This is a genomic window from Streptococcus sanguinis (assembly GCF_019929145.1).
In the GTDB taxonomy this organism is placed as follows: Bacteria; Bacillota; Bacilli; order Lactobacillales; family Streptococcaceae; genus Streptococcus; species Streptococcus sanguinis_U.
Genome location: NZ_JAHZOW010000002.1, coordinates 1 through 57671, shown reverse-complemented (window position 1 = coordinate 57671; position 57671 = coordinate 1). Strand labels below are relative to the sequence as shown.

Below are 57671 nucleotides of genomic sequence, written 5' to 3'. Positions count from 1 at the left end.
TAATCATGTCTTCCTCCTATTTTTGGGATTTCGATATGCGTGTAGAAACCGTCCCGATTTTCAAATCGGACGCTTCCGCCAATAATCATTAGACGCTCCTGCATCTGCTTGAGGCCATAGCCATAGTGGAGTTCATCAAAGCCAATACCATCATCCTGAATGGTCATTACATAAGCTTCTTCTTCCTCTAGTAGCTCAATCCAGATAGTCTTGGCATGCCCATGGCGGACAGAGTTGGTAATAGACTCTTGAATCACCCGAAATACAATGTCTTCCTTGGCAATATCCAAGTCAATATTATCCCATTCGTAGCGGAGATGAATCTCCAAATTAGAGATGGCTTCATACTCACTGATAATCTTAATCAGAGCTTCCTTCAAAGTGTTATTTTCCAGAGCTCCCGGTCGCATCTTATTGAGCGAGCCGCGAACATCACGGATACCATCTCGAACGACGACTGAAACATTATTGAGCTGCTCCTTAGCCCGATTGGTATCAATATCAACCAAGACCTTGACCGCATCAATACCCGCCGAAATTCCCGTCAGGGCATGGCCCAATGTATCGTGAATCTCTCTGGCAATCCGCTTTCGCTCTCGATCTTCTGCTATTTTCTCAGACAAGGCCAGATAAGAATTCAACTCGCGATTGGCCTGAGAAGCCATGCGCAGCTCTTCCTCAATCCGATGACGCTCTGTAATAGCCGACAAGATATAGAAGAGCAAGGAAATCATAAAGACAACGATATTGAGGGAGTAGAGGAAGTTCTTGCCAAAAAGCAGCAACAACCGGACGGACTCTGGGTAAAACCGAATATAGGTATCTAGAGAAGGCAACTTGATAAAGAGCGACATGAGGTCATAGTTGGACAAGAGCAGCATGCCAAAGCTCAAAATAATGAAAGAAAACCAATACTTCTTGTCCTTGGAAGAATTGAACTCCTTAGAGCCATAGAAAATATCCGCAAACACCAAGAGAATCAAGCCATTGTAGGACGAATGCAAGACGGAAAAGATGACCAGCATGAGCAGGATTTCAATAATGGTCGCTTTGTCATAGACGGACAGCTGATTGGGGTGGCGCTCCCGATAGTACATGACCAAAAGCAGACAGGCATACAGACTAATTGATACCCAGAAAATCAAGCTAGGAGAGCCGGGAATAGCATCCAAACGCTCCAAAAGCGAGTGACTGAAGTCCTTAGCTGCTACATAGTTGGTCGCAAAGAGATAGATGGACGCATTATAGACAATGGCAACCAAATTGATGACCATCAAGGCTATTTTGCTGTAAAATATACTTTTTTGAGGTCTCATTATTGCCACCCTGTAACTGTGTATTGACTGATATTATCCCTATTAACCAGATGAACTGGAATCAGGTATTGGCTGTCGTAGGATTTCCCCTCCTGCATCAGCTCAATTACCTGTGCCACCTTGCGTCCCATCTGAATGGGCGATTGGGCCACAGTTCCCTCTATATCGCTAGTCGTAGCCAGAAAGTTTTTGATATCTGGTGAACCATCCACGCCATAGATTGAGATTTTCTTATCAAGACCTTGATTTTTAATAGCAGCCAAGGCCCCGATGGCTGCTCGGTCATTAAGCGCCATGACCACATTGAAGTCCAAACCTTCGTCTAGAGCCCCTTTGACCTGTGGCATGGTTTCCTCAGTCTGGCCTAGTGTTTCTTTCTGGGAAATAATCTTGTAGCTAGGCTGTTTTTCAATCGTATCAATAAATCCCTGAATCCGGTCCATGGCAGAGACGGCATTGCGGTGCTCTAGAAGGAGAATATTGGCAGAAGGCCGACGCTTCATCATGTCCTGGGCAATCAGGACGCCTGCTTGGTAGTTATCAGACACAATGGTCGTATCCACTTTTACATCCTGACTGATAGGCGCATCCACTACGATAATTTTAATCCCAGCTTTCTTGGCCTTTTGAAGAGAGGAAATAATACTTGGACTATTGCTTTTTACCGGATTGATGACAATGACATCAACCTTTTCTCGGACAAAAAAGTCAATCTGCTGGCTCTGCTTGCCCTCATCCAGCTCAGGATCCCGAACGTAGAGCCTGCTGCCCTGCTGGTTGGTTTTCTTCTCCAGCTCCGCATTTAAGGTCTTGTAAAAGTCATTGTTCATGGTCATATAGGTCACCCCGATCTTGACCTGCTTCTCATCTGGCAGAACGCCCTTGAAATAAACAAAAAGCAAACTCAAGATAAGCAGAATGAAAAGCGGCCAGAGAGCCTTTTTCTGATAATGCTGTATCCGTTTTTTGACCTTAGCTGATACCATTTTTCACCCCCTATGCCGTAAGCGCCTTTATGAAACATATAGGATTATTATATTACAAAGCCGCCAAAAAGCAAAATCTTTCCAGAAATGACTATAATAAAAGAGGCGAGACAGAATCTAAAAAATCCATGATTTTTGATTCTTGGTCCCACCTCGGTAATCATAATTAAACTTTTAAAAGCTTGATAGAAATAGACTTTCAGTCAAACAGATCTTGCATCCTGCAAAACTGAATGATGATTTTTGGGCGCAAGGTCATTTCCCAGTCTTTACTTCTTGCTTAAAAGGGAAGTTCCTCTTCTTCCAATACTAAATCTGCCAAATCAGCTCCGCTATTATTTTCACGCAGAGCGCGCTGAGCCCGACTTTCCAGAAGCTGGAAGCTATGACAGAGTACCTCTGTCACATAATGAGTCGCCCCCTCCTTCTCATAGCGACGAGTCCGTAGCTCACCATCCAGAGAAATCAAGCTGCCCTTACTTGCATAGCTGGCTAAAGTCTCAGCTAGACGCCCCCAGACAATCACATTTACAAAATCCGCCTCACGCTCACCACTCTGAGATTTATAACGACGATTAACCGCGACTGTTGCACGAGCCACAGATTTTTCATTCGCAGTCTTGTGCAGTTCAGGCGTAGCCGTCAGCCGGCCGATTACAATTACTTTATTATACATTTTATATCCTCCTAACTTATCATTCGTAATAGGAGGCAAAAAGTGAAAAAAATATGGTATAGTATAGATAAAAAGGAAAATTGCAGCTTTTTGTCCCTTTCTGACTAGACTTGTATAATGGAGGCTCCGATGACCATTAAACATTCCCCTGTGAAAAATCTTCTTTTTATCCTGATTTCTCTGTGGTTCGGTAAGCTTTTTCTATGACAGAAAAATGAGTAAGAAGCAGATTCATTATACTCATCATTGTGTTAGATTGATTTTTCATCTGTTAATTATTTATTTTCTCTACCATTAGCATGAGATAGATTTATAACGCTAAATTTATTACTATAAAAAAGAGCGAAACGACTACACAAATCGATTCGCTCTATTTTATATTTCGATTGCTATAGGATACCTCGCCTATTTCTGAGCTTTTTATGATGTTGAATCCTTATTTTTATCCCTGCCAATGTTTGGCTGGGTCAAAGGCAGTTCCAACTAGTTCACTATCGGCTAATTCAATGATGCCGCGTTTTTGAGGCGCATTAGGCAGCTGAAGTTCCCGTGGGCTGCACATCATACCAAAACTCCTTTCGCCTCGAAGTTCTCCCGGAAAAATCAAATTCCCTTTAGGCATCATAGCACCTGGCAGAGCCACAATCGTTTTGAGGCCGACTTTGGCATTAGGAGCGCCAGCCACGATTTGAACGGTCTTATCAGCAGCTACCTGCACTTGGCAGATATTCAGGTGATCACTATCTGGATGAGCTACCATATCAACAATTTCTCCAACCACAAACTTCGGCTGGCTGTCATTAACCAAGTCCGCTGGGAAGCCTTCCTTGCTCAGCTCCTGATTGAGAATAGCCACTTGCTCATCTGTCAAAAAGACCTGTCCGCACTCTGCAATTTCAAAAAGGTCTGACTGCTCAAAAATATTCCAACCAACAGTCTGGCCATTATCTTCGCGGTAAACACGCGCTACCCGTCCCTTGCGCTCAGCTGCCAGTTTAGCTCCTTGATTGTCCGCAGCAATAATCATCAGCACGTCGCCGACATGTTCTTTATTATAGGTAAAAATCATTTTACGCTCCCTTTTTCTCTCATACTCGCTAAAAATTCATTGATTTGGCCCTTGGTCTTGCGGTCACGATTGACCAGACGGCCAATCTCCTGTCCCTTTTCCAGCACTACTAAACTGGGAATCCCGTATACGTCCCACTCTTTGGCCAGATCCAGATAGGCATCACGGTCCACTTGGATAAAGCGATAGTCAGGATTTTCCGCTTCTATCTCTGGCAGAAAAGGTTTGATAAATCGGCAATCTCCGCACCAGTCAGCCGTGAAAAAGAAGACAGTCTTCTCCCCATCATTTACATAAGAAGCCAATTCCTCTAAATTCACAGGAAAAATCATGCTTCTTCCTCGTAGCTTAGCTGACCATTTTCATAGACAAAGGCAAAATGACGGTCGTCCTCTAGGACCAGACCACCAACCAAGCGTTCATCTGTGGACTCGTAGAGCTTGACATAAAGGCAGGAAATAGTACCCTGACTGGAAAAGAAATCTCGCACAAGCTCGACGATTTCCTCCCGATTACGCAGTCGTTTCTGCTCCTGTACGACTTTGGCTGCTCCAAAAGCCAGCGCTCCAGCCCCCAAAAGGGCGGTTGTGGTTAAAATGATTTTTTTAGCTTTCATGTAGAATATTTTAACACAAAAGAGCAGAGGCGACAAACAATATTCCAGATTTTCCTGAGAGAAGCTGGATTCCTAAGCGGGCAGTCCTCTTGATTCATACAAGCTATAAGATTTCCCTACTCATTTACCGTAAAAAGTGATAAAATAGGGGGCAGAAAGAAGGTAAGTTTATGACAACATTATTTTCAAAAATCAAGGAAGTAACCGAGCTTTCTGCTATTTCAGGTCACGAGACGCCTGTTCGCAGCTACCTGCGGGAAAAAATCACTCCCCATGTCGATGAGGTCGTCACCGACGGTCTGGGCGGTATCTTTGGGGTACGCCATGCAGAAGCTGAAAATGCTCCCCGTGTATTGGTAGCGGCCCACATGGACGAGGTTGGCTTCATGGTCAGCGAGATCAAAACTGACGGGACCTTCCGCGTAGTGGAAATCGGCGGCTGGAACCCGCTGGTCGTGAGCAGTCAACGCTTCAAACTCTTTACCCGTGAAGATCGGGAAATCCCTCTTATCTCAGGCTCTGTCCCTCCTCATCTGACGCGCGGATCTGGCGGACCAGTTATGCCACAGATTGCAGATATTGTCTTTGACGGCGGCTTTGCGGATAAGGCGGAAGCTGAAAGCTACGGCATCCGTCCAGGAGACACGATTGTGCCAGACAGCTCTGCCATTCTCACAGCTAACGGGAAAAATATCATCTCCAAAGCCTGGGACAATCGCTACGGTGTCCTTATGGTCAGCGAATTGACTCAAGCCTTGTCTGGTCAACCACTAGGCAACCAACTCTATGTCGGCGCCAATGTTCAAGAAGAGGTGGGCCTGCGTGGTGCCCATGCTTCAACAACAAAATTTGCCCCTGAGGTCTTTCTGGCTGTGGACTGCTCCCCAGCAGGCGACATCTATGGCGGTCAAGGTGCCATCGGCGACGGAACCTTGATTCGCTTCTTCGACCCTGGTCATCTCATGCTGCCAGCTATGAAAGACTTCCTCTTGACAACTGCTGAGGAAGCTGGCATCAAGTATCAATACTACTGCGGCAAGGGCGGAACGGATGCTGGTGCTGCCCATCTCCAAAGCGGCGGCGTACCATCTACTACCATTGGTGTCTGCGCCCGCTACATCCATTCTCACCAAACTCTCTATGCCATGGACGATTTCCTGCAAGCCCAAGCTTTCCTGCAAGCTTTGGTCAAAAAGCTGGATCGCTCAACAGTGGACACGATTACCAACTATTAATTGAAAAGGCAGCCCGTTCTTCATTCGGGCTGCTATCTCTTTTGTCTGATACTTCCCCTTTCAACTTTCCAATTTGAAGAAAATTTTGTTATAATGCTTAGCAGAGGTGAAAATATACATGAAAAAAATTGCTTTTGATTCTGACAAATACTTAAACCTGCAGCGCGACCATATCTTGGAGCGCATTAATCAATTTGAGGGCAAATTGTACATGGAATTCGGCGGTAAAATGCTGGAAGACTTCCATGCTGCCCGCGTCCTGCCAGGCTATGAGCCAGACAATAAAATCAGACTGCTCAAAGAACTCAAAGACCAAGTAGAAATTGTCATTGCTATCAATGCCAACAACATTGAGCACTCTAAGGCGCGTGGTGATTTGGGCATTTCCTATGATCAGGAAGTGCTGCGACTAATTGATACTTTTAACGAGCTGGATATTTATGTAGGCTCAGTGGTCATCACCCAGTATTCCGGTCAGCCGGCAGCTGATCTCTTCCGCAGCCAGCTGGAAAAGAATGGTATCGCCTCCTACATCCACTACCCGATTAAGGGCTACCCGACTGACATGGACCATATCATCTCACCTGAAGGTATGGGGAAAAACGACTACATCAAAACCAGCCGTAATTTAGTCGTTGTGACCGCACCTGGTCCTGGTTCTGGTAAATTGGCTACTTGCTTGTCCAACATGTATCATGACCAAATCAATGGCATCAAATCAGGCTACGCCAAGTTTGAAACCTTCCCAGTTTGGAATCTGCCCCTGCACCATCCGGTCAATTTAGCTTATGAGGCAGCGACGGCAGACCTGGACGATGTCAACATGATTGATCCATTCCACCTGCAAACCTATGGTAAGACTACAGTCAACTACAATCGTGATATTGAAATTTTCCCAGTCCTCAAGCGTATGCTGGAGCGCATCCTAGGCAAATCACCTTATGCTTCTCCAACGGATATGGGCGTCAACATGGTCGGCTTTGCCATTGTAGACAATGATGCAGCTATCGAGGCATCCCAACAGGAAATCATCCGTCGCTACTACCAGACGATTCTGGACTTCAAGGCAGAGCGCGTTTCTGAATCTGCTGTCAAGAAAATCGAACTCTTGATGAATGACCTGGGCATCACACCCCTGGACCGTAAGGTAACAGTTGCTGCGCGTGCCAAGGCTGAAAGCACTGGTGAGCCAGCTCTGGCCTTGGAATTACCAAACGGTGAAATCGTAACTGGTAAAACCTCTGAACTCTTTGGTCCTACGGCAGCTGTCTTGATTAATGCCATTAAGAAATTAGCCAATATTGCCAAAGAGACCAAACTGATTGAGCCTGAGTATGTCAAGCCAATCCAAGGCCTGAAAATCAATCATCTGGGCAGCCGCAATCCTCGCCTCCACTCAAACGAAATCTTGATGGCTCTGGCAATCACAGCCATGGAAAATCAAGATGCGGCAAATGCCATGCAGCAACTCGGCAATCTCAAGGGCAGCGAGGCCCACTCCACTGTCACTCTGACAGACGAAGACAAAAACGTCCTGCGTAAGTTGGGCATCCATGTAACCATGGACCCCGTTTACCAGTATGATCGACTCTATAGAAAATAAAAACAAGCTCTGTTAAAAGCTTGTTTAGAAAGCTGGCGTCGCCAGCTTTTTTCTTAATAACGCTTAGATAGGAGAAAACGCAAGAGATAGTAAAGTCCCAAAACCAGGATAATGGTCAAGGTCAGAAACTGATTGAGACTTAAAATGATTGGGAAAACCATAGACAAAACGCTCAAGCATGCTGCCAGCAGCAAAAGGATATTAAAAAGCAAAGTACGAGTCTTTTCGTCAATCATGCGATTGCGCTCATCAGTCACCTGAATGTAGAGCTTTTCAAAATTTTCCTCCCGTCTTAGGGCCAGATTATACCGAATGGTCATCAAAGTAAGCCCCAGCAGGATGCCGACCATGACTCCTTCCTGCTGATCATCCAGAGAATGAAAGTGGCTCCAGGCCAGTCCTACCAAGATGATAAAAGTTAAGATTCGCCCCACGATAACTTTCCTTTGAAGTTTTTTCCGAAATTCTTGTTTAGTTAATGTTTCCATGTCAGCCTCCTATTTTTCATAAGCTTGAAAAATTTTTAACATCACCACAATCAGGAATATTCCCACAAAAGGCAGGATTTCCTTAGGGATAAAATCGGCTTGCAAATGGAGATAAAACAAACCAACAACCACCAAAATAGCCAATATCCATTTACACAAATAAGTCCATTTCATGATTCATCCTCCTCAAAGAGAAACACTTCTTCAATCCTTAAATTGAAAAAGGATGCAATTTTATGAGCCAAAAGCAGTGAGGCATTGTAGCGGCCTTTTTCCAAAGAAATAATCGTTTGTCTCGTGACCTCTAGCTTCTCAGCCAGCTCCTCCTGGCTGAGCTTTTTTCTTTTTCGTAATTCTTGAATTCGATTTTCCAAGGCTGCCTCCTTTCCATAATGTAAAACAACCTTTACTCTTTAAATACAGTATAGCTCGCTTTACATCTCTTGTCAAGAAGAATGCGGCAAAAAAGAGGCTGGGACAAAAGTCCTAGCCTCTCAATTGTCTTTGGATTGTCGAGCAAGACGCAGTGGTTGAGTGGGCTCTACTACGCTGATTTCATCAGCTTTTACAGCCCTACTCAACTGTGCGGAGGTGGGACGACGAAATCGAATTCTAACGAATTACCGATTTCTGTCCCACTCTCTTTTATCATCTTTATTGATTTCCTTTGTTATTTGCCTTTTAAAGCTACAGTCAACTCGACACAGGCTCCTCCTTGGTCTGGATTGAGCAGGGTCAGACGACCACCATGCAAGAGAGCCACCTGCTTAGAAAAGGCTAAGCCGATACCATGATGTGGATTAGCTGAATTGCGGCTTTGGTCACTCTGGTAAAAGAGCTGTTCCGCTCCCAGCAGCATCTCCTCTGAAAATGCATGGCCATTGTTCCAGATAGCAAAAACTAACTGGTCCTGCTGCACTGATACCGTTAGCTTGACTTCCTTTTGGTCCTGGTCAGCATGTTCAAGCGCATTCAGTAAAATATTGAGCAAAGCTCGTTTGAGATAGTCCAAATGAATTGACAAAATCAGACTAAGATCACAATCTTCTTGGAGATAAAAACGATAGCTTTCCTGTTTGCTGAACAGTGCCCAATCGTCCTGGAGATAAGCCAAAAAGTCCCCTAAGGAAAGCTGACTGAACTGATTAGAATCAATCTGAAAAGTCTTAGCATAATCAATCAAAGAGCCACAATACTCTTCCATCTTGTGACTAGCCTGCAAAATCTCAGCAGCATAGTCTGCCTGTGGCTGGCCCAACTGCGCCAACTCCAAGAGCTCAGCATTCCCCTTAATCACAGTTAGGGGCGTCTTCAAATCGTGCGATGTCGCTGATAGCTGTAAAATCAACTCCTGATTATGCTTCTGCTCTTTTTCTAGAAGACGAGCATTTTCTTGGTGGCTGCTCCGTAAATCACTATAGACTTCTAGCATTTCCTCAATCCGAAAAAGCTGGCTTTGATTTTCTTCTAAAAGCTTCTCGCTCGTTAGCATTTTTATTTCCCTGTCGATTTTTCGGAGCAATTTCAAAATATGATAAAAAGTAATCAGCAGCAAGCTCCCTGCCCAAAAGAACAAGGTGAAAAGAACGTGATTACTTCCTTGCGTAAATTCATAGCCTATAAGTACAAAAATCAAAACATGAAAGAAGACGATTTTTAAACTGGTTGTCCAGACTAGGCTTTTGAAATTTCGGGTTCTAATTGCCATCTATAGCCTACTCCTCTCACTGTTGCGATTGCTTGCAGCCCTTCTTGTTTGCATTTTTGGCGAATCTGATATACGTATTCTGAAATAGAGCGAAGCTGTGTTTCTGAGCTTTCTGGGTAAAGCAAGGTATGCAGGCGTTCAGCTGAAAAGGTCTGCTTGGGATTGCTAGCTAGTAAATGTAGCAACTTAAACTCTCGCTCTGAAAATTTCAAGACTTTACCAAAACAGGCAACTTCATAGCGCTCTGGATAAAATTGACAAGAAGCAATTGCAGAATATCGCTCCTCACGTCTTTCCTCCCGACGAAGATGAGCTCTGACACGCGCCAGCAATTCTTTGGTCCCAAAAGGTTTGACAATATAGTCATCTGCCCCACGAAAGAGCCCTTCCACCTTGTCCGCCTCCAACTCCTTAGCCGTCAGAAAGATGATGGGACACGAAAGATGAGGACGAATGTAGGAGCACAGCTCAAAACCATTAACAGGCTCCATCATCACATCTAGCAAAATCAAGTCATATCCGACAAAATTCGTCAGCTCTAGCTCTTCTATCCGATCAAGCGTCGTCACATCATAAGCATCGAGCTCTAGGACGTTTTTCACCAGCTTCAAAATGCTCCGGTCGTCATCAACCACCAAAATACGATACTGTCTCATAATTTCCATTATAGCATACCTCTAGCGAACATCTCGTTTCAAGCTTAAGAATATAGCAGAGCTCCAAACCAAAGCTAGCCAGAACAGCTGTATCCCCAGACCTGATAAATCTATTGAATGCTGAAGCCCTTCATACTCAAAGAGATTTAGGGTAGCCAGATCGGGCAGGTATTTTGCTTCCTTGATGAACGTTGCCAACAAACGACTGAGACCAATCAAGAGAGGAAAGAGCACTGACACCGGCACAACCCAAGATTGAAATAGCAAAGCGAGGCCGGCAGTTAAAAAAGCCAGAAAAAGATTGCTGAGAAGACCAAAAGAGCTGTAATAAAGGAATTTCCCCAGTAAGGACCAGCTAAAGTCTAGGTCAAAACGAGCCAGCATAACAAGGAAACAGCTGCCTATCATGATACTATAGAGGATCAAGAGCAGCAAGAACAGAAAAAGGAATTTCCCAGCCAACCAAGTCTTTCTATTTGATACGGTTAGAAAATTCGTTCGCATCCCAGACTTGACAAACTCCTGGGCAAAATAGAGGGAAGTAAAGATGACAATGACAGGCTGCGCCAGATAGAGGGCATGCAAAACCTCGCTCAGAGCCTTCGTTTGGCCAACTGCTGTCTGACTGTAGTCAAGATTCATTAGAAAAAATGGAACAGCTACCAGAGCCACCAAGGCTGCACCAAGAGCGAGATAGTAAGAACGGAACTTAATCCATTCACTTTTAAGCAGAGCTATTATCATCAGTATCGCCCTCCTAAATCCGTCTTCAAAAAGCGCAGAGAGGCCATGCCGCCGATGACTAGCAACCATGCACCAAGTATCAACAGTCCTTGCAAGGGATTGTTGGCATATTGGGAAGTTGGCGTTGCAGCAAACAACTCTCCTGCTGGCTGTGGCAAATAAGCCCCCCAACTCGTGTGAGCAGCTAGGTAGTTTCCCAGATTATAGATCTGTGGTACGAGAAAAAGCAGAGGAACCAGCATGGTCCTAGCCAATAAACCTAACAAAAATGAAAGGATTCCTAATAAGGTTAGAGATAAGGTTTTCCACAAAATCAAACTCCAAGCTGCCTGATTGAGCAGAATCGGATCAAGCCCTTCTTTTCCTAAAGCCAAGTGCATGACAATATAGCTCAAATAAATGGATAACAAGCTAATGATGAGTGAAAACAAACCAAAGGTCAATATTTCCCCCACAAGCAACTTCAGGCGGTTATTACAGGTCAAAAGACTGGTTCTCAAGCTATGAGACTGAAATTCCATAGCGCCCAAAATTCCAGCTAAGATGACCAAAACCATGCCTGCCATAGAGGCACCATTGAGGCCTAGATATTCCAGCGGGTCAATGGCTTCTGCCAGACTGGGAACCGTCTCAGGTGTGGCATCCAAGCCGACAGATAAATACTGTCGGCCCTCCAGCCAGGATACGGCAGGCACCAATAGCAGCATGAAAGCCATACTCACTTTGAAAGCCTTGGTTGAGCAAATTTTCAACCATTCTGAATGCAATAAGGACATCGTTTCTTTCATCTTAAACCTCCTCTGTCAAATCAAAGAAGAGATCTTCTAGACTGTCTGAATCTTGCAGCACCTCTTCCAATTGTCCCTGCTCAATAATTCGCCCATGATGAATCAAGACTACATCATCTGTCACCATTTGCACCTCTGATAGGATATGAGAAGATAGAAGTACCGTTTTCCCTAAATCAGCCTGCTGACGGATGAACTTTCTAAACCACTTAATCCCACTTGGATCTAGTCCATTAGTCGGCTCATCTAATATAAGAAACTGAGGATCACCCAGCAAAGCTGCTGCCAAACCCAAGCGTTGACCTTCCCCCAGAGACAGGCTTGACAAGAGGTCCTTTCTCTTATGAGCGATTCCAGTCATCTCTAAAACCTCATTGATCCGAGACTTGGGAATAGCATTACTCGCCGCAATAATCCTCAGGTGGTCATAGACCTTTCGATTTGGCAAACCGCCAATGCCGTCAAAGGCTGCACCTACCGTTCTGAGCGGATAGGTCATTGACTGATAGGTTTGCCCATCAAAAGTCGCAGTACCAGACGTTGCTCGATCTAACCCCAAGAGAATCCTCAAGGTCGAACTTTTCCCTGCACCATTTGGACCCAGAAAAGCTGTAATCCGCCCGCTTCTAGCTGTAAAAGAAATATCTTCTAAAATCTGCTTGCTGCCATGCTTTTTGCAGACTCCTTCTATTTTCACTATATGTTCCATATTGAACTCCTTTTGATTTTTCTTTAGTATACAGGGGCAAGTTCAGAGAAAGTTCAGACAATGAAAAAACTTGCCTTGCGACAAGCTTCTTTTCTCATTTTTCAACCGCATCCCAGAGCTGGCGGATGCTTTTTTTCTGCACGGGGTCGACAAAGTGTGGGGCGATTTCCACCAGAGATTGCAAGACAAAAGCTCGCTCAGCCACATAAGGATGAGGAACAATCAAGTCCGGACTGTATAGCTCTTCCTGTCCTATGTAAAGAATATCCAGATCAATCACACGAGGTCCCCATTTGATCTCCCGCACGCGCCCTAGATCCGCTTCGATAGCCAAGAGCGTCTGCATTAACTCCTCAGGATTGAGCCAAGTCTCAATTTCAACAACTTGATTGAGAAACGGATCCTGCTCAACGCCACCCCAAGGCTCTGTCTGGATACGGCTTGATGCCTGCAACATTCTTATATTTTGCTCGGCCATTTTTTCCAGAGCCGCATCCAGATTGGCAGCTGGGCTGCCTTGATTGCTTCCCAGAGCGATAAAGGCTTTCCGCTTTTGACGCACTAGCTTGACTGAGCAGGTCTCTAAAGGCAGCGGCACCGGTGCCCAAGGCTTCTTGACCTCCAAGCTAACCTTTTGCACCAAAGGATGAGTCAGAAAAATCCGATCAATCAGCTTGTAAGCCAGCGTCTCAATCAAGTCTTCCTTGCTTTCCTGACACCAGTGGGTCAAATCCTGAGCCAATTCTCCATAGTGGATAGAAGCTGTCAGGTCGCCTGTTTTGGCAGCCCGAGTCATATCATAGTCCAAAATCAGATCCAGCACAAAACGCTGGCCCAATTCCTTCTCCGCTCCAAACAGACCGTGATAAGCATACACTTCCAAATCCTTAATGCGCAGCTGATCCATTCTCTTATCCTTTCTGATTCAAGTTTCTGCATTTTATCCTTGATAAAACTATCTAGCCTTTCCTGACATGCTCCACCACTGATAAGATCAATGCCCCATCAGTTTGTAAGCTTCATTTTTTAGATCCTTGTCCGTCGCTAAAATGCCACGCGCCGCTGTAGTAACCGTTGCAGTGCCGGGCTTTCTGACTCCTCGCATATTCATACACATATGCTCAGCTTCCACCCAGACCAGGGCCCCTTGAGCACCCAGATAGTCCATCAAGGCCTCAGCAATCTCTACGGTCAATCGCTCTTGAATCTGCGGTTTCTTGGCATAGACCTCTACCGTTCGGGCCAGCTTGGACAGGCCTGCTACCCGACCATTAGGCACATAGGCGATATGAACTTTTCCGTAAAATGGCAGGAAGTGATGCTCACACATGGAATGAAAGAAAATATCCTTCTCCACTACCATATTATTGTCAATGATTTCAAAAGACTTGGCCAGATGCTCCTCAGCAGTCTCACCCAGCCCAGCAAAGATTTCCTGATACATTTTAGCAATGCGCTGTGGCGTCTCCTGCAAACCTTCGCGGCTTCCGTCTTCTCCAACCGCCTCAATAATCTGGGCAACAGCTGCTTCAATTTTCTTCGTGTCCATATATGCTCCTATGTTCATTTTTATTTTTGGATAACTGACTTGACTGAGAAGGACGCTCAGCAAAGTCTAACTCGCGATTCTCAAGGATTGATTTTCTAACCTGAGCCAGAAAATAAAGAGAACCCGTAATCAGCAAAAGCTCATCCGGCTCATGCTCTACTGCTAAATAATCTGATAAATAATCCGGCCATTCTTTGTAAGACAGACCTTGCTGCTCAGCCAAGGCTTGCATGCTCTCTTTAGAAAAACTCCGCGGATCAGCAAAGGCTGTCAAGCTTATAGCTGCTTTGGGAATCTTTTGCAGCAGCTCCACCATATCATCCAAGGCTTTGGTTTGGATACAAGCAAATAAAATGTGCTTTCTATACGTCGGATAATGCTGATCCAATGTCGCTGCTAGCGACCGCAGGGCATGAGGATTATGGGCTCCATCCAGAAGGATGAGCGGCTGCTCCAATATTCTTTCCAAACGCCCAGGCCACTCAGCAGCAAGCAAGGCCCTCTCAACCTCTGCTTTTGTCAATAAGGTCAGCGACTGTAGCTGACAGTATAGGTCGCACAAGTGCAGGGCTAGTCCAGCATTATCTGCCTGATGCAGTCCCATCAGAGCTGTTTGATACGAGTCTTTGGCCCGATAGGCATTCGAAAAGGAAAAGCACTCCCCCTCCTCTGACTCTTGAGGTTCCACTTGATAAGCTTGAGACCAAGAAAAGAGCGGAGCATCTTTTTCAGCAGCCTTTTGCTCGACTACTGCCAGAGCCTCTGGCTCCAACCTACCGTTCACAATGGGAACTCCATGCTTGATAATGCCAGCTTTCTGCTGGGCAATAGCCTCTAGACTGTCACCCAGCAAGGCCACATGATCCAAACCAACTGTCGTGATAGCAGTCAGTAAGGGCTGACAGACATTGGTACTATCCAAAAGCCCACCCATGCCGACCTCGACAATAGCCACATCAACTTGCCGCTGGGCAAAATAATCATAAGCTAGAGCAGTTACAATCTCAAACTCAGTCACCCCCTGCAAGCCAGAGCCAGTCGCATGCTGGGCTAAGAGGTCTTGATAAAGGCTCAGCAATCGCTGAAGGTCTTGGTCGGAAATCGCATTGCCATTGATAGCAATCTGCTCATTGTAGCTGACTAGATAAGGAGAGGTGAAGGTGCCAACCCGCAAGCCTCGCACTTCCAAGAGTTGGCGCAGATGGGCAATGGTCGAGCCCTTGCCATTAGTCCCTGCAATATGAATGACTGGCAGCCGCAAATGCGGATTCCCACGCAACTCCAGCAAACGCTCCATCCGCTCCAAGCCAAAATTGGGGCTGGCCGTCCGATAAGCTTCCAGCCAACTTAAATCAGGTAATTCTTGTTTTTTCATCTTACTTATACTGACCTAGATTGAGATCTTCTGTCTGCTGCGCTAGACGAATCGCATCGCCAACAGCAGCAGCCATCCGGTGCTTAGCCACTTCGTGCACTCTGACAACTTCAACACCTCTGCTAGCCGCAAGGCTAGTCAGATGGGCTGAAGCTGTATCACGGTTTTCAAAGCCTTCCTGAGTCTCAGGATTGACCTCAAAGCCGTTTTCTTCTAAGATACTAACGAGAAACCGCTTACGAGAAACCCCAAGAAAAATAGGAAAACCAGCCTGATGGAGACTATCCAGCTCCTGCAAAAGGAGCAGATTCTCCCGCTTGGTTAAACCGAAACCAATCCCTGGATCCAGCATGATATTATCACGCGAAAGACCAGCATGTTCCGCCACCTTCAAAGATTTCTCAAAACACTTCCACATCAGTTCTGCAATCGGCAGCTCTGCAAAAAGAGATAACTCTTCCTTGCTAAAAGCAGGAGTAAAGCCAAATTCTGGGAAAATCCGTGAGCTGGCATGTTGAGGACGAGCCATCACTGGATTAAACATGACAATGACTGGCGCGCCATATTTCGCAGCCGTCTCCGCCATCTTTTCATCACCCAAGAGACCAGTAATATCGTTGATAATATCTGCACCCGCAGCCAGAGCTGCTGCAGCCACTTCCGACTTCCAAGTGTCCACAGAAATCACAATATCACTTTCCCGACGAATAGCTTCAATGACCGGCACCACCCGCTCTATCTCTTCTTGAATAGCCACAAAATGACTGCCTGGCCGAGTAGACTCACCACCAATATCCAGCATGTGAGCTCCCTCAGCAATCAGCTTTCTAGCCTGAGCCAATGCCGTCTCAACCGTATTGTAGCGCCCACCATCTGAAAAGGAATCCGGCGTCGCATTGATAATACCACAGAGGCCTGTTCGGCCATCTGGAGCAATTGCTTTTAGATTCACCATTTGACTTTCATCTCATTTCTATCGACTGCCCTGCTCTTCAACAAAAAAGGCACACTCATCTAGTGTACCGCAAAGCTCTCAGCAGATGCAGCATCCAGTCCTATGAACTGCACTCGACTTCACAAGAAGACCTTATCTAGTCCCTTGTTTCATTTACCATTTTACCATAATTCTTCTATTTGACAAAACACTTTCTAAAAGCAAAAGGGTAAAAGGCTGAGAATAATCATATTTCTGAGAATATGGGCCAGCATAGACAGCTCCAAACGCTGAAAATAAGGCCTGAGGAGATGGGCAAAGACTAGTCCCAAAACCAGATAAGACAGAAAACACAGAGTTTCCTGAGGATTTTTCGCAAGGGAAAAGCAGAGCAAACCTAGTGCAATCCCCCAGCTCTTCCGATAGCGAAGGGAGAAGGCCCTGTCAATAAATTTCGGTGCTGCAGGGGATAAAACAGCGATGTCAATCCCCAGAAGCAAAAGAGAAGATGACAGAAAACTCTCCGTCAGCATCTGCTCCACCGCCTGTCCTGACTGCACCTCCTTGCCACACAGCAGAAGAACCCCCGCAGCATTGACCAAAATCATCAAAAAATACAAGAAAAGCAAGTGTCGATAGTTGCTTGACTGACGCAGAGAACCTTTGATTTCCTGAAGTTCTCTGGAAAAATAAAAGGCGCAACAAAAAAGCAATCCCAGCAAGCCCACCATAAAAAGCAGATTAGCCTGACTAAAGACCAAGCGATGAGGCATTGGATGAAGCATGAGCAGCAGTCCCGTCTGAGTCAACATAGCCAGTAGTAACAATTGAATGATTTTCTCTAGTTTCAGCATATTCTCTCCATTCTTCTCTTATCATTATAGAAGAAGTAAGAGCAAGCTGGTAGAAATCCCCTCAAATGTCCTAATTTGTGCCTCAAATGACAAAAAAAGCAGATATTCTCTGCTTTCTTACTTGTTCACCAAACCTGTCAGTATCATAATGAGTACTGCAACTCCATTTCTCAGCATGTGTGCCAAAATAGACATTTCTAAACGCTTAAATATGTAAGCAACCGCAGCTAAAACAGCACCCATACCTGCATATATAACAAAACTGCCGATATTGGTCGGACCATGGAAAAGACCGAAAAGAATGACTCCTACAACCAATCCCCAAACATAATGCTTGGTAAAAATCTTCTGAGGAATCAAGCCGCGAAAGACTACTTCCTCCAAGATAGGAGCCTGAATCACAGCACCTACCACTAATAAAATCTTGGGTACATGCTGAAATAAAGCATTCAAGGCATCCTGATTAGCAGTAGAAATGGCCTGACCTTCCAGCAGCATGATAATTGCTCCCAGCATGTTGACGCCAATCATGGCAACATTAGAAACAGCTAACCAGCCAAACGAAGACCATTTAAAAAAGCTAAAGTCAAGGCTCAGCAGTTCTTCTTGCTTAGCCATTCTCAGAACAAAAAAGATAATCAAAAGATATACAACCAGCACAAAGATAGTCTGTCCAGCTGAAAAATTCTTTTCAGAAGCAGTCATCTGCCGGATAAATATAAATGGTATCTGGCTGAGAAATAAGACAAACAGAGTCAGTAGGATGTACTCTAATTTTTTTAGAATTGCTTTCATATCTTCCTCCTTTTCCTTCCTAGTATAGCTCAATTTTCTCTTTTTGTATAGACAACTCTTAATTGCAAGCATTTTGTATATCAAGTATTGAGAACAAGTGCTGATAGTGACTATGAGATCGAATCGCTCAGTTTATTCCAAAGTCAAAGACCAAGAATTTTTTTCTTAAAGCATACAAAAAGCCCAGTCAAACTGAGCTTTTGAATTTTTTGATTTATTGATTTTTGAAGCGTTCAACATCACGCGCAATGACCAACTCTTCGTCAGTTGGGATAACCAAGACTTTGACCTTGGCATCAGGACTGGAAATCACGCCTTCTGCACCATGTACATTCTTTTCTGGGTCTACGTTACAGCCAAACCAAGAAATGCCATTAATAACCAGTTCACGAATGGTCACAGAATTTTCACCGATTCCTGCGGTAAAGATGATAGCATCAGCTCCATTTAAAACAGCAAGATACTGACCAATGTATTTCTGAATCCGATCGACAAAAATATCGTTGGCTAATTGAGCCTTGGCATCACCTGCCCGCATTGCCTCATGAATATCGCGCATATCACTAGACTTCTCAGAAACTCCCAGCAGGCCAGACTCACGGTTCAAGACACGACTAATATCTTCTGGAGTATTAAAGTCGTCTGTGTATTGCATCAGGTAAGGAATGATGGCAGGGTCGATATCCCCTGTACGCGTTCCCATCATGACGCCGCCAAGTGGTGTGAATCCCATAGAGGTATCTACAGAAACGCCCTTGTCTACTGCTGTGATAGAAGCTCCGTTACCAATGTGGCAAGTGATAAGTTTGAGTTCTTCAATCGGACGTCCCAAAATTTTAGCAGCTTCCTTGGCTACATACTCATGGCTGGTACCGTGAGCTCCGTACTTGCGGACCTTGTTTTCAGTGTAATATTTAGTCGGAATCGGATAGCGATAAGCTTTTTCCGGCATAGTTGTATGGAAAGAGGTGTCAAAGACTACCACGCTGGTAATGTCTGGCAGAATTTCTCTAAAAGCACGGATGCCTGCAGCATTGGCTGGATTATGCAATGGAGCTAGAAGAGACAACTCCTCTACCTTTTGAATCACTTCTTCATCAACGAGGGCTGAATCCTTAAAGTGTTCACCGCCAGCCACAACACGATGGCCCACACCGGTAATTTCATCATAAGATTCGATGATATTAAAACGTTTCAAATCATCCAGCAAAATTTTTACGGCCTGCGTGTGATCTGCAATATCAAGAACCTGCTTTTCTGAACGACCATCAAATTTCACTGTTGAAATAGAATCCTTGAGACCAATCCGTTCCAGCAAGCCCTTAGCCAATACTTTTTCTTCCGGCATCAGATAGAGCTGCCATTTTAAGCTTGAGCTTCCTGCATTAATAGAAATTGTTTTCGACATTTCTTCACCTCTTTAAGCGTTTTCAAAATTATTATATCAAAATTTTGTTTGAATTTCACTATCTTTGTACCAGTTTTGAAAACTTTGACGGAATTTAAACATTTCATCATGATCCTGCAAATCCCGCAGAGGATAGATAAAAGGCTGAATGTTATTCGCTTCTTGCTTCCTCAAGACAAAAAGAGTTTTAGCATGCTTGCTGCTTGAGAAAATAGATTCTGGTAAGGTTATCATCGCAATAAACTGAGCCTTGGCGAGGAGCCATTTTTTCAGCAGAGGAGCTTGAGCGCTGGTCAAGAGATCATTTGGCGCCAGAAATATAGCATAACCACCTGGCTTCAGATATTTGAGCGATTGCTCCATCAGAAGATGATGGGCATAAGTGTGCTCATCCGGACTAGCCACTTCATATCGGGAGGCGATACTGTCGTCTGGATAATAACCAACCGGTAAATCACTGATAATGATATCACTCTCTTTCAGAACCTGAGGTCGAACTGCATCCCCCTGAGCAAAGTGAGCCTTAGAATTCATAACCTCTGCAATACTGGCAGAAAGGTCAATTAATAAATCATCTAGCTCCAGACCTAAGTAGTCAATCCTCTTTTGGGTATGATTGAGAACAGTCTCCGCCAAATTTCCAGTCCCACTGCCGATTTCTAATACATCAGCTTCCTCTCCGTGAGCCAGCTGATCCAATAAGAAAGTAATCAGAAAACCAATTGTATCAGGAGTGAATTGATGATTGACCTGCATGGGCTCCGTCTGGGCAGCCTTCATCAGGATAAACTGATAGACTCTCCGCCACTCTTCCTTGGTCAAATGCAGAGCGCGGATTTTTTCATCATTGGTCAGAACCTCTTGTAAGTCTGTATCTCCATCTAGGTAAATGCCGTTCTGCTCAATCAGAGCATCGTAAAAATTGGTCGCCAGAGTGTTTTGGATATTCTGGACGTTTTCGAGAATCAGAGTATAAGCTTGTTCTATCTTTTCAAAATTCATGGAATCCTCCGTTCATCCTATCATACCAAAAATAAGGCCCCTTTCCAAGATATATAAAATTACAAAGATTTTACAGTTATATTAGTCCGACTTACCAGCTTTGTCCGAAACCGCTCTCTCCTTTTTGTCAGTTGCTTTCTTGTCTTCCTTAGCTTTCTCCTCCTCCTTCTTAGAAATAGTAAAAGTAAAGGAATAGGAATGACCGCTGCTGAGCCGACTGCTGATTTCCAGTTCATTCCCTTCCTTACGGTAGGCCGCCTTGCCTTGCTCAAACTCCATCTCACCGCTATCATCCTTGGCTGTAGCTTTTGTCAGAACTGCCGTTGCATAGGCTTCCGTCCTTTCCCTGTTGAAAAGCTGCAAACGCTGACTGCTGACTTGACGGTTGAGATAAAACTGCAGGAGCAGGCTAAAGACAGCGGCCATCAATAGCGCATACAGTAAAATACCAGCCTCAACTTTCTTCTTCCACACAATAGACGAACTCCCTCTCTAAGCCTTTTTCAAAGCGAAAATGAAGATGGATAAGCTTACCGTCCTGACGGACGTCAGCTGCTTCTAAACCATAAATCATGGGCTGGTAGCCGCGACCGCTCTTATCTGTTTTACGGAAATCATCGCCCTTAGATTTACCCAAGGCCAAGTCCCTGCCATCTTGTCTGATGTAGATTTTATTGTCTTCTACCTTGTCAAATTGACTTCGCGAAAGCTCCGTCTCCAGTTGGTCGGCAAACAAAAGCCACTCTTGCTGCTGATTATTCTCCTGCTGATGCAGTTCTGAAGATAAGAGCTGGGTCATAGCCTGAAAGACCAGTATTCCACCACTGAGAACCAACAAGGCAACTAAAGTCTCCAAGAGAGTAAAGGCCTTGACTTTAAGGTTTTTGGACACGGATGACTACCTCCCCTTCGTGATAGACTAGCAGCTGCTTATCTGTCTTAAGCTGACGTACAGCAATTCCATTGATATGAAGCTCTTCTTGTCCTGTTTGTAGGGCCATGTGGGCTACTCGAAGCACCTCTTCCTGCTGCAGAAGGAGTCGTTGCTCTTTACGAGACCGGCTAATCTGTCCCAGAAGCAGACTGGCAATAGCCGCAAAAATTGCCATGGCTACCAGAGCTTCCAGCAGAATGCTAGCTTGAAGCTGTCGTCTTTTTAAACTTGCCATTGCCCATATAAAGCTGGTAAACAACTGTCCTGTCCTCCGTCCGAAAAGTAATCTTGCTGAGTGATGAATTCCCGCCAGCCCGGTCAAACAGAATGACCTGCTGCTCATGTTCCTGCAAAGTTTGCGGAAAATCCAGTTCTTGATAGCCATTGGAAATCTGCCGTCCCGAAATCTTCAGAGAAAGCTTCTCATGCCCAGCTAAGCTCAGCCTCTGCGTCTCCTGGTAGATCCTCTCAAACTCTAAAAAGAAGAGTTGCTCTTGAACCTGATTGAAGCCAGCCCTCACCGAGCCAGATAAGCCCAGTAAGAGAAAACTAACAACAAAAAGAACAAGTAGACTTTCCAGCAGTGTAAAAGCCTTAATTGGCAACTGCTTGAGTTTCGCCACTGTGTTTTCCATAGTAAGCCTTATATGAATCTGCCTGCTTCTGGCTGATATTTCCTGCGCTGACTAGCTTGCTCAGGCTAGCCTTTTCATTGGTATTCTTTAGTTCATACAGCTCCGCCTGGCTTTCTACCACCTTGACCACCGCTGCCGTTCCTGTATCTGAAACAGCATCTTTTTGCTTGGTCAGATTAGGCACAAAGAGCAGCAAGAGAACGCTGATAACCAGCAAGACAATCAGCATTTCCACAAGGGTGAATGCTTGAACTTTTAAGGTATTAAGTTTTTTCATTACAAATGAACCTCCATATTCTGATAAATGGGCAAGAGCATTGCCGCATAAAGTAAAACAATCACTAAGGCAACAAAAATAAATACTAGGGGCTGAATGAAATTCATGGCTCGATTGATACGTAGGAAAAACTCCTCCCAAGTCTTTTCAGCATAGACTTCCAGCTCACTGCCTAGCTTGGACTTGACCTCACCATACTCGATCATCAAGGACAATTCTTTCTTAAAGAAAGGATAGCTTGCCACCTTGTCCGCATAGCCTTGACCGCCTTGCAAAGCAGCAGCCATATCTTCTCCGATTTCTTTAAAGAGCTGGGAAGGCTGCTCCTGCATAATCGCAAAAATCTGACTCAGTTCCAGGCCCTGACCAATCATATTTCCCCATTCACGAGCATAATAAGCGGTCAAGTAAGCCTGTACCAAATGTCCAAAAAAGGGCAGAGCTGCTAGTTTGCTGAAAAAACGAATCTTGGAAGACTTTCGATAGTAAAAGACAGCCACTGAAACCAAGGCGGCCCAAGCAAGGCTGCTCCACAAAAAAATCTGAGGCAGGTGATTAATCAGCTGAGTAGCTAGATTCTGGCTGTCTAATTGAGGCAGAAGATAGTTGCGCAATCCCAGCATGATAAGAACCAAAAAACCCAGCAGCATGAGAGGATAGGTTCCTACCTCTATCAATTTTTTCTTAACCTTGGACAGATTTTCCAGATAGGCCTCAATTTTGCCCAGACTAAGTGTCAGATTGCCATGCAGCTCAGATAAGGAAAGCTGGGTTACAACGCTGTCGGAAAATCCCAGTCGACTGACAATCTCTGAAAAGGACTGACCAGCTGACAAGCCTGCCCGCATTTCAGTGACATATACTTCCTCCAACAAGGCACTTCGTCTCAGAAAGTCTACAATCTCTGCTAAGTGAAAACCGCTGCTGAAGAGATTATGAAAGAGCTCAATAATCTTTTTCTGCTTAGGCGTAGACAATTTTTTCGGTCTGCCTTTGCTCTGCACTGATATGTCCTTCTGCAAAAAGCTGATCAATCTGCTGATTCCAGACTGCGGCTTCGTGCTCTTGATAGTTTTGACTGACAAAATCAACGACACCTCCTCCCCCAATTAAACGCTGGTAACAAACACCTTGCAGCACCATTCTTAGCTCATCCTCACTAACGCCCAATTCCAAAAGCCGCTCATAGACACCGCGAACACTCTTGGCATGAATCGTTGAAAAGACCGTAGCTCCAGTCAAACTTGCCCGAACCACTGCTCTAGCTGTCTCTCGATCACGGATTTCCCCGATAATCAAGAGATCCGGCCGATGTCGCAGAGACAGCTTAATTAGACTGTCATAAGTCATGCCAATGGTTTCGTTCAGCTGCAGCTGCAGCATAGCCTCTTGCTTAATCTCAACCGGATCTTCAATCGACATAACCTGCTGACCAGAAAATTTGAGCTGAGCCAAATGGTACATTAAGGTCGTCTTGCCGCTGCCGACCGGACCCGAGAAAAGATAGAGACCGCGAGCCTGAATTTTCTTTCGCAGCTCCGGCAATTGCTCAAACCAAAAGCGCAGCTCCCTGTCTTCGTCATGAAGGAGTCGGATAACCAGACTTTCAAAACCACGGTAATCCCCAACTGTCGACAGCCGGATTGAAACCTTGGCTTCCTCGCAGTCATAATCGCAAGACCCCAGCTGACTGCGGCGCTTCTCTCCAACATTCATACCTGCGACAAACTTAAAGTGGCTGATAACAGCTGACAGAAGCTCGAAATCATAAGTTTTTATAAAGCGACGTTCATCACCGATTCTCATATAAAGCTCATAGCAAGTAGTCTTAGGAATGAGGTAAATATCCTGCGCCCCCTCTTGCCGAGCCTGCCTAATCATTTCTTTTGCAATTTCTTGAACCATACATCCTCCTCACCTTACTATTCGCAAAAAATCCAGAAAAAGAAAAAACAGCAGAAGAAACTTAACTTCTAACAAGTTAGGTCTCTTCTGCTGCTCTATTATCAGATTTGCAAAATATATTCTTTCGATTTAAAGAGGCTTAGCGGATTTTAGTTTGACTGAGCAAGCTCGGTGCTTTTCAAGGCCGTTCTGCTTAGTATAGCCTGGCCGATACTTGCTCTTAGGAATCTTGCACTCATTCTCCAGCAAAAACAGCGAATGATACTGCTGAACATTCTCATCGCACTCCTCGCACCAGCGCTGATCCTCTGGATCCCAAAAAATTGTCATTAAATCACTGCGGCTCTTATACAAAGGTGACTGGTCTGCCATTTGCAGCCAGCGGTTTTTATAATACTTAAGGGCTTCATAATAATCATCGAACTGCTTTTTTGCAACGATATCCTCTTCCCAGCCATCCAGGAACCACCACGGTTCATAGTCCCCGTACATCTCAATTACACAATACATACTCGTCCTCTCTTTGTACCGTATATTATATATGAATTCTTTGACGAACAAAACTATTTTGCTCAAAATCAGAAAACAATATAAAAACCCCTTTTAACCAAAGATTAAAAGGGATAGGTAAAAGACAACTTAAGAATTTTATTGGACTGGAGAGAGGTCATTTTCTATAATAACCTTAATGGCATGATGGTTCGCAGCTTGGCCGAAAACCTTGAAAGCTTCTTCAATTTCACTCAACTTAAAGTAATGAGTCACTAGCTTTTCTGGCTCAATCTTATGACTTTCCAGAGCCTTTAGCAGCTGTGGAGTAGTATTGGTAGATACCAGCCCGGTCGTCACATTGATATTTCGAATCCAGAGCCGATCTAACTCAAACTCTACAGGTTTGCCATGAACTCCACAGTTAGCAATGGTTCCATCAACGGCAATGACTTTCTGACAAAGATCAAAACTGTCTGGAATCCCTACTGCTTCAATGGCTACATCAACTCCACGTCCATCTGTCAAGTCAAAGATAGCCTGCACAGCTTTTTCAGCATTCGCTGAATTTACCTTATCTGTTGCCCCAAAGGCCATGGCCGTATCTAAACGATTCTCATCGATGTCAACCATGATAATCTTTGACGGAGAATAAAACTGAGCTGTCAGCAGAGATGCGAGACCGATTGGTCCAGAGCCAACGATAGCTACTGTACATCCAGGCTCTACTTTACCTTTTAAAACTCCTATTTCATAAGCTGTTGGCAGGATGTCTGACAGCATGACTAAGGCTTCATCTGATAAATCAGATGGTGTGTGATAGAGAGTATTATCCGCATGGGGCACACGCAGATACTCAGCTTGAGTTCCGTCAATCAAATGCCCGAAAATCCATCCACCTTCATCTTCACAATGGGCGTAGATACCTTTCTTGCAATAGTAGCACTTGCCACAGGCACAAACACAGGAAATCAGAACCTTATCGCCCTTCTTGAAATTGGTTACACTGTCACCAACTTCTTCAACAATACCGATGCCTTCATGTCCCAGAATAGTACCGCTCTTGCAGGCAGGTACGTCTCCTTTAATAATATGAAGATCAGTCCCGCAGATAGTGGTCTTTACCATACGGACAATAGCGTCTGTTGGTTTACGTACGACAGGTTTATCAACATCTATAAACTGGGCAAATCCCGGTTTAACATAAGTATAGGCTTTCATAGGATATCCTTTCTATTGTTATGTTATGATGAATGTTTTCCATTTTATTTTAACAGTTTGTGAAAAAAATCTCAAGGTTTTTCTCCAAAAAAGTGGGACAAAAACCGTTTTGTCCCACCCTATTGTCTGCATGATTTTAAGCAAAATTTTCATCTTGCTTGTTTCTGCATTATAAAGTTTCTAAAGCAATCATCGTTGTCACAGCTGCGTCATAGTAATTATCTGACGGCAAACCTTGCATGAAGAGATATTTATTCTGCTGCACCAATTTGCGGAATTCCATATTGTTATTAGCCGCATAGAATACTGGAGCAGTAAAGCTGCCAGCCTGATTACTATTGAGAGCCTTCCCTTTCAGAGTGTAGCCCGCATAAATCTTTTCTTGACTGAGGAAGAAGTTTAACATCTTCTTCAGCATTTTTTGACTTTTTTCATCCTTGCTTTGAGCCAGGTTGTAAGGAAGTCGGCAGGCATTATAAGAATAATAGCCATCATTTGCAGATTCAACCGTATCAGCATCAGCTGCCCGAACTTTGTCGCCTTCAACCCAGATAAAGTCTGGTATCAAACCAGTCTTATTATCAGCGCTGATTGCTTCAAGTTTGCTGAGCATGTTATCTCGGATTGTCAGCCACTGCTTATCCTTTGTCAGCTCATAGAAAGCTTGGAACTGCTGCGGCAATGTATCAGAAGTCCGCATGAGATTATAAAATTTCGATTCTGCATTTGCCCAGTTCCCAACCGTCAAAACGCCGTTGCTTTCATTATAGTTATATGCCAAGACATCTTTCAGAATAGCCTGAGCCTGATCTTGGTATTCTTTAGCCTTGTCCGGCCACTGCTTAGCAGCCTGAATCAAAGCATAAGCAATGTAGAGATCGCCGTCTGTAGCATTGTTTTCGTCTTCATGGTTGCTCTTACCATCCTTAATCGTCTGTTTCCAAGACATGAGCTGGGTATCTTTCAGACGATGAGCTAGATAATATTGGTAGAGCTTTTCAAAATCAGCCGAACTGGCATCGCCTTGCTTAGCTGCATCCACAGCAATCACCATGCCATAACCCTGTGCCTCAGACAGCACAACATCTTCAGTCTTACTGTTTGTCGTCCTGATATAAGACAATTTGTCCTTGGTTACGACATATTCTTTAGACCATTGGCTGTATATCTTCTTTTTGATATTAGGAGTACTGCCCATGCGGGTGTACAACAGGATAGCAGCCAAAACAGCCAGAATTGTCACAAACCAAATAAATCTTAATCTTGTTCTTTTCACACTTTCTCCTAACCTGCAAATCGTTTTGTTTTAACCCACTTGGTTTCTTTCCGCTTCAAAATCTTGTCCAAGATAACAGATCCTACTGCATCTAAAGAAACAACGATAAAGAGCTGAGAGTAAGTCAAATAGGACACAAGAGCCAGCCAAATCTGTTTGGTGGTCGCCTGTCCAAACTGAGAAGCCAGGGCGATATTGATCTGCAAAAGATAAAGCAAAATCATCAGAAGCCAGTTAAAGAGCATCAGCTGGACGATATAGATATTCTGAGCATCAAAAGCGAAAGGAATCCGCACATCTGGTACAAAGAGCTGGGTAATCATCGCCGCTACATTGGCAAAGAAAACCAAGTCAGATAAGACAATCGCCAGATTGAACCAGAAGAAGATACAAGAATAATTGAACACTTCCAGTTTCACGCGCCAGTTACCGCCACTAAAAAGATGTTTGAAGTTGGCAAGAACTACCTCGTAATTCCCCTTAGCCCAGCGCTTACGCTGCATGTAGTAGGACTTGAGGGTTTCTGGCTCTTGTTGGAAGGCCTCTGAGTTATAAGCCAAGGCAATCAGCTTGCCGCTCTGCATAATCTTAAAGGAAATTTCCGTGTCCTCTGTCAAGGCACCATTTTTCCAACCACCAATACTCTTAACAAACTCAGTGTTAATCAAGAAGTTCGTACCTGGAATCCGTCCAATCTTAAAGAGATGCCACATACCTACGTGGTAAACACGCTGAGTTACAACGATTTCTTGGTTGATACAACGTGTCAGGAAGTTCTGGTTGGCATTGCGGGTCTTGTTGCGTCCGAAAGAAGCAACGTGGCGTTCTGGATCTTCCAAAACTTTCTTGACTAGGAAGTAAAGAGCATTCTTTTCTGGCATGGCATCCGCATCATAGACACAGATATATTCACCCTTGGCCATCTTCAGGGCGTCATTCAGCACCCCTGCCTTACCTCCCGTACCAGTACGGTCTGTAATTGTAATATTGCGTCCAGCATACTCAGGCATAGCCTGAACTTTCAGCATTTCTTGATAAGTGTCATCCGAGCAGTTGTCCGCAAAGAGCAGAACTTCCACTCGGTCATGAGGATAGTCCAAGTCCAGAATGGCCTTAGTTGTCTGAGCGATAACCACATCTTCATTGTGAGCTGGGACAACGACAGTAACCATAGGATAATGTTCCAATGGGCTGGTATCCACGTTGAAGTCACTGCGTTTCATCCAGAAATGCACGGAAGAGCATAGAATAACCAAAGCCCAAGCCAGAGACATCCAGATGGAGAACAGAGTGACAATCATAATAAGTTGACTAATCATGACGAGTCACCGCCCTAAAATTTTTATTGACCCGATTGTAAATAACCAGATAATAAATGAAGAGGACCAAAAAGCTAATAGCAAAAAAGATACTTAGCACCATAGAGATGATAAAAAATACTTCTGTTAAAGACATGTGTTTACCTCCTAGTATTCTACGATAATGTCGGTTTCAAGCTGACGCTCCAGATTGCTCAAAGCGTCATCAAAATTATGGAATTTGTCAATGTTTTGAGCGTTCAATTTTAAACTGCCGGACTGAAACTGAATTTTTTGGTCAGTTTTCTTATTCTCAAAGTGCATCATCGTTAAATCTTCACGCACTTTCTCTTGGAAATATTCCTTGACTTCCTGATCCAGATCTTCTACCAGAACGAGAAAGTTACCATTGGATACATAGTAAACTGTTTCTACATTCTGGAAGTCCCAGTTAAGCAGTCGTAAAATTCTCTTGAGCATCCGCTTGTACTCCCGAGAGTGAATTTGATAAAAATGATGATTGTGTGCCCAATGGACCAACAAGGCCTGAAAGGCTGGAGCTTGTTTCTGATTTACTTTCTGAACCATTTCTTCATAGGCCTCAGCAGCATCTTCACTGTCATCCTGCACTAATCCCAAGCGCTGATGAAGATAGAAATTCACTCGGCTGGTCAGCCAAGCACTGACAGGGAAGACATAAAGCAAGAAGAGAACTTGATTGTCCGGTAGGTAGGTTACATCAAAGAGCAAGATCAGAGTTGCGATAACCACACCCAAAATCATGGCCCATGTCACCAAAAGATCAGATAGGACAAAGACACTAAAAATACCTAATAAAATCAGCGCGATTCCGATATAAAATATGTTAGCTGCAAAATTCCAACTGTAGAAAAGAATTAGTCCAATTGCCAGTACAAAGACTGCTAATGATTTTTCTAGTCCTTTTTTCCTAAACATTTTTTACTCCTGTCTTAAATTCTTCCGGCCTAGCCGTCTGCTTAAAATAGTGGGAAATAGCTTGAGCAATCCGCTCAGAAGCCTTACCGTCACCATACGGATTGCTTGCTTGGGCCATTTCCTGATAGAGTGACTCATCTGTCAGCAGGGCTTCCATTGCCTCTGCTACTGCTTGAGTTTCTGTACCGACCAGCTTCAAGGTGCCGGCTTCAACTCCTTCTGGTCTCTCTGTTGTATCACGAAGTACCAGTACAGGCTTACCTAAGGAAGGTGCTTCCTCTTGTACTCCGCCTGAGTCTGACATGATGAAGTAGCTTTTAGCTGCGATATTATGGAAATCCAACACATCTAAAGGCTCAATCAGATGAATTTTCTCATTGTCACTCAGAATTTCTCTAGCCGCTTCCTGAACCGCTGGGCTCAGGTGAACGGGATAGACAATTTCCACATCATCATGGGCATCTACAATCTGCCGTAGAGTTCGAAAGACCCTTCTCATCGGCTCGCCTTGATTTTCCCGGCGATGCATGGTCACCAAAATCATCTTACGAGCTGAATCAATACGGTCAAGCACCTCGTGCTGATAATCAGCCTGGACAGTCAGCTTGAGAGCGTCAATAGCTGTATTTCCTGTCACAAAAACTGTTTCTGCTGGATGGTTTTCCTTGAGCAAGTTAGCCTTACTCTGATCCGTTGGCGCAAAATACAAGTCCGTCAAAGAGTCGGTCATCTGACGATTCATCTCTTCTGGGAAAGGAGAATATTTATTCCAAGTTCGCAAACCAGCTTCCACGTGGCCGATACGAACTTGATTATAAAACGCTGCAAGACTAGCCGCAAAAGTCGTTGTCGTATCACCGTGCACCAGCATAATATCTGGCTTGTTTTCCTTTAAGATATCATCTAGCTTATGCAGGATCTTGACAGTAATATCTGTCAGGGTTTGATTCTTCCCCATAATATCCAAATCATAATCAGGCTTAAGCTTAAAAGTTTCAAGTACCTGATCCAGCATCTGACGATGCTGAGCAGTCACAACTGTTGTTGTCTCAAACAAGTCTGCCTGCTTCTTCAGTTCAATAACCAGTGGAGCCATCTTAATTGCTTCTGGACGAGTTCCAAAAACAACCATTACCTTAATTTTCTTCATTTTTCCTCACCAAAAATCAACATTGTTATATTAACTTTTTACTAAAAAATGTTTGTTTTAAGTAACCTTAGTTATTTTACCATCAAGCGTTTCAATAATCAAAGCATGAACTATTATTTTATACTTTCTTAATAGTAATTTACATGTTGGTAACTTATTTAAGATTATTTTAATTTTCTTAACTTAACTGTAACTTAAAATTACTGAAATTTTTCGGTTTTCTCAAAAAAATAAATAAAAAGGAAAGAACTTATAGGCTTAAAGTCCTATTTTATGCAGAATTTTGTGGTTTTTGCCTATATTTTTTAATATTTATTCATTGTAATAAAATATTATTCTATTTGTAATCTAATTGTTTTCTATTCTTTATCTTTCAAAATCCTCCCCTCATGAATGAGCTAGCTAGATAAATGCCAGCTACTGTTCTCTACAAGCTTCAACCACTACCATTAAAACCAACCTCCTCTTTTTTTAAATTTCAAACCTGCCTCTCCTATTATTTTAGGATTTTTAAAACAGTATAACCTAGCGCTATCATACTACAAAAAACCAGCTACTTCCCTGATTAAAAATAAATATGCCATCTCGCATCATAGAAAAACTGAAACAGGAAATCTTGAGTGTTTCTTCTATAGTTGTTTATCCATAACGGAGAACTTAAAAACAACTTTATAAGTATATTATAGGATAATATTTAGTGGTAGGCAAGAAATTATCGGCTGCAACAAAAAATCCCTCCCGAAAATCGGGAGGGAAAGTTCTTTATTTAAGAACAATATTTTCTTCAGTTTCAAATCCACCTGGCAGTTCTGTCACTTCGTCGATAATTTCAACTTCATTAACAGCCTGAGGCTCCAAATTGCGATAGCGGGCCATACCAGTACCAGCTGGGATAATCTTACCGATGATAACATTTTCCTTGAGTCCGAGCAGGTGGTCTTTCTTACCACGGATAGCAGCATCTGTCAGGACACGAGTTGTTTCCTGGAAGGAAGCTGCAGACAGGAAGCTGTTTGTCTCAAGGGAAGCCTTGGTGATTCCCATGAGGACTGGACGAGCTGTCGCAGGCACACCGCCTGAGATAACCACATCACGGTTAGCATCTGTAAAGTCTGTGATATCCATGAGAGTTCCCATAAGAAGATCTGTATCTCCTGGATCCATGACGCGCACCTTGCGAATCATTTGACGAACCATTACCTCAATGTGTTTGTCGCCGATTTCTACCCCTTGGCTGCGGTAAACTTTCTGTACTTCAGCAAGCAGGTAAGTTTCAACAGACAAGACATCGCGGACAGCCAGCAAGTGCTTAGGCTGGATAGAACCTTCAGTCAAGGCAGCACCACGAGAAACTTGGTCGCCCACTTCTACCTTCATGCGAGCTGTAAATGGTACCACATATTCACCTTCGCCAGTTTGGCCTTTAACAAAGACCTTCTTGGTACGAGTAGATGCATCTTCTTCGATAGCAGTAACTTCACCCTTGACTTCAGTGATGACCGCTTCCCCTTTCGGATTGCGGGCTTCAAAGATTTCTTGGACACGAGGAAGACCTTGCGTGATATCGGTATTAGAGGCAACACCACCCGTGTGGAAGGTCCGCATGGTCAGCTGTGTACCAGGCTCCCCGATAGACTGGGCAGCGATGGTTCCGACTGCTTCACCGACTTCAACCGCATCACCCGTTGCCAAGTTGATACCGTAACAGTGACGGCAGACACCGTGGCGGGTGTTACATGTAAAGACGGAGCGGATTGTCACTTCTTCAACACCAGCATTAACGATTTCACGCGCCTTGTCTTCGGTGATCAATTCATTTGGACCAATAATGACCGCACCAGTTTCTGGATGTTTAACTGTTTTCTTAGTGTAACGACCATTGAGACGCTCTTCCAGAGACTCGATCATTTCCTTGCCTTCTGTGATAGAAGTGATAAGAAGTCCACGATCTGTACCACAGTCATCTTCACGGATAATCACATCTTGGGCAACGTCAACCAGACGACGAGTCAGGTAACCTGAGTCGGCAGTCTTAAGGGCCGTATCGGTCATACCCTTACGAGCACCGTGGGTTGAGAAGAACATTTCCAGAACAGACAGACCTTCACGGAAGTTAGACAAGATTGGCAATTCCATGATACGTCCGTTTGGCGCAGCCATCAAACCACGCATACCGGCCAACTGGGAGAAGTTAGAGATGTTACCCCGGGCTCCAGAGTCCATCATCATAACGATAGGGTTCTTCGGATCTTGGTTGGCAACCAAACGTTTTTCCAATTTCTCACGAGCTGCCCGCCACTCAGCAGTAACTGCATTGTAGCGTTCGTCATCAGTAATCATACCGCGGCGGAATTGTTTAGTAATTTGTTCAACACGCTTATGGGATTCTTCAATAATCTCAGCCTTGTCTTCGACAACTGGGATATCAGCGATACCCACTGTCAGACCAGCCAAGGTAGAATGGTGATAACCCAAGTTCTTCAAGCGGTCAAGAAGAGCAGATGTTTCTGTTGTACGGAAGCGTTTAAAGATTTCCGCAATGATATTACCAAGATTTTTCTTCTTAAACGGAACATTGATCTCAAGCTGTTCAATGACTTCCTTGATGTCTTGTCCTGACTCCAAGAAGTACTTAGCTGGCACACCTTCTGTCAAGTTAGCATTAGTCGGCTCTTGCAAGTAAGGCAATTCCTCTGGCATGATTGCGTTAAAGAGAATTTTACCAACAGTTGTGATCAAAATTTTATGCTTCTGGTCTTCTGTCCAAGGCTTATTAAGACTGTCTGTTGCGATACCAACACGAGTATGCAAGTGAACATAACCGTTGCGGAGGGCCATAACCGCCTCATCCATATCCTTGAAAATCATGCCTTCGCCTTCGCGGCCAGCCTCTTCCATGGTCAGGTAGTAGTTACCCAAGACCATATCCTGAGATGGTGTTACAACTGGTTTACCATCTTTTGGATTCAAGATGTGCTCAGCAGCCAGCATGAGGATACGAGCTTCAGCTTGCGCTTCCTCTGACAATGGTACGTGGATGGCCATTTGGTCACCGTCAAAGTCGGCATTGTAGGCTTCACAGACCAGCGGATGCAAACGAAGAGCTTTACCGTCAATTAGCACTGGCTCAAAAGCCTGAATTCCCAAACGGTGAAGAGTCGGTGCGCGGTTAAGAAGCACTGGGTGTTCCTTGATCACTTCTTCCAGAATATCCCAGATACGCTCATCTCCACGCTCTACCAAGCGTTTGGCAGCTTTAACGTTCTGCACAATATCGCGAGCAACGATTTCCCGCATCACAAACGGCTTGAAGAGCTCAATCGCCATTTCACGCGGCACACCACATTGATACATTTTCAACGTAGGACCAACGGCGATAACGGAACGACCTGAGAAGTCAACCCGTTTACCCAGCAAGTTTTGACGGAAACGACCTTGTTTCCCTTTGAGCATGTGGCTCAGAGACTTAAGCGGACGGCTACCTGGTCCAGTAATTGGACGGCCGCGGCGACCGTTATCAATCAAAGCATCAACTGCTTCTTGAAGCATCCGCTTCTCATTTTGAACGATGATACCAGGGGCGTTGAGTTCCAGCAAACGAGCCAAACGGTTGTTCCGGTTGATAACACGGCGATAGAGATCATTGAGGTCAGAAGCCGCAAAACGACCACCATCCAGCTGAACCATCGGACGCAAATCTGGCGGAATAACCGGAAGGATATTAAGAACCATCCATTCTGGCTTATTGCCAGACTTGTAGAAGGCATCCAAGACATCCAAACGACGGACAGCCTTGATCCGTTTTTGACCTGAAGCAGTTTTCAATTCTTCTTTGAGGACAGCAATTTCAGCTTCCAAGTCCACTTGTTTTAAGAGGTCTTGAATAGCTTCTGCTCCCATTTTGGCTACAAATGAGCCTGCACCGTACTCGCGTAAACGCTCGCGGTACTCACGCTCCGTCATGATGGACTTGTGCTCTAGCGGTGTGTCCTTAGGATCAATCACCACATAAGCCGCAAAATAAATGACTTCTTCCAAGGCACGTGGGCTCATATCCAAAGTGAGCCCCATGCGGCTTGGAATTCCTTTAAAGTACCAAATATGTGAAACAGGAGCCTTCAATTCGATGTGGCCCATACGCTCACGGCGAACCTTGGCACGGGTTACTTCAACACCACAGCGGTCACAGACGATTCCTTTGTAACGAATCCGTTTGTACTTACCACAGGCACATTCCCAGTCCTTGGTTGGACCGAAGATCACTTCGTCAAAAAGGCCTTCGCGTTCTGGTTTCAGGGTTCGGTAATTGATTGTTTCAGGTTTCTTCACTTCCCCATAAGACCATGAACGGACCTTGTTAGGAGAAGCTAGGGTGATTTGCATACTTTTAAAACGATTTACATCAACCACTATTTCTTACCTTTCTTCATTTTCTAATCAGTGTCTATTCTTATTCTTTTCCTTCAGCCTCAAAAGCTGCTTTCGCTTCTTGAGCTGCTTTTTCACGCGCTTTTTCAAGATCGTCAACGTGAATCACATCATCATCTTCACCTTCGTCTAGGTCACGCAGTTCTACTTCATTGTCGTCTTCATCGAGAACGCGCATGTCCAGACCAAGAGATTGCAATTCTTTGACAAGAACGCGGAAGGATTCTGGCACACCTGGTTTTGGAATTGGTTTCCCTTTGGTAATAGCTTCATAAGCCTTCAAACGTCCATTGACATCATCTGACTTGTAAGTCAGGATTTCTTGCAGAACGTTAGAAGCACCGTAAGCTTCCAAGGCCCAAACTTCCATCTCACCAAAACGTTGTCCACCAAACTGAGCTTTACCTCCGAGCGGCTGTTGGGTAACCATTGAGTAAGGACCCACTGAGCGGGCATGGAGTTTGTCATCTACCATGTGGTGGAGCTTGATCATGTACATGACACCGACAGATACACGGTTGTCAAATGGCTCACCGGTACGTCCATCGTAGAGAATGGTTTTAGCATCACTATCCATACCAGCTTCGCGCACTGTATCCCAGAGATCTTCTGAGCTTGCTCCATCAAAGACTGGTGTCGCAATATGGATGCCCAAGTTACGTGCTGCCATACCAAGGTGAAGCTCCATAACCTGACCGATATTCATACGAGATGGTACCCCGAGTGGGTTCAGCATGATATCAACTGGTGTTCCATCTGGCAAGTAAGGCATGTCTTCCACAGGAACGATACGGGATACAACCCCTTTGTTTCCGTGACGACCGGCCATCTTATCTCCGACCTTGATCTTACGTTTTTGAGCGATGTAGACGCGAACCAGCATATTAACGCCAGATTGCAGTTCATCACCATTAGCACGGGTAAAGATCTTCACGTCACGAACCACTCCATCAGCACCGTGAGGTACACGAAGAGAAGTGTCACGAACTTCACGAGACTTGTCACCAAAGATGGCATGAAGCAGGCGCTCTTCAGCAGAAAGGTCTTTTTCACCCTTAGGGGTCACTTTACCTACAAGAATATCGCCTTCTTTGACTTCCGCCCCGATGCGGATAATACCCATTTCGTCCAGATTGCGTAGGGCATCTTCCCCTACGTTTGGAATTTCGCGGGTAATTTCTTCTGGGCCAAGCTTGGTGTCACGAGTTTCTGATTCGTATTCTTCCAAGTGAACAGAGGTGTAGACGTCGTCTTTCACCAGACGCTCACTCATGATAACCGCATCCTCGAAGTTGTAACCTTCCCATGTCATGTAGGCAACGATTGGGTTTTGTCCCAGGGCCATTTCTCCATTTTCCATAGAAGGTCCGTCAGCGATAAAGTCGCCTTTTTCAACGACATCGCCAACTTTTACCAAGGTACGTTGGTTGTAAGCAGTTCCCGAGTTAGAACGACGGAATTTTTGAATTTGGTAAACATCAAGAGAACCATCTTCACGGCGGACTTCAACCTTGTCTGCATCCGCATAGGTAACCTTACCATCATGCTGGGCAATGACCGCTGCACCAGAGTCGTGGGCAGCTTGGTATTCCATACCAGTACCGACATAAGGCGCTTTTGGATCAATCAAAGGCACAGCCTGACGCTGCATGTTGGCACCCATGAGAGCACGGTTGGAGTCGTCATTTTCTAAGAAAGGAATACATGCTGTCGCTACGGCAACTACCTGCTTAGGCGATACATCCATGTAGTCTACTTGGTCTGATGGGAATTCTTGGTTATTACCTTGGTGGCGTCCCATAACGATAGGCTCAGCAAAGCCACCTTTTTCGTTCAGCTTAGAGTTGGCCTGCGCTACGATAAATTCATCTTCCTCATCAGCTGTCAGCCAAACGATTTCGTTGGTTACTACGCCAGCTTCACGGTCTACTTTACGGTAAGGCGTTTGAATAAATCCGTATTTGTTAAGGTGTCCATAAGAAGACAAGTTATTAATCAAACCAATGTTTGGTCCTTCAGGCGTTTCAATCGGACACATACGACCGTAGTGAGTATAGTGCACGTCCCGCACTTCATAGCCAGCGCGGTCACGTGTCAAACCACCAGGTCCTAAGGCAGAAAGACGGCGCTTGTGAGAAAGCTCAGACAGCGGATTGTGTTGGTCCATGAACTGAGACAATTGTGAAGAGCCAAAGAATTCTTTAATGGCTGCAGTCACTGGACGGATGTTGATGATTTGCTGTGGAGTTAGTACTTCGTTATCCTGAACAGACATCCGTTCACGAACATTACGCTCCATCCGAGAAAGTCCAAGACGGACTTGGTTAGCCAAAAGCTCACCAACAGCACGAATACGACGGTTCCCCAAGTGGTCAATATCATCTACACGACCGATACCTTCAGCCAAGTTGAGGAAGTAGCTCATCTCAGCCAAGATATCAGCTGGTGTCACGATCCGAACCTTGTCAGACGGATTTGCATTACCAATGATGGTCACAACGCGGTCTGGATCAGTCGGTGCCACTACCTTGAACTTCTGCAATTCTACAGGGTCTGTCAAGACAGCTGAGTCGTTTGGAATATAAGTGATTTTGTTCAAACCATTATCCAGCTGCTCTGCAATGCTGTCAATCACACTGCGGGTCATAACTGTACCAGCTTCAACTAAGATTTCTCCAGTTTCAGCATCTACCAATGGCTCTGCAATGGTTTGGTTCAGCAAGCGTGTCTTGACGCTGAGTTTCTTATTAATCTTGTACCGACCAACTGCTGCCAAGTCATAGCGATGCGGATCAAAGAAACGCGCTTCAAGAAGGGAACGAGAACTTTCAGCCGTCTTAGGCTCGCCTGGACGAAGACGCTCATAGATTTCTTTCAGGGCTTCATCTGTACGAGAGTCCATTGGGTTCTTGTGGATATCTTTTTCAATGGTATTGCGCACCAAGTCGCTGTCACCAAAGATGTCCAAGATCTCATCATCACCTGAGAAACCAAGCGCACGCACCAAAGTGGTAAATGGAATCTTCCGTGTCCGGTCAATACGAGTGTAGGCAATGTCTTTTGAGTCTGTTTCCAACTCTAACCAAGCTCCGCGGTTAGGAATAACCGTTGAACCGTAGCCAACTTTTCCATTTTTGTCAACTTTATCGTTAAAGTAAACCCCTGGAGAACGCACCAACTGGGATACGATAATCCGCTCACCACCATTGATGATGAAGGTTCCCATTTCAGTCATGATTGGGAAATCACCAAAGAAGACTTCCTGAGTCTTGATTTCACCAGTTTCCTTGTTAATCAGACGGAAAGTCACAAAGATTGGTGCTGAGTAGCTGGCATCGTGGATACGGGCTTCTTCCAGCGTATATTTAGGCTCACGGATTTCATAGCCAACAAATTCCAATTCCATGGTGTCGGTAAAGTTTGAAATAGGAAGTACATCTTCAAAGACTTCCTTCAGACCATGATCCAAGAAATCTTGGAACGAATCCGTTTGGATTTCAATCAAATTTGGTAAATCAAGAACTTCCTTAATTCTTGAAAAACTACGACGGGTACGGTGTTTCCCGTATCGAACTTCATGTCCTGCCAAGTTTTTACTCCTTTATGATAAGATACTAAGCCCTTGATAAAGCGAGAAAAGACGTATCTTTTTCTCAACGCTTTGAGGGCGAGTTCTGTGAAATGTTTTCAGAGGAAAATCCTCTGTCATTTACAATGCTGCAAAACAGCCACAATCAGTCCCTTTTGTTTAATTTTCAGAAAAATTAAATTACGGTTACATAATCCGTTTTTCCTAAAAATAGGCACAAAAAGAGCAGCTAAATCTGACTTATTCAAGTTTGATTTAACTGCTGTAAGCTTCTATTTGGACAATATTTCAAATAAAGCACACGACAAATTATTGTTATCATTATACCTTATTTAGCTAGAAATTGCAAGGATTTCATCCGCTTTCTGAAAAGTTAAAACTGTTCTTGATGCGCTAGTTCCCCTGCCGGTTATTGTTAGAATTGGAACTTGAATTAGAATTAGAGGTAGAACCGCCCAGAATAGCTGACCAAGCCTTCTGATAATCCGCATCTGATGCCCCAATACCAAAGCGATAGGTCGTGGTCGGAGCACCATTTTTAGCCCAATAGCTAGGCACTGTCGGACCACTGAGATTAACAGAGCGGCCGTTTACCGTTACTGTACCTGGCTTTTCCCCTGTGGACTTGAGCACATCAGACTTAATCACACTTGGATCAAGAGTGAACTTATCACCAACACCCCAGGCATTTGGATCTGCCTGATAGATAGCATCTGCCATATAGGCCATGTAGGAAGCATTATTGTTATAACCAGTCAACGCCGCCATAGAACTATTATCATCATGACCAATCCAGCCTCCCAAAGTCATCTTAGGAGTAGAAAGCATCAGCCACATATCACCGTTGGTGTTGGTCGTTCCAGTCTTACCAATCCAGTCGGCTCCAGCCAAGGTTCCATTGACCTGACTGATTCTGGATTTATAGGTTGTAGTAGCCCCAGAATTGATAACGCCCCGCATGAGCTCCTGCATAATCGTAGCAGCTGCTGGACTGTAAATCTGAACAGGATTGGCCTTATGCTGGTAGATCACCTTGCCATCTCGGTCTGTGATTTTTTCAACCATGTATTTTTTCTGGTAGGTTCCATTATTAGCCAAGGTTTGGAAACCATTGGTATGCTGAGCTACAGATACTTCAATTCCCCCGCCCATTGGGAGACTCTCAATGCTGTAGTCATCGATGTAATAGCCCATTTTTTCCATATAGCCACGGACATTGACACCTTTTTCGCGTAATCCGCGGTAAGTCCAATAAGCCGGAATATTCCAAGAAGTATTGAGCGCTTCTTGCAGGTCCATCATGGCTGTACCACGGCTGTCCACGTGCATGATTGGGTCGCCGCTTGAAAAGTTGGTCGGATAGTTAGAAAGAACGCTGGCGCTCCCCATCAGACCTTGGTCAATAGCAATCCCATAAGCCAAAATTGGCTTAATGGTCGAACCCGGTGAGCGTTCCGTATCAAAGGCGTGATTGTTCTGATTGGAAGCGTAGTCTCTGCCGCCGACAAAGCCAATCACAGCACCGGTTTTATTATCCAAGAGGACATTTCCCACTTCAACTGCACCAGTTCCGTCATCCAAGACACCGCCATAGTTGGCTACTGCATTTTGCATAGCGGTGTGGATGTTCTTATTAATCGTAGTCGTGACAGTATAGCCGCCATCGCTCAGTTCCTTAGCGGCCAATTCTTTGTATGCCTTGACAGTGTCGTTGTTTTTCAGCTCTTGCTGAGAAACATTGTCCCGCTGAATCAAGTATTCGTACATGGTCTGCTGGGCTTCTTCGACCGCTGTGTAATAAAGGTAGCCATGCGAAGATTTTTCCGAACTTTCAGAAGGCTTGAAATCCTTAGTCAAGTCGTAGTCCTTGTACTCCTTGTACTCTTTTTCGCTTAGATGGCCCGTCCGATACATATTATAGAGCACATCCTTGGCACGCTCCAAGCCCAGAGCCATATCCCCTTCACTCTTGAGACTGCCATCCGCTGCATAAGGCGAATAAACAATCGGACTCTGTGGCAAGCCAGCAATAAAAGCAGATTGGGGCACTGTCAAATCCTTGGCAGAAACACCAAAAATCCCTTGAGCAGCTTCTTCCACACCGGCGATATTCTGCCCCTTATTGTTGCGCCCAAAAGGCGAAACGTTCAAGTAGGTCGTCAAAATATCATCCTTGGACATGTAGCGTTCCAAAGCCAGCGCATCAACAATCTCCGCCGCTTTCCGCTTGAAGGTCGGCGCATCGCCCACTACCTGCTGCTTGATCAACTGCTGGGTAATGGTTGACCCCCCGCTAGAAGAGCCAACTCCGACAACAGAGCCGAGCGTAGCCCGAAGCACAGCCTTAGGCACCACTCCGTTATGCGTTTCAAAATTCTCATCCTCTGTAGCGATAACGGCTTTTTTTACATTTTCAGAGATGGCGTCACTCTTAACTGGGATGCGGAGCAAATCATTGTCCACTTCTGCAATCAAGCTGCCATCAGCATAGGTAAGCTTAGAAATACCAGAGATATTATTCACCTGCTTGACCAGCTCTTCCTGCTTGGGCACTTCCACCTTACTGAAAAGACTAGCAGCATAGCCTATCCCAATCCCAGCACCGATTACGCCACCGAAGAAGATAAACACAAAAGCCATATTCATCAGAAGTTTAAAAGTCCGTAAGAAAACAGCAAAAACATCACTGATAGACCAGCCGTTGTTACCACTGCCGATTTTCTTGCTCCATTCTGGAAGATGTATTTTTTTGATAAACTGCTGGGCTTTTCCCCAGAACTCTTTTAATTTCTCTATTAATTGTTCCAAGTTTGATTCTCCTTGTTATCTTCCCATTATACCAAATATCTATGATTTATTTCAAGGAAACATTGCTATTTAAAAGCTTTATGATACAATAGAGTAACATAAATTTAAAATATAGATAAGCCAACTTCTTGGCTTTTAGAATAGGAGAGACATGATGCACATTTTTGATGAGCTAAAAGAACGTGGCTTGGTATTCCAAACTACTGATGAAGCAGCTTTACGCAAGGCCTTAGAAGAAGGACAAGTCTCTTATTATAGTGGATACGATCCGACCGCTGACAGCCTGCACCTAGGCCACTTAGTAGCCATTCTGACTAGCCGCCGCCTGCAACTAGCTGGCCATAAACCCTACGCTCTGGTCGGAGGAGCGACTGGATTGATTGGCGATCCATCCTTTAGGGATGCAGAGCGCAGTCTCCAAACCAAGGAAACCGTAGAAGGCTGGGTGAAATCCATCCAAGATCAGCTTTCTCGTTTTCTGGACTTTGAAAAGGGCGATAATAAGGCCGAAATGGTCAACAATTATGACTGGTTCAGCAGCATCAGCTTTATCGACTTCCTGCGTGACGTCGGCAAATACTTCACTGTCAACTACATGATGAGTAAAGATTCTGTCAAGAGCCGGATTGAGACAGGGATTTCCTATACAGAATTCGCCTACCAGATCATGCAAGGATATGACTTCTATATCCTCAATCAAAACCACGACGTAACCCTGCAAATCGGTGGTTCTGACCAATGGGGCAATATGACAGCAGGTACAGAACTCCTGCGCCGCAAAGCTGACAAGACTGGCCATGTGATAACCGTTCCGCTCATTACCGACGCTACTGGCAAAAAATTCGGCAAGTCAGAAGGCAATGCTGTCTGGCTCAATCCTGACAAGACTTCTCCTTATGAAATGTATCAATTCTGGATGAATGTCATGGACGCAGATGCTATCCGCTTCCTGAAAATCTTCACCTTCCTGTCCTTGGATGAGATTGAAGAAATTCGTCAGCAGTTTGAAGCAGCACCACACGAACGCTTGGCTCAGAAAGTCCTAGCTCGCGAAGTGGTCAGTCTGGTTCACGGTCAAGAAGCTTACCAGGAAGCCCTCAACATCACTGAGCAGCTCTTTGCTGGAAATATTAAAAACCTATCTGTCAAGGAACTCAAACAAGGTCTGCGCGGCGTGCCTAACTATCAGGTCCAGGTAGAAGACAACCTCAATATTGTAGAACTGCTTGTGACAGCCGGCGTGGTAAACTCAAAACGTCAAGCCCGCGAAGACGTCCAAAACGGCGCTATCTACCTCAATGGTGAGCGTATCCAAGATTTAGACTATGTCCTCAGCGACTCAGATAAACTGGAAGACGAGCTGACAGTTATCCGCCGCGGTAAAAAGAAATACTTTGTCCTGACCTACTAAAGATAAAAAATCCGATTACCTGAATCGGATTTTTCTATGTCTTACCAAAAAGAAGTCATTCAGCTATAAAAAACAATAGAAAGAGAGCGACTATGAAACCAAAACTTGCCCGCTTTGCTCAAGCTCCAGCTCTGGCCTGTCCACTCTGCCAGCAAAGCTTGGCTATGGAAGAAAACAGCCTCAAGTGCGCCAATCGCCATTCCTACGACATCTCCAAATTCGGTTATGTCAATCTAGCTCCTCAGGCCAAACAAGCTAAAAACTATGACAAAATGAGCTTTCAAAATAGGCAAGTCATCTTGGAAGCCGGCTTTTATCAGCATGTCCTAGACGAGTTGCAGGATCTGCTGCAGGCCCTGCCTGAAGAACAGACCATTCTAGACGTCGCTTGCGGAGAGGGGTATTATGCTCGAAAAATTCAGGAAACATTCCCCAACAAAGAAATTTATGCTTTTGATTTATCCAAAGATTCTATCCAGTTAGCTGCAAAAAGTGATCAGAGTCTGGCTGTAAAATGGTTTGTTGGTGATTTGGCACACTTGCCTGTTCAGGATCAAAGCATGGATGTCTTGCTGGACATCTTCTCACCAGCTAACTATCATGAATTTCAACGAGTATTGAAAAAAGAGGGGCTTATCATTAAAGTCATCCCAACAGAAAATCATCTGAAAGAAATTCGCCAAAAAGTTGCTCAATATCTGGACAAGAAAGATTATTCTAATCAAGATATCATCCAGCACTTCCAGAAGCACTTTACGATTCTATCTAGAAAAACCGTAGAATCAACCCATGCTCTGCATTCTGAGGAGAAAACTGCCCTGCTGCAGATGACTCCTTTACTCTTTCATGTTGAAAAAAATCTAATCAATTGGGAGCAGCTTACACATGCCACCATTTCAGCTGAGATTCTTATCGGAAAACTAAAACAAGAAAAAATCTGATCACCTTTCAGTAAAAAATGATGTTATAACAGCCATTTTAAAAACGCAGACAGTCCTGTCTGCGTTATTTATTTATCTACTGATTAATAGACCGTCTTCTCTGTCTCTGGATCAAAGAAGTGCGCTTTATTGAGGTCAAAACCTAGGTCAATTCCTGCACCAGTTTCTAGGTAATCCCGTGAATCCACACGCGCTACAAACTCACTAGAACCCACTTGGCAGTAGAGGTGAGACTCTGCTCCCAGCAATTCTGAAACAGAAATCTTGGCATGCACAACTGAATTCGGGAAAGTTTCCAAGAAAGCAGCTTCTGCATTGACATCCTCTGGACGAATACCGAAGATCAGCTCCTTGCCCTCGTAACCTTTCTCCCGCAGAACCTTGAGAGCTCCTTCTGGCACAGTCAAACGCAGACCTTCTGCGACAATCTCATTCCCTTCAAGCTTAACTGGGATGAAGTTCATAGCTGGGCTGCCAATGAAGCCGGCAACAAACTTATTAACTGGGTTGTTGTAGACTTCTTGAGGTGTACCAATCTGCTCTACTCGACCAATCGTTCCAGTTCCAGCAGGGTTCTTGGTCGCTGACATGATAACGATACGATCCGCCAGAGTCATAGCTTCAGTCTGGTCGTGAGTAACATAAATAGTTGTTGCCCCGATACGGCGGTGAATCTTGGCAATCTCCGCCCGCATAGAAACACGCAACTTCGCATCCAAGTTAGACAAAGGCTCATCCATAAGGAAAACCTTTGCATCCCGAACAATAGCGCGTCCCATTGCTACCCGCTGACGCTGACCACCAGATAAATCAGCTGGCTTACGCTGCAAGAATTCCTTCAAACCTAGGATTTCTGCTGCTTCATTAACCCGTTTGTCAATATCTTCCTTGCTGTACTTGCGCAGCTTGAGACCAAAGGCCATGTTGTCGTAGACAGTCATGTGCGGATAAAGGGCATAGTTCTGGAAGACCATGGCGATGTCACGGTCTTTTGGTGCCACATCGTTGACCACTGTACCGTCAATAGAGGCAGTTCCTTCTGTGATGTCTTCAAGGCCTGCAATCATACGCAGAGTAGTTGATTTTCCGCAACCGGACGGACCGACAAAGACGATAAATTCCTTGTCCTTAATATCAAGATTGAAGTCTTCCACTGAGTAGTGGTCGCTGTTGGGATATTTTTTATAGATATTTTTCAGATTTAATTCGACCATAATAAGCCCCTTCTTTTGAATAAAAATATTTTCTTTCAAGCTCTCGTTTGCAAAGCGCTTTCACATTGTCCATTATATCGTTTTTTTTTGACTTTTTCAAGCACTTTTAGTAAAACGTTTGCATAATTTTTAAAAATTTTCTCCATCAAAAAAGAGACCAAGTGGCCTCTTCAAAACTTATCCTTCTTTTTTTCTACTACGGAGTGACAATCCAGCTGCGCCTAAAGCGCTGATAACTCCTGCAACTGTGAGAAGAGCATTAGAAGCTTGACCCGTATGCGGCAAGACTGACGCACCACTCTTACTTCCCTTGTTTTTAAGCTGATCTAGCTGGGTGACCTTAGCTAATGAAGACTGCTCTTGTACTGATTTGGCCCCATCAACTGCTGGCAAAATACCGCTAGTTACTTGGTAAGCAGGTAAAGCATCAGCTACTGCCGCGTCAGCAGCATTGACACCGCCGGTAAATTCCGGAAGAGCCGCCATCTGAGGAGCGCTGTCTGGATGTGCACTCCTGACTGATGGCTGAACGCCAGCATCATAGGCGTTGTTTTCTGTTATAGTTGGATCAGAATCATTGACGCCTCCTGTAAATTCAGGCCGTGTTACTGTTGCCGCTTCTGAATCACTAACATTGCCACTGAATTCTGCTTGTGCAGTTGCCTGGGGAGCTGTATCGGGATGAGTTCCAACCCCATGGCTAGATAAATCATACTCTGACTCTGTCGCTGTTATCGGCTCAGAATCATTGACGCCCCCTGTAAATTCAGGCCGTGTTACTGTTGCTGCTTCTGAATCATTAACATTGCCACTGAATTCTGCTTGTGCAGACGCCTGCGGAGCTGTATCGGGATGAGTTCCAACTTCATGGCTAGACAAATCATATTCCGACGCCGTTGCTGTTGCTGGCTCAGAGTCGCTGACTCCTCCACTAAATTCTTGCCTATCTTCCTGTGGTGAATCACTTGGAATAGAAGAAGCTGTCTCAGCTTTAGCAGTATTCTTGACAATCGCTTCTAGATTTTCAAGAGCTTTTGTCTGCTCAGCAGCAATCTGTTCCTGCAGCTTCTCTGCTTTTTCAGCACTGTCTACACTATCATCTAGCTGCGCAATCGCATCTGTCACCGTCTTTAATACTGCTCGAATCTTTTCTTTAGCTTGCTTTTTATCTAGTTCTGAAAGTGTTTGGTGATGTTCAATTGCTTCAATCTGCTTGTCGACTTCTTCTTCAAGCTCATCTAAAACCAAATCTTTGCCAACTGGATGAATCGTGTCCAAGCTAGCAATTCCAGCTTCCTCAATTCTCTCTAGTTCCTCTTCAGTATCAGCCTTTTCAAGCGCTCTTTTCGCATCTGCTAGAGTTGCTTCCGCTTCAGCTTTAGCTGTAGCCCGTTCTGCATCTGACAGATTCGGGTTGCTCCGTAAGTCTGCTAGCTTATCAGACAGAGCAAGATCTAGTTTCAGCCCAGTCGTAACTTTCAGCAAACCTTGCTTCTCTGCCGCTACCTGTTCTTGAATTTTTTCGGCATCATCAGGACTTTCAACCCAAGCATTATAAGCTGCAATTGCTTTTTGAGCTATGGCTGCTGCATCTTCAATTTTCTTTTTAGCTGCAGTTTTTTCCTCAGCAGAAAGACTTTGACTCTTCTCAACAGCCTCGATAGTAGCTGTTTTTTCTTCCTGAATTTCTTTTAAGAACTGCTCTTTGCCAATGGGGTGAATCTTAGCTAAGTGGGCTATGGCTGTTTCTTTTGCCCGGTCATAGACTTCCTGAGAATCTGCTCCTTCAATAGCCTTCTTGGCCGCTTCCACCACCTGCTCTATCTCGCCTCTAACTGCTTTCTTTTCTGCTTCTGAAAGATTAGGATTTGCTTCCAAGTCAGCTAATTTGGCAGCCAGAGTGAAATCTACGGTTGAACTTGCTATAAATTTGAAAAACTTATCTTCCTCGGTTACTGCCTGCTCTTGAATCACTTCCGCCTGCTCTGCTGTTGCTGCATTAACATCTAATTTCTGAATTGCATCCTCTGCTTCTGCAGCCTTCTTCCTTACAGACTCTTGGAAGCTTTTCTTTTGCTCCTCAGGCAGTAAATCGCTACTATCTACAAGTTTGTCAAACTCTGCTTTTCCATTTTGGATTTCATCTAGAAGCAAATCTTTGCCGACTGGATTGATAGAGTTGATGTCTGCCAATCCATCTTCCTTAGCTTGATCAATCCTTTCTTTATCCTCAGCTGCAGCAATTTCATTCTGAGCCTTTGCAGCTGTTTGATTGACTTCCTCCTTAGCTGCTGCAAGCTCCTCAGCTGACAAATTTGGATTATTCCCAAGATCTGTCACTTTCTCAGCCAGAAACGTGCCTACTTCTGTATTAGCAGCCTCCCTGACCGTTGTCAAATCCTGATTTACTGGCGATGCAGCGACCGGAGTCTCTACTGCATTTGCCACTGGCCGCTCCTCAGCTGCCGCCACCATACTGTGACCTAAAAACAGAGCACAAATAAGGACTGAACCAACACCTAAAACTGACTTCCGAATAGAATATCGCAAAACTTTTTCTGTTCTTTTCATTTTATTCTCCTCTGAACATAGTTTATTATCCTGATCAGTAACCCTTAATAAAAAGTCCAGTAAAACCTCCCATAAATCTTTCAGATTAGGTAATCTTTAAACTACACTTTCTATTTGACTTCTGATAAGATTTTTTATTATTTTATCATATTAACTTGTTAAAATAAAAGAATTATCGGCTTGATTTATGTACATTTTTGTGAAATCGTCCAGTTTTTAAACAGACATGATGTCCAGAAATTAAACTAAAAATTTTTCCATTTAACAATGTGTAAACTTTTTTAGTAAAAATTCCGGGCTATTTTCTAGCTTATTTCAGACAGAAAAAGTAAAATGGTATAGGAGGGATAAAATTATGGCTCTTAATACACGAGATAGGATTTTAGATGCATTTTTTGAATTAGCAGATAAACAGCCAGACAGGTCGCGTTTTACCTTTACAGAAATCGCTAAAGAAGCCGGCTTGTCCAGACAGGCTATTTACAAACGACACTTTAATAACACTACTGAAATTATCGAATACATTCGCCAAGATATGGTAAAGCAAGCCTTTGCTCCCAACTGGAATAGCAACAATGCTGAAGCGGACTTAGATCCTTTCACTTTTTTGGCTCAAACGATTCTTCCCGCTATTTATGAGCAACGCCAACGCATTAAAATATTATATACTAGTTCTGTCGATCCCTTGTGGAGCGATTTTATTACTGCCAGTTACAAGGACTGGATCGAGCAGAATTTAAATCTTGACCACCAAAAATTAGGTATTCCTGAAGACCTGGCCAATCAACTGCTGGCCGGCTGGATTAGTTCTCTTATCGAGAATTGGATCACTCAGGATGACCCCGTTCCTTGCAAGCAGTTCTCTAAGACATTTCTCAATCTTGTATCTTCACCCCTAACCAGCTTTGCTGCTTATGATAGTCCAGCTGGTCCTTCAAATAAAATTGTTATCGCATAACCAACCTGAAGAAAAACAGAGAAATGACAGAACCGGTCCTTGTAAGGGAAGACTGGTTTTTTAATATTTTTATATTAAATTTTAAAAATAATTGGACATTTCCTCTATAAAGTGTTATCATTTTAGTTGACAAGCGGTAAACTATTTTGTTGGAATTTGCGCTGTTTTTAGACAAACCAGCAAGAACTTAATAAAAAAGAAGGAAGGTACTTATGCCCCAAGATACTCGAGACAAAGTCGTTAATGCCTTAATTGAGCTGGCAGAGCAAAATCCTGAAAAGTCTTATTTTACTTTTTCAGAGATTGCAAAACAAGCTGGTCTATCGCGCCAGGCTATCTATAAAAAGCATTTTAGTAATGTTGAAGACATTATCCAATACATCCGCCAGACAATTATGACTCCGTTTTTGCCCCTGTATGAAAGCTACGAAGAAGGAAATGGAGAAAATCCGTTCTGCTTCTTTGCCCAACATATGATTCCTACCCTTTATGAACATAGGAAATGGATGAAGGTGCTCTATACTACGGCTATCGATCCTTTCTGGAGTGACTATCTATCTACCTTCTTCACTCAGTGGGTCGTGCAAAATTTAGAAATTGACTCTAAAAAATTGGGAATTCCAAAAGAAATGGCTACGGAAATTGTTGTTAGATGGATTAACTCCCTCATTGAAATTTGGATTATCAAAGAAGATCCTATGCCAGCAGAGGATTTCGCCAAGCTCTTCCTGAATGTGATTTCAACCCCTATGGATCAGTTTATAACACCTCACAGTGAATCCTAATTCAACTCAAAATTATGAAGCCCGCCTAATTTAGGCAGGCTTTTTTTGTCTGTAAAATTTCTTACTCTCCCAAAGAAAAGAGAGCAGATAGTCTTCTGCTCTCATCAATATATAAGCTATAAAATTAAACACCAAGCTTCATTTAATCTACTCGATAATAGAAGCTACCTTGTTCGTCAAAGCTATTCAGGCCAACCCCTGTCCAGATTCTATCTTGACCAGCATCGGAGTTGTCTGTAAAGTTTTCCTTGTCTGCGACCTTAACTCCCTTTGGAAGAAACTCAATCAGAAAACCTCCGCTTTCTCCGCCGTAGACACCACCAGCAGCAGTGCCATAGTCTGTCAGAGAAGCTCCGTACAATTCATAAACACTTGAAACCAAGCCCTTGTCATCAAAAACAAGCTGGCTGCCAGAAGCATCCTGCCAGGTTCCTTTAACGCTGGCATAATTGCCATTTGCAAGTGCTGAAATGTCCATCGCTTCCTTCTTTTCCTTGGTTTTTTCTGTGCTCGCACTCTCTGAGCTAGCGCTGCTAGCTGCTGAAGATGCTGCTGCAGTTGATTGACTGGATGCCTGCTCCACAGAACTTGTTACCGAGCCAGTACTGCTAGTAGACGTTTCTGATTGATTCGTAGCACTGCCCTTTGAGCAAGCTGTCATAGCTAATAAAGCAGCTCCTGCTAGTAAAAAAGGTAAAGCTTTTTTCTTCATTTTTCTCCTCTTTCTCACGGTAAGATAAATCATGTGATTAGTAACATTATAGATTATTTTATCGCTTTTTACAAGAAGAATTCTAGCAGCTGGGCGGGCGCAAAGCTACTGACTTTATTCATTCAGCTTCTGCCACATCCAGAACCCTGTAGATTGTTTTTGCCAGAGCTGCTTCATAATCAGATGCACCGCAAGGCTTATCAGTCGTGACTTGGGCTGTCTGCTGTTCTAAGTCCACAACCACATCTGACACTCCCTCCATAGACAGGAAGTGCTGGGTGACGTGTTTGACACAATTTTGACAAGATAAATTTTCTAACTGAACTGTTTGTTTCATAGATTCATTCCTCCGTATATTCCTTCATTTTAAAGCGTCCTAGACGCAGTGCATTGACGACAACTGATACTGAACTCAAGCTCATGGCCAGACCAGCCAGCATAGGATTGAGCAAGGGACCGCCGAAAAGATGCAATAGCCCCATAGCAATCGGGATGCCCAGTGTATTGTAGGCAAAAGCCCAGAAAAGATTTTCCTTGATATTGCGGATAGTCGCCTGGCTGAGCTTGATAGCCTTGACCACATCCTGCAAATCACTATGCATGAGCACTACATCTGCCGACTCAATAGCTACATCAGCGCCTGATCCGATGGCAATTCCCACATCTGCCTGAACCAGAGCCGGTGCGTCATTGATACCGTCTCCGACCATAGCCAGTTTTTTCCCAGCTTCCTGTAAGTTCTTGATAGCAGTGGCCTTACCATCTGGCAATACACCTGCGATGACTTTTTGGATTCCAGCTTTCTGGGCAATAGCTGTCGCTGTTTCCTCACGATCCCCTGTCAGCATGGTAACTTCCAGCCCCATAGACTGGAGCTCCTGCACCGCCTTCAGACTGCTAGACTTCATCTCATCTGCTACCGCTAAAATACCTGTCAGCTGTCCATCTATTGCGACAAACATGGCTGTCTTCCCTTCCTTGGACAGCTCTAACAACTGTTCTTGAAAGGCACTGCTGTCAATGCTCTTTTCTTTCATCAAGCTTTCATTTCCCACCAGAAGCTGTCTGCCCTCAACCTGAGCTGATAAGCCTCGTCCAATTACGGCCTTAAAATGACTTACAGGCAGTAGGTCAAGCCCCTCCTCTTCAGCAGCTTCTAAGATAGCCTGAGCCAAAGGATGCTCAGAATGCTGCTCAGCACTGGCTATTAGCTGCAACAAGTCAGACCGATTAAAATCACTCAAAGATAACAAATCTGTCAGACTAGGCCTACCAACCGTAATCGTCCCAGTCTTATCAAGAACAATAGTATCCAGCTGATAAGCTGCTTCCAAAGCTTGCCCAGACTTAATCAGAATTCCATTTTCAGCCCCTTTACCAGTCCCAACCATAATAGCTGTTGGAGTGGCTAATCCCAGCGCACAAGGGCAGGCAATGACCAGAACTGCGATAAAGATTGACAGGGAAAAGCTAAGACTCTCACCAGCTAGAAAATACCAGCCAAGCGCGGACAAAGTAGCCAAGCTTAGCACGATTGGGACAAAATAGAGCGAAATCTTATCGGCCAAAGCCGCTATCGGAGCCTTAGACCCCTGCGCTTCCTCCACCAATCTAACAATCTGAGCTAAGGTTGTATCCGAACCCACCCTAGTTGCTTGATAGTCAATACTACCATTTTGATTGATCGTTGCACTAGTAATAGTGTCACCAACTTTCTTTTCAATCGGGACACTTTCTCCAGTCATCATGGACTCATCCACAAAGGTCTGCCCCTCCGTCACAAGGCCATCTACTGGCATACGCTCCCCTGGCTTGATACGGATAATGTCTCCAACTCGGATATCCTCTGTATCAATGGTCACAGCCTCACCATAGCGAATCACTGTCGCCTGACTAGGTACCAGCTCAAGCAGAGATTGAATCGCTTGAGACGTCTTCCCCTTAGCTGAACTTTCCAGATATTTACCCAGAAGAACTAAGGCAATAATCACTGCAACAGACTCAAAATAAAGCTGATGAACAAAGGGATGATGACCTAGAAAAACCTGACTGACTGAGTAGAGGCTGTAGAAAAATGCTGCGCTGGTCCCCACCGCAATCAAACTATCCATATTGGGATGTTGCTTGATAAGATTGCGAAATCCTCTCTGATAGAAGCCACGACCAATCCACACAGCAGGCAGAGTTAAAAGTAGTTGTGACAGAACGAAGACCAAGGGATGCGCCATATGGTCCAAGAAGCTAGGCAGAGGAAGACCGACCATACTGCCCATAGAGATATAAAGCAAGGGCAGAGCCGTAAGCAAAAGAATTAGTAATTGTTGTTTCTTTTTCCGCAATTCCTGAGCTTTAATCTCAGCTTCTTCGCTTACATCAGACGGTCGGTCTTTTCCTTTTTCTTCTGCCTGATAACCAGCCTCAGCTACAGCATCCAGCACTTGCTGGCTATCAAATCCCGCCTTAGGAAGCAAACTGAGACGTTCTGTCGCCAGATTGACACTGACATCCTCGACCGTTTCCAAGTCCTTGACCGCCATCTCCACCGTCATAGCACAGGCAGCGCAGGTCATACCAGAGAGTTTGTATTCTTTCTTCTCGCTCATCAATGCGCCTCCTTTCCGTGCCCGCAACGACACTGACCTTGCGGACAGTGGCATTTGATTTCCAGCGGAGCCGAAGCTCTTTTTTTGTCTATAACCTGACTGAGCCGCTCCAAATCCCCCTGACTAAACTGATTGCCCTCAATCATTGAAATCAAAAGATCTCCATGTTTAGTATTACAGATATTGTCAAAAAGAGCCTGCCAAGTACTTTCCAGATGGTCCGCTTCTAAAATCCGAGCATCGTAGTAAAACTTGCCCTCGATTTTTTCCATAGCGATAAATTCTTTGGTTTTCAGACGATTCAAAAGGGTCTTGATTGTCGCCGGTTTCCAGGAAAAATCGGCTTCCAACCGCGCTATAATTTCTGTACTGCGACTGTGTGGATAGGCCCACAACACACGCATCACTTGCCATTCTGCTTGGCTAATATTTTGCTGTTCCATTGTTTAACACTCCCTTATCATTTACATTTGTAATCTAACACTATATTAGTTTACATTTGTAATCGTAATTTGTCAAGTGTTTTTATCGTCATTTCCTGATATGCAAAAAAAAAGAAGGCGGGATAGTCCCGTCTTCTTACTTTATTTATATTAGTGCGCCAACATCTCTTGGGCAATTTCTTGACCGGTCAACTTACTTGGATAGTAGGTTGGCCAGTTTTCCAGCTCGTCAAAGAGTGCCTCCTGGCTTTCGCCACCATAGAAGATATGGAAGTGAGCCGCCTTGGTCGGTGCAATGTTGTGGTCGCTAAACTGAACATACTTGTACTCCCCAGCATCCTCGTCTGTCGCTTCAAACATGAAGCGAACTCCACGATTTCCCTTAGAGTAAGTCAGAGTGTGCTTGCCAACGTATTTATAAGTATACTTCTTGGATTTTCCATCTACCACAAATTCCATAGTCTTGTCTGTGATATTGATATTGGAAACATCTGTCTTGTAGCCCTTGTCATAGTAGTCCTTGTATTCAGCTGCTGTCATTTTCCCAGTCAGCTTAGCCTTGTAGTCAAAGACTTGGTCCAAGGTCCCGTCTTTCAGATAAGGGTAAACAGACTGCCACTCGCCAGCATAGTCAGACAAGGTCCGATCCTTGACGGCACTGTCTTCAAAGTAGCCGTTTTGCACTGTCTTATCGTCTTCTTCTTTCTCGGCTGCAATCTCCGCTCCCTCTTGGTCAGTTGTCTTCTTGAGAGCCTTTAGATTGGCCTGCATGATAGAAACATAGTCTGCCCCATCCTTGGTCTGCTCTTCAGTCAAGCTTTCCAGCGGATTCAAGACATCAAGTTCTACCCCTGTTTCCTTAGCCAATGTAGAAGCCAGAGCCTGAGAAGCATTCTCTTCAAAGTAGATATACTTGATATTATTTTTCTTGATATACTCGGTCAATTCAGCCAAGCGTGAAGCGGATGGCTCACTGTCTGGTGAAAGGCCAGAAATTGGAACTTGCTTCAAGCCATAGTCCAATGCCAGATAGTTAAAGGCTGCGTGCTGAGTAACAAAGCTCTTTTGCTTGGCATTGGCCAACCCATCCTCATATTCCTTATCCAAGGCTTCCAGCTTCTTGATATAAGCCGCTGCATTTTTCTCAAAAGCAGCTTTCTTGTCAGGATAAGACTTGCTCAGGCTATCACGGATGTGCTCCACCATTTTAATAGCCCGCTTCGGAGATAACCAAACATGGGGATCATAGGCATGATGATGTCCCTCTTCCCCATGGTCGTGGTCTTCTTCCTCTTCACCGCCAGGCAGCAAGAGCATGTCTCCTGTCGCCTTGATAACCGTTTCTTCCTTATTTTTCAAAGTTTTTAACAGATCAGGAACCCAAGTCTCCATGTTTTCATTTTCATAGACAAAGGCATCTGCATCCTGAATCGTCGCAACTGCCTTAGCTGAAGGCTCATAATCATGCGGCTCTGTACCTGCCCCGATTAGAAGTTCAACATTGGCCTCATCTCCAGCCACCTGCTTGGTAAACTCATAAACAGGATAAAAAGTCGTGACAATATTGAGCTTGCCATCTGCATTTTTTTGATTGGAACAAGCTACTAAGAAAATACTCAGTAAACCTGCTAATAGTAAGCTAATTTTTTTCATTTTCTGCTCCTATTTCATAAATTTTTTGACCAGATTGACCAGCAAGAACAAGCCGACGAAGATAATCGTAATGCTGGCACTAGCTGGCGTCTCTGCATAGTAAGAAATATAAAGTCCGGCAATCATACCAAAGAAACCAATGGCATTTGCCAGCAAAATGACCGATTTGAAATTTTTCCCAATCCGCAGGGCAATACTGGCCGGCAAGACCATAATGGTCGAAACTAGCAAGGCTCCCGCAGCTGGAATCATGAGGGCAATCGCAACACCCGTCACGATATTAAAGAGAATGGACATGGTCTGCACAGGCAGCCCATCGACAAAGGCCGTATCCTCATCAAAGGTCAAGATGTACATGGGGCGAATAAAGAGGAAGGTCAAGACAAGCACCACAGCAGCAATAACAAAGAGAGAAATCACCTGCTCCCTACTGATAGTCACAATGGAGCCAAACAGATACTGATCCAGACTCATCGAGCTAGAACTCTTACCCTTACTCATAACAATCAAGGAAATAGCTAAGCCGGTTGACATAAGAATGGCTGTCCCGATTTCCATGAAATTCTTATAGATAGTTCTCAGGTACTCTAAAAAGACTGCTGCGACAATGACGACAAGCACAGTTGTGAGAGTGGGCGATAGTCCAAGAACCAAACCAAAAGCTACACCTGCCAATGAAACGTGACTGAGCGTGTCACTCATAAGACTCTGCCGCCGTAAAATCAGGAAGGTCCCTAGAATCGGTGAGAAGAGGCTCATGGCAATAACGGCCAAAAAGGCTCGTTGCATAAAATCATAGGAAAATAGATTAAGCATGGCTCACCTCCTGTCCATTGTCGCTTTCATGCACATTGAAACAGCGCCAAGGTGAGTCCTGATTACGGACCAGATGAATGTTGCGGTCAGCATATTTACGAACTTCTTCCGGATCGTGTGTAATCATCAAGACAGCCTTCCCATGCTTGTGAGCACTATGGTGCATGAGCTTGTAAAATTCATCCTTGCTGCCTGCATCCATCCCTGTTGTCGGCTCATCAAGGACAAAAATATCCGGATCCGAAGCAAACATCCGAGCAATTACAGCCCTCTGCTTTTGCCCGCCAGAAAGAGAACCAATCCTCTTATCCCGATGTTCCCACATTCCAACCGACTCCAGACTTGCCTTGATATGCTCCTCATCATGCTCATTCAAACGACGAAACCAACCCTTACGTGGAAAACGTCCCGACTTGACAAACTCATATACCGTACTAGGAAAACCTGCATTAAAACTAGCAATCTGCTGAGGTAGATATGCAATCCGCAGTTTCTTGCCTCGCGCATTGGTCTTGGAAATCTTAACTTCCCCATGCTTAGGCTGCAAAATACCCAAACTAGCCTTGATAAGCGTCGTCTTAGCAGCTCCATTTTCCCCCGTCAAAGTTACAAACTCACCACTGTCTAGAAAATAATGAATATGCTCTAGCACAGGCTCCTTGTCATAGTAAAAGGAAAGATTATCAACTGTGATATATCTCATTTGCCGATCTCTCCCACTAAGGCTTCCAAAAACTTCGCAATTGTCGCCTGTTCACTAGCAGAAAACTGCTCAGCCAATTTTTGATACGTCTCCAAAGTATGCGCGTGATGATGCTGGTGTTCCTTTGCAATCGGCTGCGCTAAGTCAGTCAAACGGTAAAAGGTAACCCGTGCATCTCTTTTATCTTTAAAGGCTTGCAGCATCTCTTGCCGAACCAAAGATTTCACAGCCTTGGTCACAGCAGCTTGACTCACATTCAGTTTTTTTGCCAAATCAGAATTTGTCAAGGATTCCTCAGACAAAAGCATCAAAATATGCTCTTGCGTATTGGTTAAAGGAACATCACTCGTGCAAGAACCAATCAGAATCTCATGCTGATTTTCTGCTTTCAAAATAACTTCATTTAAAAATTGATCGATCTTCTGCGCTAAATGAGTCATTTCTTCCCTCCTTCTCTTAACCAGTTAAAGCTTTACTGGTTAATTATACCACAAAAAAGAAAAGAGTCAAGAATTTTCAGTAAAAGTAAGATGCTTTTCACTAAAAATATTTAATCATACAATTAGATACTTAAGCTCTAAATAAAACTCAATCAGAGAATAAAAAAGAACAAAGCGAGCTGATTCATATTAGCATTCTAGATTCTATAAAAAATTTGATAGTGAATCCATTACATTAGTTGAGTGTGGATTTACAAGTAAAATCATGAGTCAATCTTCCGCATTACCTTACAAATAATTACTAAAGAGAAAACAAAAAAACGAAGTAAAAATACTCCGCTAAACTTAAGCTATACCGGCGGCCGGGGTCGAACCGGCACGTCCGTGAGGACACTGGATTTTGAGTCCAGCGCGTCTGCCAATTCCGCCACGCCGGCTCAAGTTTTTAACTGGGGTAGCTGGATTCGAACCAACGCATGAGGGAGTCAAAGTCCCTTGCCTTACCGCTTGGCGATACCCCAATAATATTAAATAGGCGAGTGATGGGGATCGAACCCACGCATGCCAGAGCCACAATCTGGTGTGTTAACCACTTCACCACACCCGCCATACTTAAACACGGGCAGTAGGAATTGAACCCACACTGAAGGTTTTGGAGACCTTAGTTCTACCTTTAAACTATGCCCGTAAAGGTTATGGAAGGGGAGGGATTCGAACCCCCGAACCCGAAGGAGCGGATTTACAGTCCGCCGCGTTTAGCCTCTTCGCTACCCTTCCGATTATAAAATTATGGCGCGAGACGGAATCGAACCGCCGACACATGGAGCTTCAATCCATTGCTCTACCAACTGAGCTACCGAGCCAACTATTGCGGGAGCAGGATTTGAACCTACGACCTTCGGGTTATGAGCCCGACGAGCTACCTAGCTGCTCCATCCCGCGT

The 57671-nt window shown here is 44.4% G+C and carries 56 protein-coding genes and 7 tRNA genes (2 of these 63 only partly in view); 6 read left to right on the top strand and 57 right to left on the bottom strand.

Translation table 11 applies throughout. The annotated features are described in order from the left end of the window. Window positions 1-7, bottom strand: the 5' portion of a protein-coding gene (locus K1I94_RS06045) for a response regulator transcription factor (RefSeq protein ID WP_002896732.1). Its footprint begins 677 nt before the window's first position; 7 of the gene's 684 nt are visible here — the first part of the coding sequence; it begins with the start codon at window positions 5-7; the stop codon falls past the left edge of the window. After that, window positions 1-1316: the 5' portion of a sensor histidine kinase gene (locus K1I94_RS06040; protein WP_223314746.1), read on the bottom strand. 1 nt of this gene lie to the left of the window's left edge; 1316 of the gene's 1317 nt are visible here — the first part of the coding sequence; it begins with the start codon at window positions 1314-1316; its stop codon straddles the left edge of the window (only 2 of its three bases are visible, at window positions 1-2). The genes K1I94_RS06045 and K1I94_RS06040 overlap by 8 nt, the downstream gene beginning before the upstream one ends. Further along, window positions 1316-2302, bottom strand: a complete 987-nt coding sequence (locus K1I94_RS06035; RefSeq protein WP_223314745.1) for a substrate-binding domain-containing protein — start codon at window positions 2300-2302, stop codon at window positions 1316-1318. Before K1I94_RS06035 ends, K1I94_RS06040 begins: the two co-directional genes overlap by 1 nt. 280 nt (window positions 2303-2582) lie before the next feature. Next, window positions 2583-2978 (bottom strand): single-stranded DNA-binding protein, encoded by a 396-nt coding sequence (locus K1I94_RS06030; RefSeq protein ID WP_223314744.1) that lies wholly within the window; start codon window positions 2976-2978, stop codon window positions 2583-2585. Between the two features lie 442 nt (window positions 2979-3420). Further along, the gene (gene ytpR, locus K1I94_RS06025; protein WP_002907426.1) at window positions 3421-4047 is read right to left on the bottom strand and encodes a YtpR family tRNA-binding protein; all 627 of its coding nucleotides are present in this window, start codon (window positions 4045-4047) and stop codon (window positions 3421-3423) included. Further along, window positions 4044-4379, bottom strand: coding sequence for a thioredoxin family protein (locus K1I94_RS06020; RefSeq protein ID WP_002907427.1), 336 nt, complete (start codon window positions 4377-4379; stop codon window positions 4044-4046). The genes ytpR and K1I94_RS06020 overlap by 4 nt, the downstream gene beginning before the upstream one ends. Continuing rightward, window positions 4376-4663 carry a DUF4651 domain-containing protein gene (locus K1I94_RS06015; RefSeq protein ID WP_002907428.1) on the bottom strand — a complete coding sequence of 96 codons (288 nt, stop codon included), beginning with the start codon at window positions 4661-4663 and terminating at the stop codon, window positions 4376-4378. Before K1I94_RS06015 ends, K1I94_RS06020 begins: the two co-directional genes overlap by 4 nt. Window positions 4664-4833: 170 nt before the next feature. Between K1I94_RS06015 and pepA the strand changes: the two genes are divergently transcribed. Both pepA and K1I94_RS06005 read left to right on the top strand, forming a co-directional pair. Further along, window positions 4834-5898 (top strand): glutamyl aminopeptidase, encoded by a 1065-nt coding sequence (gene pepA / locus K1I94_RS06010; RefSeq protein ID WP_223314743.1) that lies wholly within the window; start codon window positions 4834-4836, stop codon window positions 5896-5898. Window positions 5899-6016: 118 nt separating this feature from the next. Beyond that, window positions 6017-7501 (top strand): DUF1846 domain-containing protein, encoded by a 1485-nt coding sequence (locus tag K1I94_RS06005; protein WP_125438538.1) that lies wholly within the window; start codon window positions 6017-6019, stop codon window positions 7499-7501. A gap of 53 nt (window positions 7502-7554) precedes the next feature. Here the strand turns inward: K1I94_RS06005 and K1I94_RS06000 are convergent, their stop codons facing one another. The 33 genes from K1I94_RS06000 to pbp1b form a co-directional block, all read right to left on the bottom strand. Beyond that, window positions 7555-7989 carry a hypothetical protein gene (locus K1I94_RS06000; RefSeq protein WP_223314742.1) on the bottom strand — a complete coding sequence of 145 codons (435 nt, stop codon included), beginning with the start codon at window positions 7987-7989 and terminating at the stop codon, window positions 7555-7557. Window positions 7990-7998: 9 nt separating this feature from the next. After that, window positions 7999-8163 (bottom strand): hypothetical protein, encoded by a 165-nt coding sequence (locus tag K1I94_RS05995; RefSeq protein ID WP_223314741.1) that lies wholly within the window; start codon window positions 8161-8163, stop codon window positions 7999-8001. Beyond that, window positions 8160-8363 carry a helix-turn-helix transcriptional regulator gene (locus K1I94_RS05990; protein ID WP_002896748.1) on the bottom strand — a complete coding sequence of 68 codons (204 nt, stop codon included), beginning with the start codon at window positions 8361-8363 and terminating at the stop codon, window positions 8160-8162. The genes K1I94_RS05995 and K1I94_RS05990 overlap by 4 nt, the downstream gene beginning before the upstream one ends. Window positions 8364-8659: 296 nt before the next feature. Continuing rightward, on the bottom strand, window positions 8660-9697 hold the full coding sequence (locus K1I94_RS05985; RefSeq protein ID WP_223314740.1) for a sensor histidine kinase: 1038 nt from the start codon (window positions 9695-9697) through the stop codon (window positions 8660-8662). Beyond that, window positions 9664-10362 carry a response regulator transcription factor gene (locus K1I94_RS05980; protein ID WP_223314739.1) on the bottom strand — a complete coding sequence of 233 codons (699 nt, stop codon included), beginning with the start codon at window positions 10360-10362 and terminating at the stop codon, window positions 9664-9666. Before K1I94_RS05980 ends, K1I94_RS05985 begins: the two co-directional genes overlap by 34 nt. A gap of 12 nt (window positions 10363-10374) precedes the next feature. Next, window positions 10375-11097: a hypothetical protein gene (locus K1I94_RS05975; protein WP_002914476.1), complete on the bottom strand. Its 723-nt coding sequence runs from the start codon at window positions 11095-11097 to the stop codon at window positions 10375-10377. After that, window positions 11097-11885, bottom strand: a complete 789-nt coding sequence (locus K1I94_RS05970) for a lantibiotic ABC transporter permease (protein WP_223314738.1) — start codon at window positions 11883-11885, stop codon at window positions 11097-11099. Before K1I94_RS05970 ends, K1I94_RS05975 begins: the two co-directional genes overlap by 1 nt. Window position 11886: 1 nt before the next feature. Further along, window positions 11887-12594: an ABC transporter ATP-binding protein gene (locus K1I94_RS05965; protein WP_223314737.1), complete on the bottom strand. Its 708-nt coding sequence runs from the start codon at window positions 12592-12594 to the stop codon at window positions 11887-11889. 94 nt (window positions 12595-12688) lie between these two features. Then, a complete protein-coding gene (gene folK, locus K1I94_RS05960) occupies window positions 12689-13501 on the bottom strand; it encodes a 2-amino-4-hydroxy-6-hydroxymethyldihydropteridine diphosphokinase (protein ID WP_002903580.1) in 813 nt (270 codons plus the stop codon). An 87-nt stretch (window positions 13502-13588) separates the two neighbouring features. After that, window positions 13589-14143, bottom strand: coding sequence for a GTP cyclohydrolase I FolE (gene folE, locus K1I94_RS05955; protein WP_002903492.1), 555 nt, complete (start codon window positions 14141-14143; stop codon window positions 13589-13591). After that, window positions 14124-15518 (bottom strand): bifunctional folylpolyglutamate synthase/dihydrofolate synthase, encoded by a 1395-nt coding sequence (locus tag K1I94_RS05950; protein WP_223314736.1) that lies wholly within the window; start codon window positions 15516-15518, stop codon window positions 14124-14126. Before K1I94_RS05950 ends, folE begins: the two co-directional genes overlap by 20 nt. 1 nt (window position 15519) lies before the next feature. Continuing rightward, window positions 15520-16473, bottom strand: a complete 954-nt coding sequence (gene folP / locus K1I94_RS05945; RefSeq protein ID WP_223314735.1) for a dihydropteroate synthase — start codon at window positions 16471-16473, stop codon at window positions 15520-15522. Between the two features lie 194 nt (window positions 16474-16667). After that, on the bottom strand, window positions 16668-17306 hold the full coding sequence (locus tag K1I94_RS05940) for a CPBP family glutamic-type intramembrane protease (protein ID WP_223314734.1): 639 nt from the start codon (window positions 17304-17306) through the stop codon (window positions 16668-16670). A gap of 117 nt (window positions 17307-17423) precedes the next feature. Then, window positions 17424-18173, bottom strand: coding sequence for a CPBP family intramembrane glutamic endopeptidase (locus K1I94_RS05935; RefSeq protein ID WP_223314733.1), 750 nt, complete (start codon window positions 18171-18173; stop codon window positions 17424-17426). A gap of 142 nt (window positions 18174-18315) precedes the next feature. Continuing rightward, window positions 18316-19509, bottom strand: a complete 1194-nt coding sequence (locus K1I94_RS05930; protein WP_223314732.1) for an acetate kinase — start codon at window positions 19507-19509, stop codon at window positions 18316-18318. Between the two features lie 36 nt (window positions 19510-19545). Next, window positions 19546-20511 (bottom strand): class I SAM-dependent methyltransferase, encoded by a 966-nt coding sequence (locus K1I94_RS05925; protein WP_223314731.1) that lies wholly within the window; start codon window positions 20509-20511, stop codon window positions 19546-19548. A gap of 81 nt (window positions 20512-20592) precedes the next feature. Next, on the bottom strand, window positions 20593-20985 hold the full coding sequence (gene comGG, locus K1I94_RS05920; protein ID WP_223314730.1) for a competence type IV pilus minor pilin ComGG: 393 nt from the start codon (window positions 20983-20985) through the stop codon (window positions 20593-20595). Further along, window positions 20966-21403 (bottom strand): competence type IV pilus minor pilin ComGF, encoded by a 438-nt coding sequence (comGF, locus tag K1I94_RS05915; RefSeq protein WP_223314729.1) that lies wholly within the window; start codon window positions 21401-21403, stop codon window positions 20966-20968. The genes comGG and comGF overlap by 20 nt, the downstream gene beginning before the upstream one ends. Further along, window positions 21387-21680 carry a competence type IV pilus minor pilin ComGE gene (gene comGE / locus K1I94_RS05910; protein WP_223314728.1) on the bottom strand — a complete coding sequence of 98 codons (294 nt, stop codon included), beginning with the start codon at window positions 21678-21680 and terminating at the stop codon, window positions 21387-21389. Before comGE ends, comGF begins: the two co-directional genes overlap by 17 nt. After that, a complete protein-coding gene (gene comGD / locus K1I94_RS05905; RefSeq protein WP_223314727.1) occupies window positions 21646-22080 on the bottom strand; it encodes a competence type IV pilus minor pilin ComGD in 435 nt (144 codons plus the stop codon). Before comGD ends, comGE begins: the two co-directional genes overlap by 35 nt. Beyond that, a complete protein-coding gene (gene comGC / locus K1I94_RS05900) occupies window positions 22040-22357 on the bottom strand; it encodes a competence type IV pilus major pilin ComGC (RefSeq protein ID WP_002896769.1) in 318 nt (105 codons plus the stop codon). Before comGC ends, comGD begins: the two co-directional genes overlap by 41 nt. Continuing rightward, a complete protein-coding gene (comGB, locus tag K1I94_RS05895; RefSeq protein ID WP_263281148.1) occupies window positions 22357-23391 on the bottom strand; it encodes a competence type IV pilus assembly protein ComGB in 1035 nt (344 codons plus the stop codon). The genes comGC and comGB overlap by 1 nt, the downstream gene beginning before the upstream one ends. Beyond that, complete coding sequence (comGA, locus tag K1I94_RS05890; protein ID WP_002896773.1) at window positions 23321-24262, bottom strand: competence type IV pilus ATPase ComGA; 942 nt, start codon at window positions 24260-24262, stop codon at window positions 23321-23323. Before comGA ends, comGB begins: the two co-directional genes overlap by 71 nt. 129 nt (window positions 24263-24391) lie before the next feature. Beyond that, on the bottom strand, window positions 24392-24772 hold the full coding sequence (locus tag K1I94_RS05885; RefSeq protein WP_002907451.1) for a DUF1033 family protein: 381 nt from the start codon (window positions 24770-24772) through the stop codon (window positions 24392-24394). A gap of 138 nt (window positions 24773-24910) precedes the next feature. Continuing rightward, entirely contained in the window at window positions 24911-25972 is a 1062-nt protein-coding gene (locus tag K1I94_RS05880; protein ID WP_002898647.1) for a zinc-dependent alcohol dehydrogenase family protein, read from the bottom strand. Between the two features lie 169 nt (window positions 25973-26141). Beyond that, the gene (locus K1I94_RS05875) at window positions 26142-27248 is read right to left on the bottom strand and encodes a glycosyl hydrolase family 8 (RefSeq protein WP_185767992.1); all 1107 of its coding nucleotides are present in this window, start codon (window positions 27246-27248) and stop codon (window positions 26142-26144) included. An 8-nt stretch (window positions 27249-27256) separates the two neighbouring features. Next, window positions 27257-28567 carry a glycosyltransferase family 2 protein gene (locus K1I94_RS05870; RefSeq protein WP_002896777.1) on the bottom strand — a complete coding sequence of 437 codons (1311 nt, stop codon included), beginning with the start codon at window positions 28565-28567 and terminating at the stop codon, window positions 27257-27259. Beyond that, window positions 28560-28703 carry a hypothetical protein gene (locus K1I94_RS05865; protein ID WP_002896778.1) on the bottom strand — a complete coding sequence of 48 codons (144 nt, stop codon included), beginning with the start codon at window positions 28701-28703 and terminating at the stop codon, window positions 28560-28562. Before K1I94_RS05865 ends, K1I94_RS05870 begins: the two co-directional genes overlap by 8 nt. An 11-nt stretch (window positions 28704-28714) precedes the next feature. Next, window positions 28715-29503 (bottom strand): hypothetical protein, encoded by a 789-nt coding sequence (locus K1I94_RS05860; RefSeq protein WP_002898651.1) that lies wholly within the window; start codon window positions 29501-29503, stop codon window positions 28715-28717. Beyond that, entirely contained in the window at window positions 29496-30653 is a 1158-nt protein-coding gene (wecB, locus tag K1I94_RS05855) for a non-hydrolyzing UDP-N-acetylglucosamine 2-epimerase (RefSeq protein WP_223314726.1), read from the bottom strand. The genes K1I94_RS05860 and wecB overlap by 8 nt, the downstream gene beginning before the upstream one ends. Window positions 30654-31415: 762 nt before the next feature. Further along, window positions 31416-35063: a DNA-directed RNA polymerase subunit beta' gene (gene rpoC / locus K1I94_RS05850; RefSeq protein WP_002907455.1), complete on the bottom strand. Its 3648-nt coding sequence runs from the start codon at window positions 35061-35063 to the stop codon at window positions 31416-31418. A gap of 40 nt (window positions 35064-35103) precedes the next feature. Beyond that, entirely contained in the window at window positions 35104-38670 is a 3567-nt protein-coding gene (gene rpoB, locus K1I94_RS05845) for a DNA-directed RNA polymerase subunit beta (protein WP_002919872.1), read from the bottom strand. Between the two features lie 393 nt (window positions 38671-39063). Then, a complete protein-coding gene (gene pbp1b / locus K1I94_RS05840; protein WP_223314725.1) occupies window positions 39064-41478 on the bottom strand; it encodes a penicillin-binding protein PBP1B in 2415 nt (804 codons plus the stop codon). A gap of 154 nt (window positions 41479-41632) precedes the next feature. Between pbp1b and tyrS the strand changes: the two genes are divergently transcribed. Further along, window positions 41633-42889, top strand: coding sequence for a tyrosine--tRNA ligase (gene tyrS / locus K1I94_RS05835; protein WP_223314948.1), 1257 nt, complete (start codon window positions 41633-41635; stop codon window positions 42887-42889). A gap of 92 nt (window positions 42890-42981) precedes the next feature. Further along, window positions 42982-43830 (top strand): putative RNA methyltransferase, encoded by an 849-nt coding sequence (locus K1I94_RS05830; protein WP_223314724.1) that lies wholly within the window; start codon window positions 42982-42984, stop codon window positions 43828-43830. Window positions 43831-43913: 83 nt separating this feature from the next. On the opposite strand, the gene K1I94_RS05825 is transcribed toward K1I94_RS05830, so the two are convergent. Together K1I94_RS05825 and K1I94_RS05820 are read right to left on the bottom strand one after the other, a co-directional pair. Next, the gene (locus K1I94_RS05825; RefSeq protein ID WP_002903507.1) at window positions 43914-45044 is read right to left on the bottom strand and encodes an ABC transporter ATP-binding protein; all 1131 of its coding nucleotides are present in this window, start codon (window positions 45042-45044) and stop codon (window positions 43914-43916) included. 177 nt (window positions 45045-45221) lie between these two features. After that, window positions 45222-47615: an SIALI-17 repeat-containing surface protein gene (locus K1I94_RS05820; RefSeq protein WP_223314723.1), complete on the bottom strand. Its 2394-nt coding sequence runs from the start codon at window positions 47613-47615 to the stop codon at window positions 45222-45224. Between the two features lie 355 nt (window positions 47616-47970). Here K1I94_RS05820 and K1I94_RS05815 point away from each other — a divergent pair, with 355 nt between their 5' ends. Both K1I94_RS05815 and K1I94_RS05810 read left to right on the top strand, forming a co-directional pair. Beyond that, on the top strand, window positions 47971-48573 hold the full coding sequence (locus K1I94_RS05815; protein WP_002896831.1) for a TetR/AcrR family transcriptional regulator: 603 nt from the start codon (window positions 47971-47973) through the stop codon (window positions 48571-48573). A 212-nt stretch (window positions 48574-48785) separates the two neighbouring features. Beyond that, window positions 48786-49358, top strand: a complete 573-nt coding sequence (locus tag K1I94_RS05810; RefSeq protein WP_002896832.1) for a TetR/AcrR family transcriptional regulator — start codon at window positions 48786-48788, stop codon at window positions 49356-49358. Between the two features lie 142 nt (window positions 49359-49500). Here the strand turns inward: K1I94_RS05810 and K1I94_RS05805 are convergent, their stop codons facing one another. The 15 genes from K1I94_RS05805 to K1I94_RS05735 all read right to left on the bottom strand — a co-directional run bounded on the left by K1I94_RS05805 (window position 49501) and on the right by K1I94_RS05735 (window position 57670). Continuing rightward, window positions 49501-50103, bottom strand: coding sequence for a DUF6287 domain-containing protein (locus tag K1I94_RS05805; RefSeq protein ID WP_223314722.1), 603 nt, complete (start codon window positions 50101-50103; stop codon window positions 49501-49503). Between the two features lie 85 nt (window positions 50104-50188). Beyond that, window positions 50189-50407, bottom strand: coding sequence for a heavy-metal-associated domain-containing protein (locus tag K1I94_RS05800; protein ID WP_223314721.1), 219 nt, complete (start codon window positions 50405-50407; stop codon window positions 50189-50191). 4 nt (window positions 50408-50411) lie between these two features. After that, window positions 50412-52673 carry a heavy metal translocating P-type ATPase gene (locus tag K1I94_RS05795; RefSeq protein ID WP_223314720.1) on the bottom strand — a complete coding sequence of 754 codons (2262 nt, stop codon included), beginning with the start codon at window positions 52671-52673 and terminating at the stop codon, window positions 50412-50414. Continuing rightward, window positions 52673-53116 carry a CopY/TcrY family copper transport repressor gene (locus tag K1I94_RS05790; RefSeq protein ID WP_002898703.1) on the bottom strand — a complete coding sequence of 148 codons (444 nt, stop codon included), beginning with the start codon at window positions 53114-53116 and terminating at the stop codon, window positions 52673-52675. Before K1I94_RS05790 ends, K1I94_RS05795 begins: the two co-directional genes overlap by 1 nt. Before the next feature lie 150 nt (window positions 53117-53266). Next, the gene (locus K1I94_RS05785; RefSeq protein WP_223314719.1) at window positions 53267-54769 is read right to left on the bottom strand and encodes a zinc ABC transporter substrate-binding protein AdcA; all 1503 of its coding nucleotides are present in this window, start codon (window positions 54767-54769) and stop codon (window positions 53267-53269) included. 9 nt (window positions 54770-54778) lie between these two features. After that, a complete protein-coding gene (locus K1I94_RS05780; RefSeq protein WP_223314718.1) occupies window positions 54779-55585 on the bottom strand; it encodes a metal ABC transporter permease in 807 nt (268 codons plus the stop codon). Then, complete coding sequence (locus tag K1I94_RS05775) at window positions 55578-56288, bottom strand: metal ABC transporter ATP-binding protein (protein WP_223314717.1); 711 nt, start codon at window positions 56286-56288, stop codon at window positions 55578-55580. Before K1I94_RS05775 ends, K1I94_RS05780 begins: the two co-directional genes overlap by 8 nt. Beyond that, complete coding sequence (locus K1I94_RS05770) at window positions 56285-56728, bottom strand: zinc-dependent MarR family transcriptional regulator (protein WP_002898714.1); 444 nt, start codon at window positions 56726-56728, stop codon at window positions 56285-56287. Before K1I94_RS05770 ends, K1I94_RS05775 begins: the two co-directional genes overlap by 4 nt. A 353-nt stretch (window positions 56729-57081) precedes the next feature. After that, window positions 57082-57165: transfer RNA gene (locus K1I94_RS05765), tRNA-Leu, on the bottom strand. Between the two features lie 12 nt (window positions 57166-57177). Continuing rightward, window positions 57178-57249, bottom strand: a tRNA-Gln gene (locus K1I94_RS05760). 13 nt (window positions 57250-57262) lie between these two features. Further along, window positions 57263-57335 (bottom strand) — tRNA-His (locus tag K1I94_RS05755). A gap of 10 nt (window positions 57336-57345) precedes the next feature. After that, window positions 57346-57416: transfer RNA gene (locus K1I94_RS05750), tRNA-Trp, on the bottom strand. Window positions 57417-57424: 8 nt separating this feature from the next. Next, window positions 57425-57505 (bottom strand) — tRNA-Tyr (locus tag K1I94_RS05745). A gap of 13 nt (window positions 57506-57518) precedes the next feature. After that, a tRNA-Phe gene (locus tag K1I94_RS05740) sits at window positions 57519-57591 on the bottom strand. A 5-nt stretch (window positions 57592-57596) separates the two neighbouring features. Further along, window positions 57597-57670, bottom strand: a tRNA-Met gene (locus K1I94_RS05735). Between the last annotated feature and the right edge of the window lies 1 nt (window position 57671).

Coding starts and splice junctions, on each gene's coding strand:
- K1I94_RS06035 (WP_223314745.1), bottom strand. CDS start 2,302: ATGGTATCAGCTAAGGTCAAAAAACGGATACAGCATTATCAGAAAAAG.
- K1I94_RS06030 (WP_223314744.1), bottom strand. CDS start 2,978: ATGTATAATAAAGTAATTGTAATCGGCCGGCTGACGGCTACGCCTGAA.
- ytpR (WP_002907426.1), bottom strand. CDS start 4,047: ATGATTTTTACCTATAATAAAGAACATGTCGGCGACGTGCTGATGATT.
- K1I94_RS06020 (WP_002907427.1), bottom strand. CDS start 4,379: ATGATTTTTCCTGTGAATTTAGAGGAATTGGCTTCTTATGTAAATGAT.
- K1I94_RS06015 (WP_002907428.1), bottom strand. CDS start 4,663: ATGAAAGCTAAAAAAATCATTTTAACCACAACCGCCCTTTTGGGGGCT.
- pepA (WP_223314743.1), top strand. CDS start 4,834: ATGACAACATTATTTTCAAAAATCAAGGAAGTAACCGAGCTTTCTGCT.
- K1I94_RS06005 (WP_125438538.1), top strand. CDS start 6,017: ATGAAAAAAATTGCTTTTGATTCTGACAAATACTTAAACCTGCAGCGC.
- K1I94_RS06000 (WP_223314742.1), bottom strand. CDS start 7,989: ATGGAAACATTAACTAAACAAGAATTTCGGAAAAAACTTCAAAGGAAA.
- K1I94_RS05995 (WP_223314741.1), bottom strand. CDS start 8,163: ATGAAATGGACTTATTTGTGTAAATGGATATTGGCTATTTTGGTGGTT.
- K1I94_RS05985 (WP_223314740.1), bottom strand. CDS start 9,697: ATGGCAATTAGAACCCGAAATTTCAAAAGCCTAGTCTGGACAACCAGT.
- K1I94_RS05980 (WP_223314739.1), bottom strand. CDS start 10,362: ATGGAAATTATGAGACAGTATCGTATTTTGGTGGTTGATGACGACCGG.
- K1I94_RS05975 (WP_002914476.1), bottom strand. CDS start 11,097: ATGATAATAGCTCTGCTTAAAAGTGAATGGATTAAGTTCCGTTCTTAC.
- K1I94_RS05970 (WP_223314738.1), bottom strand. CDS start 11,885: ATGAAAGAAACGATGTCCTTATTGCATTCAGAATGGTTGAAAATTTGC.
- K1I94_RS05965 (WP_223314737.1), bottom strand. CDS start 12,594: ATGGAACATATAGTGAAAATAGAAGGAGTCTGCAAAAAGCATGGCAGC.
- folK (WP_002903580.1), bottom strand. CDS start 13,501: ATGGATCAGCTGCGCATTAAGGATTTGGAAGTGTATGCTTATCACGGT.
- folE (WP_002903492.1), bottom strand. CDS start 14,143: ATGGACACGAAGAAAATTGAAGCAGCTGTTGCCCAGATTATTGAGGCG.
- K1I94_RS05950 (WP_223314736.1), bottom strand. CDS start 15,518: ATGAAAAAACAAGAATTACCTGATTTAAGTTGGCTGGAAGCTTATCGG.
- folP (WP_223314735.1), bottom strand. CDS start 16,473: ATGGTGAATCTAAAAGCAATTGCTCCAGATGGCCGAACAGGCCTCTGT.
- K1I94_RS05940 (WP_223314734.1), bottom strand. CDS start 17,306: ATGCTGAAACTAGAGAAAATCATTCAATTGTTACTACTGGCTATGTTG.
- K1I94_RS05935 (WP_223314733.1), bottom strand. CDS start 18,173: ATGCTTGCAATTAAGAGTTGTCTATACAAAAAGAGAAAATTGAGCTAT.
- K1I94_RS05930 (WP_223314732.1), bottom strand. CDS start 19,509: ATGTCGAAAACAATTTCTATTAATGCAGGAAGCTCAAGCTTAAAATGG.
- K1I94_RS05925 (WP_223314731.1), bottom strand. CDS start 20,511: ATGAATTTTGAAAAGATAGAACAAGCTTATACTCTGATTCTCGAAAAC.
- comGE (WP_223314728.1), bottom strand. CDS start 21,680: ATGGCAAGTTTAAAAAGACGACAGCTTCAAGCTAGCATTCTGCTGGAA.
- comGD (WP_223314727.1), bottom strand. CDS start 22,080: ATGGAAAACACAGTGGCGAAACTCAAGCAGTTGCCAATTAAGGCTTTT.
- comGC (WP_002896769.1), bottom strand. CDS start 22,357: ATGAAAAAACTTAATACCTTAAAAGTTCAAGCATTCACCCTTGTGGAA.
- comGA (WP_002896773.1), bottom strand. CDS start 24,262: ATGGTTCAAGAAATTGCAAAAGAAATGATTAGGCAGGCTCGGCAAGAG.
- K1I94_RS05885 (WP_002907451.1), bottom strand. CDS start 24,772: ATGTATTGTGTAATTGAGATGTACGGGGACTATGAACCGTGGTGGTTC.
- K1I94_RS05880 (WP_002898647.1), bottom strand. CDS start 25,972: ATGAAAGCCTATACTTATGTTAAACCGGGATTTGCCCAGTTTATAGAT.
- K1I94_RS05870 (WP_002896777.1), bottom strand. CDS start 28,567: ATGATTAGTCAACTTATTATGATTGTCACTCTGTTCTCCATCTGGATG.
- K1I94_RS05865 (WP_002896778.1), bottom strand. CDS start 28,703: ATGTCTTTAACAGAAGTATTTTTTATCATCTCTATGGTGCTAAGTATC.
- K1I94_RS05860 (WP_002898651.1), bottom strand. CDS start 29,503: ATGTTTAGGAAAAAAGGACTAGAAAAATCATTAGCAGTCTTTGTACTG.
- wecB (WP_223314726.1), bottom strand. CDS start 30,653: ATGAAGAAAATTAAGGTAATGGTTGTTTTTGGAACTCGTCCAGAAGCA.
- tyrS (WP_223314948.1), top strand. CDS start 41,633: ATGCACATTTTTGATGAGCTAAAAGAACGTGGCTTGGTATTCCAAACT.
- K1I94_RS05830 (WP_223314724.1), top strand. CDS start 42,982: ATGAAACCAAAACTTGCCCGCTTTGCTCAAGCTCCAGCTCTGGCCTGT.
- K1I94_RS05825 (WP_002903507.1), bottom strand. CDS start 45,044: ATGGTCGAATTAAATCTGAAAAATATCTATAAAAAATATCCCAACAGC.
- K1I94_RS05820 (WP_223314723.1), bottom strand. CDS start 47,615: ATGAAAAGAACAGAAAAAGTTTTGCGATATTCTATTCGGAAGTCAGTT.
- K1I94_RS05815 (WP_002896831.1), top strand. CDS start 47,971: ATGGCTCTTAATACACGAGATAGGATTTTAGATGCATTTTTTGAATTA.
- K1I94_RS05810 (WP_002896832.1), top strand. CDS start 48,786: ATGCCCCAAGATACTCGAGACAAAGTCGTTAATGCCTTAATTGAGCTG.
- K1I94_RS05805 (WP_223314722.1), bottom strand. CDS start 50,103: ATGATTTATCTTACCGTGAGAAAGAGGAGAAAAATGAAGAAAAAAGCT.
- K1I94_RS05800 (WP_223314721.1), bottom strand. CDS start 50,407: ATGAAACAAACAGTTCAGTTAGAAAATTTATCTTGTCAAAATTGTGTC.
- K1I94_RS05795 (WP_223314720.1), bottom strand. CDS start 52,673: ATGAGCGAGAAGAAAGAATACAAACTCTCTGGTATGACCTGCGCTGCC.
- K1I94_RS05790 (WP_002898703.1), bottom strand. CDS start 53,116: ATGGAACAGCAAAATATTAGCCAAGCAGAATGGCAAGTGATGCGTGTG.
- K1I94_RS05785 (WP_223314719.1), bottom strand. CDS start 54,769: ATGAAAAAAATTAGCTTACTATTAGCAGGTTTACTGAGTATTTTCTTA.
- K1I94_RS05780 (WP_223314718.1), bottom strand. CDS start 55,585: ATGCTTAATCTATTTTCCTATGATTTTATGCAACGAGCCTTTTTGGCC.
- K1I94_RS05775 (WP_223314717.1), bottom strand. CDS start 56,288: ATGAGATATATCACAGTTGATAATCTTTCCTTTTACTATGACAAGGAG.
- K1I94_RS05770 (WP_002898714.1), bottom strand. CDS start 56,728: ATGACTCATTTAGCGCAGAAGATCGATCAATTTTTAAATGAAGTTATT.